Origin of the sequence: Nostoc paludosum FACHB-159, from assembly GCF_014698835.1 — a bacterium.
Classification (GTDB): domain Bacteria; phylum Cyanobacteriota; class Cyanobacteriia; order Cyanobacteriales; family Nostocaceae; genus Nostoc; species Nostoc paludosum.
This window is the reverse complement of record NZ_JACJTU010000016.1, coordinates 1-57671: the sequence shown is the minus strand read 5'-3', so window position 1 is coordinate 57671 and position 57671 is coordinate 1. Positions and strand designations below refer to the sequence as shown.

The following is a 57671-nucleotide window of genomic DNA, read 5'->3' as shown; positions in this document are numbered from 1 at the left end:
TTTGTCCTCCTTGTTCTGGACTCATTAACCTAATTTGTCTCAATAACATATACCCATCCATTCCCGGCATTCCAATATCGCTCACCAGTAAATCTGGTTTCCACTGTGGCAATATTTCCAATACTTCTGTTGCTGATGATACAGCAGTGACAGTGGCTCCAGACTGTTGGAGTACAAAGCTAACTAACTCTAACGAATCAGGTTCGTCATCCACAACTAAGATTTTCAAACCATTAAAAGCTGGAGTATTGGTGGCCATGACATCGCTTTCTTTGCTGCTGTCAACTGTATCAGTAAGTATCATCGGCAACTTGACAATAAAGGTTGCTCCGTGACCTTCGCCTAAACTTTCTGCCAAGACAGTTCCACCATGCATTTCTACTAAATAACGGACAATTGCCAATCCCAAACCCAAGCCGCCAAATTTCCTAGTAGTTGCACTATCGGCTTGACGGAAAGTTTCAAATACATAGGGCAGAAAATCTCGATTAATTCCTTTACCTGTGTCTTTAACTCTGATTTGCACCTGAGAATCAATTTGCTCTAAATAAATCTCAACTTGTCCGCCTTCAGGAGTAAATTTAATGGCGTTGGAAAGGAGATTCCAGACAATTTGTTGCAAGCGCCCTGCATCTCCAAATACTTGACCAACGGCAGGATCGAGAGCAGAGTGAATTTGAATCGATTTTGCTTCTGCTGATAGCCGTACTGTTTCCATTGCGGCTCGAATAATGGTTGCCAAATCCACTGGGCAAACATTGAGACTGAGTTTACCTCGCAAGATGCGGGAGATATCTAACAAGTCTTCAATGAGTTTAGTTTGTAACTTAGCGTTACGTTCAATGGTTTCTAGAGCTAAAGCTGTTTTTTCTCGATCTAGCTTGTTGGTACGCAGAAGTTTTGCCCAACCTAAAATCGGATTTAAGGGAGTTCTGATTTCATGAGATAGAACAGCTAAAAACTCATCTTTAATGCGATTTGCGTCTATTGCTTGCTGGTAAAGCCGAGCATTATCAATGGCTGTAGCTGCCCGCAAAGCCAGGGCTTGAGCCATATTTAAATTAGCTGTACTGTAGCGACGCTTCCTTTGGGTAGTAATCAAAGTAATTGTGCCTAGCTTGCGTAGGCGCATTCCACCGTAGGCATCGCGAGCCAGTAGGGGCACAATTATGTAAGATTGAATGTCCATCTGGCGCATCAACCGTTGGGTTTCTGCGTCCTGGTTCATAGTTAATAAAAAAGAATTCGCCGTTGCATCAGTAACTAATTCTGGTTCGCCTGTTTGCAAAACTTTTCTAACACCAAAATCAGCATCTGCGGAAGTAGAATAAAACCGTCTGAGTAAGAGGGCTAGCGCTTCTTTTTCTGGAGTGCTTGCTGCAACAACTGGTTCTTCAAATACTGTTAAATTAGTCTCAACAATATCAATTAAACAGCAATCAGCTAATGTAGGAACTACTAAGTTGGCTAATTTTGCCAGAGTCGTGCGGTAATCGAGGGAAGATACCAGCAATCGGCTAGCTTCAGACAATAAACTATAATTTTGCTTTTCAGCCTCAGCTTCCATGCGGGCAGCTTGTTCGCTGATGAGTAGTTGCTCTCGCTCTAATTCTACTTGTTTGCGATCGCTAATATCTTCTACTAAGCCATCAATGATACCTTTGCCATCAATTTTGCTGAAGGTTTTACTGACACGTACCCAAATCAAACTACCATCAGCTCGTCGCAATTGAATTTCGCGATCGCGCACTTCGCCATTTTCTCGCAGTTGATTAATTAGCTGAGTATAATCTTCTAGCTGAAAATAAAGCTCTATGAACCGACTTGCTTGCTCTTGGGGTAAGGTTCCCAACCCAATCAAACGCAGAAATGCTGGGTTGCATTCGAGTAAAGAACCATCGAAAGTTGCCCGATAAATGCCAACATTGAGGCGGTTGAGCAGAGTTTGAAAGCGAATTTCTAAATTTGCGGCTTTTTGGCGAGTTTCAGCTCGTTCTAGGGCCGATCTCACTGCTGCTGTTAAGCGTACCTGGTGCTGAGGAGATTTGATTACATAGTCATCTAATCCAGATTTCATTGCCTCTACAGCAATCTCCTGAGTACCGCTGTTGGTGAACATAATCACCGGGCAGTTAGGATAACTAGCTTTAATTGCGTGTAATACTTCTATACCATTACTCCAGCGCAATTGATAATCGGTGACAACCAAGTTAAATTGTCCTCTCTCTAGTGCTTGAGCTAAGTCTTGTGCTGTGACCACTTGTTCAACTTCGAGGTCAGAAAACTCACGTTCCAATTGCCGAATTGCTAGGAGGCGATCGTTCGGATTGTCATCAATCAACAGAATTCGTAACATTTGTGGCTACAAGTCCGATTGCCTTCAAATCATAAGCCTAAAAGTAGCTTAAACGTACTCCACATTTAGGAAGGATTTCAGAAAACAAAACAAAATATGTGATATAGCAATCCTAGCAATTTCTACATTGGTGAGCGATCCCTTTGTTAAAAGGTTTTTATGTTTTATAGCGTTTTCTAATCTAGTGAGGTACTAAATAATTCACACTCCAAATTAGGCAAACCTCTGCGTAACTCTGCGCTTGACTCTGCGCCACTTTGCGTTTAAAAACACAGGGAAACGCTATATTAACAGGGGATTGGTAACCCTTCCTGCATTGTTAATGTATCAACTCGCAATTGAGTTGCATCGCCTCGCAATTGAGTTGCATCGCCTCGCAATTGAGTTGCATCGCCTCGCAATTGAGTTGCATCGACCTGCAATTGAGTTGCATCGACCTGCAATTGAGTTGCATCGACCTGCAATTGAGTTGCATCGACCTGCAATTGAGTTGCATCGACTCGCAATTGAGTTGCATCGACCTGCAATTGAGTTGCATCGCCTCGCAATTGAGTTGCATCGACTCGCAATTGAGTTGCATCGACTCGCAATTGAGTTGTAAGGATTTCTAGCGAAGAAAATACCAACGCTGACGAGTTTCGACTCCGCTCAACTCTCGACTATGAAGTTGGTTGAGCAACTTGCCCTGAGCGGAGTCGAGGGGAGTCGAAGCCTTAAAAAGGTGGATTTAGGAGGATCTATGACGATTTTGGTTTTCCGGAGAGATGTGTATACACCCTAGCCATTCCCCTATCCACCATCTTCCCAGTCGCCACTGCCCTTTCAAACTTTTTTCCGACTACAATACATTACCAAAAGTACAAACAATCCCATTCCTGCGAGATATTTAATCGGATCGGGTACGTTAGGATTAGGCGAAAAAAAGCCTTCGATCGCACCTGCAAGCATCAACATTGGTACAATCCCAAATACTAACTGCGCTGCCTGATTTCCATAAAATTTCAGTGCGTCGCCTCGGCGATATTTGCCAGGAAATAAAATTGCTCTTGCTAATAAAAATCCTGCACCTCCAGCAAAAAATATCGCTGGTAGTTCTAAGGAACCATGCGGAAATACAAACGCCCAAAAAGGATAAGCTAGATTATTCTGACCAACTAAAGTACCAACGGCACCAATTAATAAACCATTAAATACCATCAAATAGGCTGTGTATATCCCAGCTGTAATCCCACCGGCAACAGCCCCAAAAGACACCGCCAAGTTATTAATCGTAATGCCGCTGGATGCTAGAGGTTCAATGCCAACAATTGACCCCATCCACAATTTATGCTCATCTCGTACCTTGGTTATCAAGTTTTCAGGTACGATTAAGGACATGAAGCTGGGATTTTGCCAGGAATACCACCAAGCAACTACTCCACCCAGTAGAAACAGCGCCGTTGCCGCAGCGATATATGCAAATGTTTTTTGGACTACAGATGGTAATCCCCAACGGTAAAATTCTAAAACTGCCTGCCACTCCTGTCGCCGCGAACCCTGATAAATTTGCGTATAAGCACGAGTTGTTAAAGATTGTAAACTTTGTATCAAAGTATTGCTGATTTGCTGGGTACGGGCGCGGGCTAAATCTGCGGCCACTGAACGATATAAAGAAGCTAATTCTCTAATTTCGGCTGCCCGCAGGGACTTTAGCCCTTTTTTTTCTACCTGCTTTAATAGGGCATCCAAACGCTGCCAATTCGGTTCTCGTCGTGCAATCCAACGTTGAATATTCATGAATTTTGGGAACACTGACTTTAACTTAGCTTAAGATAGCCTCAAATTCAGATCCGTAGTTTCAAGGGAAATTTGGTATTATGTCTGAAAATTTTGGATCTTCGGGACACATACAACCACTGAGTATCGGTAACGTTGTCAGTGCTGCGGTGCGGCTGTATCGTTCTCATCTCAAGAGTTATCTCAATTTAGCTGCGATCGCTCACTTGTGGGTTATAGTTCCAGTCTATGGCTGGGCGAAATATGCTGCCATTTCTGGCTTAATTTCGCGCTTGGCTTTTGGAGAATTGGTTTACCAGCCTGAAAGTATCCAAAGCGCCAACAATCACATTAACCCGCGTCTGTGGTCATTTTTCCGAGTTGCTTTCCAAGTAGGGATATCTTTACTGATTGTTTATTTTGGGTTAGCGATCGTTGGTGGTATCTTCGCTGCCTTGCTGGGGATAGTATTAGGAGGGGTATTAGGTAGTTCAGGCGTTATAGTCGTAACTACATTGGCAATCATTGTAACTGTGGGAATTGTGCTTTTAGGACTAACGTGGTTTTACTCACGTTGGATTGTTGCTGAAGTCCCCCTAGCAGTTGAGGAAAATATTAATGGAGGCGAAAGTGTTGCCAGAAGTTGGGAGTTAACTAAAGCTTCAGTATTTCGCATTCAAGGCGTAGTATTAGTTGCTTTTTTGGTGACACTACCAATAGTATTTGTATTCAACTATATACCCAGTTTATTCCTTTTAAGACTTGAGCAAGGTACTCCTATCTACTCACTTGTGTATTTTATTTCTTGGATTGGTAGCTTAGTAGGTGGAGTTTTTGTGATGCCATTCTGGCAAGCACTAAAAGCTGTTTTATACTTTGACTTGCGTAGTCGGCGTGAAGGTTTGGGTTTGCAATTACGACAACCTCCTTTGTAGGTTTTTTGTTAACTCCATACCTGAATTCAACTTTATTAATTTTTGATTAGTTCAAATATGCGCTTTTTTAATCGCATCTCATTCCAGACTCCAGAAAGTGTAGAACTGGAATTTACTTTAGCAGGAATCGGCAATCGAGCTTTAGCATTGCTGATTGACTATACAGTGTTGGGTATAAGTTTGTTGTTGTTTGTGTTGGCCTGGACTTTTTTCTCAACACAACTGTACAATTTACTGGAAGATTTAGTTACAAATCCTGGAAATATAGGACTTTGGTTATTAGCGATTTTCTTCTTTATCGCTTTTGCAATTTACATCGGCTATTTCGTATTTTTTGAAACCTTATGGTTTGGGCAAACCCCTGGAAAACGCATCGCTAAAATTCGTGTGGTTAGAGATGATGGTAGACTCATCGGGTTACAACAAGCAACATTACGTGCCTTATTGCGACCCTTTGATGAAACTTTGTTTCTTGGCGCTTTTTTAATTATGTTGGGCAACCGCGAAAAGCGTTTGGGTGATTTGGCTGCTGGTACAATTGTGATTCAAGCCCAACCAAATACTGCATCGACATTGACAATTACAGACGAGGCAAAAATACTCCACGAACAATTACTACAAACTGCCAATTTATCCCAATTATTACCTGATGATTTTGCAGTTATTCGTGAATATTTACAGCGACGTGGTGCAATGTCCTTAAAAGCAAGAGCATCACTATCTTTAAACTTAGCTGAGCAAGTTAAATCTATTATTAATTTAGAAAAATTGCCAGAAAATTTTACGGCTGATGTATTTTTAGAAGCTATTTATCTTGTCTATCAACAGCAGGAATTTTAAGGAAGTATTCAGAATACAGAACTCAGAATTCAGAATTATCTAAATCCAACAGACGCCATTTATCGCGTCTGTTGTTGTTTCTAAACCCCTATATCTAGGTCGGTTAAGGGGAAAAGGGGAAGGGGAAAGGGGAAAGAAAAAACCTTTACCCTTTACCCCAAACCAAATTCCTAGTTCAAAATGCAAAACCCAAGCAGTATTAGATACGGTTGAGTTAAAGGCTAATTCTACAAAATTGTGGGTTTACCAGACGCGATAAATCGCCGTCTCTACGAGTGTTTAGGTCTTATCTGAACTGTATTGATATAGAGATGGGTGTATTTTTTGAAGTTGATATTTTTATTTATTGTCAATACCTAATAAATAATCCTCCAACTCCTGTAAATAAATTCGCAGTTGTTGGAGGGGCATTCAAATGTTGCAGCAAAAAGTGAATTGATATCAGTTAACAACTAATAGATTAATTTCTGGTTAACAAAAAATTAAGGTAACATTATATTGGCGATCGCCCTCGCTACTTTAGCGGAATCACGATGGCAAACTCAGCACCTTCTCCTGGTGCTGAAATACACTCAAGTTTTCCAGAGTGTTTTTTAACAACAATTTGGTAACTAATTGATAATCCCATACCAGTGCCTTTACCCACAGGCTTGGTAGTGAAAAACGGGTCAAATAAGTGTTTTTGTACTTTCTCACTCATTCCTAACCCATTGTCAGCAATGCGAATAGTTACAGAGTTTTTATCAATGGAAGTACGGATGCGAATTTTGGGTATTGGGCATGGGGGAGTCACTGCGGTCATTTGGTCTCCAAATGTCGAGCAAGTGGCGTCATGGGGCATTGGTTTATTCCTCACGTCCCCCTTCGGGTTCGGAAGTTTGGACTCGACGGGAGCCGCCTTCTCTACGAGAGGCTTCGCCAACGCGCAGCGTCTCGTAGAGAAGACTCCAACTTCCTCACCGCGTCCCCATGTCGCCGCGTCTACCTCATCTTCCCATCCCTCTATACTTCGGCTTCGCTCAGTACAAGTCTCCCCATCTCCCCATACTTCTCTACGAGAGGCTGCGCCAACGGCTCCCCTCAGTACAAGTCTCCCCACTCCCTCTTCTAAGGCATCGATGGCATTTGTCAGCAGATTCATAAACACCTGATTCATTTGTCCCGCGTGACACACTACTCGCGGCAAGTTGCCGTACTCTTTAATTACTTGGATTTCGGGATGTCCTGGTTTGGCTTTCAAGCGATTTTGTAAAAGTAGCAAGGTATTATCCAAACCTTCATGGATATCCACTGGTTTCATGCCGTCTTCATCAAGGCGAGAGAAATTGCGTAAAGATAAGACAATCTGGCGAATGCGTTCAGAACCCATGTTGATAGAATTGAGGACTTTGGGCAAGTCTTGTTTGAGAAAGTCTAAATCAATGGCTTGGATTTGTTGGTGAATTTCTGGTGCGGGTGGGCAGTAGTGCTGTTGATAAAGTTCTATTAAGTGCAGCAAATCTTGGATATATCCACTAGCGTGGCTAATATTGCCATAGATAAAATTGACGGGGTTATTGATTTCGTGGGCAATTCCCGCTACTAACTGTCCCAAACTAGACATTTTTTCAGTTTGAATTAGTTGCGCTTGGGTTTGTTGAAGTTCTAGCAGTGCTGCTTCTAGTTGCTGGGCTTTGTCTTGGGCAGTTTGGGCGGCGATACGACTTTGGGTATAAAGTTTAGCTTGGTCAATGGCGATCGCTATTTGGTCTGTAACTGCTTGGAGTAATTCTATTTCGTTGTCTAGCCAAGGCCGAAACCCATTAGAATAACCACAGCTAAAGGCGGCAATTTCCCCAGATTGGGTATGTATCGGCAACGACATAAAAGCGGTGAAGCCAAAATCGTTCAAAAACTCCCGTGTCATGCCACTGACAGTTTTAACATCATTGATGCGGATGATTTCTCTGTTCAAAGTTTTGCTACCGATGAGTTCGATTTCTGCATTATTTCCTTGGTCATTCAGCAGACATGGTAAAAAGGAACTTTTAGCCTCATATACTCTCTCCCAGTAGGGTATCTGGGCGTTTTGTCGATACCAAAAGAAGGCGCAACGGTCTATTTGAAATAAGTTGCGAATCTCCCGGACTGCGGTTTCCACAATGTAGTTGAGATCCAAGGAAGCTCGAATTTGGCTAGAAAGACGATTGAGTAATCTTTCCCGTTGGACGCTTTCTCTAAGTGCAACTTCTGTTTGTTTGCGGTCAGTGGTGTCGTAACAAATACCAACGAAGTTCAAAACGTTACCATTGGCGTCTCTAGTCGCAGATGAGCTGCTTGTGTGCCATCGCCAACTGCCATTTTTGTGTTTTACGCGATATTCAATTGCATCTTGTTTTTCGCCTGTTGTCACAACTCGTTGTAAATAATCTGCACACATAGGCACATCCTCAGGATGTACAAACAGACTAAAAGATTTGCCTTCCACTTCCCTAACTTCATGCCCTAAAATATCAGTCCAGTTCGGGGAAACGTAGGAAAATATTCCCTCAGCCGTCAGCGCAAACAGAATGTTATTGGCATTCTCAATAATAGTGCGGAACTTGGTATTTCTTTCGAGTAATGCAGCTTGTACTTTGTCTTCGTTTTGGCGAATCAGAACTATAATTTGCTGCTCTGGTAGTGGTAATAATCTAGCTTCAAAGTTACCGTTTTCTAGTGGTAACGGTAAGCTATATTCAAAACTAACTTCACATTGCGTTACAAGTACTTGAGTCATTGCTTCGTGGAAGCGATCGCCTACAGCGATCGGTAGGCATTCTCGCAAACTCTTGCCCCGTTCAACTCCTTGTGTAATATACAAATTTGGCATTTTTCCTGGGCGATAATCCAAGATGGTTCCATCAGCATCAACACGAAAATAAAAATCAGGAATTACTTGCAAAATAGCTGCAAACTCTGATGTTTTTTGGTGCAACTTTGCTTCCAATGTTTGGCGTTTTGCAGTTTCTCTTGCCAGTTGCCTCAATGCTTTTGTTAATTCTCTTGCTTGCGTTTTTTCTTTGAATTTACCTTGTTTCTTAATTAGTTTCTCATCTTGTTGTATCTTTTGTTTTTCAACGTTGATTTGGTTAATGTAATTTTGCACCCTTCTAGGAAACACTTTTGCCTGCCTGCTCTGCCTAAATTATTGAAGTAAAATCTCTCAAACTAAATTTGTTAAAAAATGTGTATAATATTTCGATCTCAACCTGGTAATTATCTTAATACTTTATTTCTTTTTAGATATACATTAATTCCTCTTTTTGTGTAAATAAATTGGGGAAATGCTAAAGTTTTGATTAAGACGAACTTTACCATTTTTATTCAAACTGAAAATTTCCTAGCTTCAGTAAAATTACTTAAATATATTTTTTCCTTGAAATCATCGATAAATTTATACTGATTATCTAATTTAATCGCTGAAAATCTGAATTAGTTTGACTTGGCTGTGTTTAGATCCCCGACTTCTTTAAGAAGTCGGGGATCTGACTTTTCACGAATTATTTACAGATATGTCTTCATCAAAAATTCACAAACTCAAGATTTTCATATCAAAGCTAAGAGTAGGGAGTGGGGAGCAGAGAAGAAGTTGCAGCACGCAGTGGCTCCCCAATGCCCAGTCTGTTGTATAGCTCCTTGGCGATCGCATTTTATATGTTATAAAGCTCAGAGAAATTTATGTTAGGCGGAAACTACTCTATGGAACCAGACAAACTGGCTAGTTTTAAAGAGTACGGTGAATTCATCCTCCGGAAGATAGATTCTGTACCTGAATACCCTTCACAACAAGAAGATTGGGTTCCGGCTAGCCTTGATGATTGTCTCCGTCGTCTGCGGGAAGCTGCGGAAAAAACTGTAGATCTTGCCACTTCGCCTGTGAAAATTGGTGTGATGGGGGAATTCAGTAGCGGCAAAACTTTACTTTTAGGCAGCTTGATTGGATATGCAGATGCTTTACCAGTCAGTGAAAACCCGACTACAGGTAATGTCACTGCCCTACACATCATCCCCCAAGATGACTTTGCAACTACGCAACTCAGCAATTTTACTGTAGAATATCTTTCCCATGAAGGGGTACACGAGTGTCTGCGTTTCATGCTGGGGGAAGCCAATAAACGGACAACAGCGGCGGGGCTTCCTCCCATACCAGTATCAAAGCTGAATTCTGGCAAAGATATTATTGGTTGGTGTGAGGAAGCATGGAACAGTTCTAATAATTTAGAATTACGGTATTTATTGAGAGAGTTAGTATTATTTTTACGAGCTTATCAAGCGTATGGCGAAGTAATGTGTAGTGGGCGCTACCAAATTGATGCTACCACCGCCCGCGAAGGGCTACAGCTAGTGGAACAGCCGATGGCCATCCAAACTCTCAAATTTGAAGATTTACCGCCAGCCCATATTCGATTACCGAGTCCACCCCAGAGGCTACCAACGAAATTATTACAAAACAGCTTTCCACTGATTCGCCGCGTAGATATTGATGTCAAAATCTCACGGGAAATTTGGGATGTTACGGGTGCTGCTAAATTTATTCTGATCGATTTTCCCGGATTGGGAGCTGCTAATTCCGGTGCTAGAGATACGTTTTTGTCGCTGCGAGAATTGGCAGAAGTACAAACAATTTTAGTACTGCTAAATGGTAAATCACCAGGAAGCGATCGCGCTAATAAAATCTTTACGATGATGCAGCAGCAGCGACCTGGACAAGATCTCAAAGATTTGATTCTCGTTGGTGTGGGTCGCTTCGATCAACTACCTTTAGAAAGTGAGGGTGGTGAAAGAGAACTCGACCAACTAACCGAAGATAGGGATTTGCATGAGGAAATTGTTTTGCAAAAACTCAAAGTTCTGCAAACAACTATTGATGGTGCAAAGGCGTTTACAACTCAAAAAGACCGCATTGTTTTACTGTCACCACTGTTAGGACTGGCTGATTTAGCAAAACGTTCAACTAAAGTCAAAGCAGGTTCGCCAGAGTTTTTAGCTAACTTGGATTATCCTGATTACTTAGACAGATCTAAACGGCTACAAGATAAATGGGGACGCTTAAGCCAACAGCTTTTAGACTCTGATACTCGCAGCTATTTGGGCAGACAATTAGGGTACTTTGCTCAAGATGGTAGCCTTGCAAAGCTACGAGAATTGATTCAAAATCACGTTGCTACTCATGGTCTCAAGCAATTGTATGAAGATACTAAAAGGGCTGCTGATGTAGTTAGTCAACAACAAGATCATTTGAAAGATATCATAGATGAAATTCACGAGCAAGGCATCCCCACAGGAGACAGTCCCGCTTTTGTTGAGTTGCGGTTTGTGGTGGAAACTTTAGATAAAATCTACAGAAATTTTCAAAAAAATTTAGCTAAAGAACCACTTAAAGACCGACGCGGTGTAGTTGTTAGCGATATAGTTAAAGACGAACTTACCTTTAAAATACTTAATTGGAGCCAGTGGACTTTACTGTTTAATAAAGTAAACAATGGTAGCATCACTCTCGCTGAATCTAAAGGTGCAGCAGGAAAATTATTTGATAGAGGAAACCGTCTGAATAGTTCTCTACCTACAAAGAGTGATGATTTTTATCCAATATTTGAAAAAACCGTTAAAGAACTAGAAGAATTTGCCCGCGATCGCATTCGTCAGGCTGTGATAGATTTGTTGAACCAATTATCAAATCAGGTAGCCCCAGAACGCGACCAATTGAAAGCAATTCTTAACCCAGAAATGGAACAAGAAATCGAATCAAAATTTGGTGTGGAAGAAGCCGACCTCTTTTATAAATTATTACTAGGATGCGACCCCAACCAATGGAAAGAAGCAATCATTTCTGAAATTAGTAACCAAGACAAAACCGTTGCACCGGAAATCATTTTTCCTTTAGCGCGTCAAGACGATAAACACAACGTTGGTCAAATCTTTGACTGGGCACCAGAAAAAAGCCAAGGCTTAGGTAGATCCAGTAATCACCAACTTTTAGTACTGCGACTGCGAGATGAAATTACTGCTAGCGCCAGCCTTCATCTTGTGCAGTATGTTAGTGAAGTCAATCAACAAATTAATTCCGAATTAGAAGGCATTTTGGATCAAATTATTCCGAGTTTGCAAAACCTCTCCAAAAAAGAAGCATTACTGAGATATTTAACAGCTGGTGATATGCCATCTGAGGTAGCAGTTCCTACTTGGTTGCAGCTTCTTTCAGATATTGCCGCTGTTTCTTATTAAGATGTTTTTTGATGAACTAACTCACACGATTTTGGACTGAGAATTTGCAATGCTTTTTCAAAGCGATCGCGTAGGGTTACAAGGGTATATTTATGAGACGAGATGCGATTTTTTATACGCTTTTTAAGCGTGTTCCAGGGTTGCTTTTTGAGTTAGTAGAACAGCCACCAGCCGAAGCTGCTAACTATCGCTTTGAATCAGTTGAAGTTAAAGAACCAACATTTCGGATTGATGGAGTATTTTTACCTCCACCTGATGCAACATCTCAAATTGTCTTTTTTGCTGAGGTGCAATTCCAAAAAGATGAGTTACTGTACCATCGCTTTTTCTCGGAATCGATGCTGTATATGTATCGCAACCCAACACTTTATGATGACTGGTACGGAGTAGTTATTTTACAGTCTCGCAGCTTGGAACCGGAAAAAACCACTATTCACAGGTCATTAATAAACAGTTCCCAAGTACAACGCATTTATTTGGATGAGTTAGGTAATCCTGATGAGCAAAAAGTTGGTATCAGTTTGATGCAGTTAACTATCGCTTCAGAAACTCAAATGGTGGAACAAGCGAAACGTTTAATTGAACGAGTGCAACAAGAACAGATAACTGTTTTAGCGAAGGAGGAGATAATAGATGTAATCACAACAATCGCTGTTTATAAATTTGCCAACTTAAGTCGTGAAGAGGTAGAGGCCATGTTAGGAGTTAAGTTAGAAGAAACTAGGGTTTATCAAGAAGCCAAACAAGAGGGACTAGAACAAGGAGTAGAAATAGGACGAGAACAAGGAATAGAAATAGGACTACAGCAAGGAGTAGAGATAGGACGAGAACAAGCAAAACTTGAACTTGTACCTCAGTTCTTAGCTCTTGGTATGTCGATGGAAGAGGTTGCTAAATTACTTAATTTAACCATTGAACAAGTAAGACTTGCAGCTGAATAATCACATATTTTCCATAAATCTGCCAACTTAAGTCGTGAAGAGGTAGAGGCCATGTTCGGAATTAAGTTAGAAGAAACTAGGTTTTATCAAGAAGCTAAAGAAGAGGGGCGACAAGAAGGACTAAAACAAGCACGAGAACAAGGTATACAACAAGGGCGAGAAGAAGCAAAACGTGAACTTATTCCTCGCTTCTTAGCTTTTGGTATGTCGATGGAAGAAGTTGCTAAATTACTTAGTTTAACCGTCGAACAAGTAAGACTGATAAGCGAGCAAGAATCTTCAACATCAACTTAGTAATTATAGCGATCGCTGTTATATCAAAGAGCGATCGCCCTATAAAAAAGCCACCGTTAAACATAAATATTTGCTATAATGAATCCTTTTCAATTGAACAACTATACTGATAAACAACCAAACGAGAAACAACAAAAAAGATTTCCGGGATGGTTTGCGTTAGATTTTGGTACATCCAATTCTACAGTCACACTTTTCGATCCCATTGAAGTACCTATAGCTGAAATTTTACCGAAAGAACAAGAAATACGATTGCGCGATCGCTTATCGCAATGGTTGAGTTCTCCTGCTTCTATAGCTTTACCAGATGTCAGCGATGAGGATTGGGAAAAGTTTATTCTAGAAATTAGCAAAAACCTGGAAATAGAACCAAGAAAATTAAGTGAAGTTTTTGAAAGTGATAATAAAGAACGATTTTTAGAAGCGATTCGTCAAATTGAACTTTGTTTAGGAAATAGCGAAAGATTCCGTCGTGCTGTCAGCAAAAAACTCTATCAAATCTATCACGAAGTTTTCCGCGTTCCTACATTAGAATCGCAAAATCTCATCCCAGTTGTGTTGGATATAGATCGCCGTGAAACAGAAATTCCTAGCGAGTCGGAAATTTCCCATTTAGGCGAATTACAACTGCGGATGGGTAGGGAAGCTAGAGATAATAGAAAAAAAGCGATCGCCCAAGGTACAAGCAGTACTTTAAAAGAAATTATTAGCAGGTTTTATCATTCACCAAAACGCTATTTTGGTCAAGAGCGATCGTTTTCAGTTATTGTGGATGGTCAGGAAGAAACAATTACCGCCAAAGAATTAATTCAATCTGCTTGGGCGCATTTAATAAAGTTAACTGAAGATTACCGCCAACGGGCGCAACGCAGATTTTCTGAAGGGAATTTGTTAACAGCAGTTGTCACATATCCAACAGTTGCACCGCCGGTTGTTCGCAAGGAAGTTAAAGAATTAGTTGAACAATTGGCCATAGATGATGTCCAAACTGCTTATGATGAAGCTGTATCTGTGGCAATATTCTTTTTGTGGCGAGAATTTGGCGGTAATTTAAATATTGGTATTGAATCATTCAAAACTCGTTGTCGCCAAACTGGAAATAAATGGTCGCAAAATGTTCTTGTTTTGGATATCGGCGGCGGAACCACAGATTTAGCTTTGATTGAGTTAACTTTGGAAGATAAAACCCCAGCTTTTGCTGATTATGAAGACAGGGGTTTGGGAGGACGTTATTATAAACTGACTCCTAAACTATTAGGCTCATCTGGACATTTACAGTTAGGTGGTGAGCTAATTACACTGCGAATTTTTCGACTTTTGAAAGTGGCGATCGCTGATTTTTTATTAACAGCAGTTACCACAGGTGACATCGAAAGCGAAAAGCTAGAAGATTTAATTAATTCCGAGTTAAACGAGCGATTCTTAGAACAAGGTAAATTTAAAACTGGCAGTCTTTTGAAATGCCTGGATAAAGAAAATCCAGAAGGTGATGTTGCTTATAAAGATGCTCTTGATACTGCCGAAAAAGTATTACCTACCCGTTGGCAACAAGCGCCGCAACGCCTACAAACATTTTATCTTTTGTGGGATTATGCAGAAGCAGCTAAACTGAAACTTGGGCAAAAACCACCCACTGATGATTCATTATTAACCTTCACACTTTCAGAACAAGAAATTTCTGAACTCCTAAATCAAAGTGCCGTTAAATTGCAAATCAAAGACCCAAATAACATCTGCGTCACTCTAGACAATCATCAATTTGAACGAGCTGCGGTTTCAGGAATTAAAGAAGCGATCGGCATTGCTAAAGGATTGATGGAAAGCCGTTTGCGTCCCGATGATATCACTAAAGATTCTTGGAACTCTCAAAAAGTTGATTGGTTAATTCTGTCTGGAAAAACCTGTAATCTTGACTTAGTACAGCGGCAAATTTATCAAGAATTTAGTAAGTCACCCTATTTTGTTTGGAATCCAGAACGCATTACTTTTGTCTTAGAATTTACTAAATTAGCCACCTCTGCGGGTGCTTGCTATGCCGAAAAATTACGCAGATTGAGATTCGATCCAGAAGAATCAAAAACTTTGCTACGTAAGGGAGCTAATCAGTTAGAAATTGATGTTAAAAACCTATTTTATTATTTGCCTTGCAATTTCAAACGTAAAACCCAAAGCAACGATTTACTAACTATATTCAAAGCTGGTCAAGAACTTTATCAACTAGCATCTTGGGAAACTGTTGCCAAAGTTCGTACTCCTTGGCAAGGGATACAATTAACTAATATCATCTACCGCCAAGATTACGAAGAAGGAGATTTACGGCTTTGGGGTAGCTTCGACGGCAAAAACCTAATGAATAAATTAGGAATGGAAGAATCAGAGTTTTTGAAAAAAATCAAAATTCAGTTTGAAATCGACCAAACCCTCGAATTTAACGTGTTGCTTTGTCAGGGAAATCCTCATTATTTAATTGATGTTCCTGGCATTGATTTAGGAGAATTACTTTCAGAAAGTTCAGCGCTATTTGCTGACGGTAAATTGAAGTGGAATATTGCTGTAGAACGCCCCAATAAAGACTTAAATAATGGTGATATTGCCGTTAATGTCATTGAGTCCGCAACTGTAGATCGAGCAGATGCCTATCATTTAGTATTTGAAGTCGGAAATAGCGATCGCTCCTTCCACGAATTTCATTACTTGCGTGATGGCGTGACACAACCAGGAATCGGATTAATTAGTAATCCCTTACCTCCCTTCCCGAAAACTGGTCAGCACACTTTCTATGTTTATCAAACAGACGCCGAAACCCAAACAAAAAAATGGATCAGAATTGGCGCACTCAGTAAACCAGACATCACAACAGATTATCCTTGTCAATATCGCGTGAGTCTCGATAACCAAGGTATTTTACGGATGCACGCAGGTGAAGTACCTTATTGGACATCAACAAATCAAGAATGTCTTAAACAAGAAGGATGCGTTTATCTGGCTGAATTAGAATTACAGCCTAATGAAGTTGATAAGGAACGCGATCCATTTTGCGGTATACATTAGAATTTGTTCACGCAAAGACAAGGCAGCGCGTTGGGCGGGTTCCCCGACTTGAAGCGACTGCCGCGCAAAGACGCAAAGGTTTTATTGGCGTGTTGCGTCTGAGTGTGAGATAGAAAAAAGCTCTTTCTCTTTGCGCCTCTGCGCCTGTGCGTGAGATAAAGAAAGGTAATATAAATGCACCATTTCCGTCAATTATTAGAACTACAAAACTCACAATTAGCCCAATTATTACGGTTTAGTCTCTACGGTCTTGAAACTACTTTAAATCAGGCTCGTGCAGAATTTCCGCAAGATCCGGGAGTTGAGGTATGCGATGAGTTGCTGCAAGAACTTCATAACTTATTGCAACCTGCGCCTACACCTTTACACCCACATATTGGTTGGGAAGATGTAACTATGTCTTCCCAAAATACATTAAAACTCAATCATTTAAAAGAAGCTTTTAATTCTGATTCAGAACTTAATTATTATCTGGGTAATTCCCAACTGCAAAGCCAAACTGACCCAGATTTGTGGAATGAAATTCAACGCAAACTGTTGCGAATACCAGAAGATTTAGCTGCATCTTGGCGACAGCGTACTTTAGATATGGCTCAAGAAGTTGGCGCGATCGCCGACAATTATAATCTCTATGAACTTCCTTTTAGCCGTGATGAAATTATCTACCCTGGACTTAGCGGTACTGTTCAAACTCAGGGCTTAAGTTTATCTCAAAAAGCATTTTTAAATTATCAGAATTTCCAAAATAATGAATCCGATTTATCAACAGGATTCTTACTTTTATATACAAAATTTATTGAAATAGAACCAAACTTATATCATGCTTTAAAGAGTGTTTGTAGCTTTGATATTATCTCGCTAAATTCCAAACCAGAACAACAGAGTCAATATATTAATGCTTTGAGCGATCGCTGTCAACGCACCCAAAAAGCCGAAGAAAGTGCCGATCCCCTGTCCATTTTGCGTGCCTGGATTGACATGGATGAAGCAATACACTCTTTGGTGTTTGTACCACCAGCGGAACGTTATTCCTGGTGGGGTAAGCTACAAAATGAATCACGCCGCATTCTCAAGAAAATCGCTGATAAAGCTATTAATGCAGGTCATGAAGTGCGAATTCGCCAATTATCTGGACTTTACGCAGATATCTGTGCTTCATCCAAAGATGACTTACAACTAGATTTTGGCGGTACTCCTGGCGAAGTGTTAACTTGTCTGCGGGTATATGCGCGAATCAACCACGAAGAATCGCCAGGTCGTGTAATATTCCGTTCATCACGCTAGCTGCTGGCAATAGTCATTAGTCATCCGTATTTACAAAGGACAAATGACTAATGACTAATGCTAATGACTAATTATAAAATGCCCCAGAAGTGTAGAATCCCTTGACCGGAGAACGCTTCAATGAGAATGGCAGCTAAAAAACCAATCATTGCCAAACGACCATTCCAGTTTTCACTCTGAGGAGTAAAGCCCCAGCGTAAAGCATTAGGATCTTCTGAAACCGAAGGCACAGTCTTGTTAGCGTTTGACATAATTAACACTCCGAGCTTCTATGTTGTAACGGTTTTAACCGCATGTAAAGTAATGTATCAGATTTTTACGAAATTGCAACATAAACTAAAACTAAATCTGTGACACAGTATTTATTACGGACACGTAGCTTTTTGTGGCATGGTGGCGATGCCTACGGCGGCAAGCTACGCCTCAACAAAAAATGGCTTATGACTTTTCTTCTCTCTGTGTTCTCTGCGCCTCTGCGGTTCGTAAAGGCTTTAAGTGAACCATATTGGCTTATGACTCACCACCGGGGAAAAATAAAGGTAAAACGAACGCTGTTAAAATTCCGCCCAAAACAATCACCTCAATAATTCTGAGGTAAAAGTTATTTTGCATAAAATTACTTAATAGCGCACCAAAGTTAGCTGACCTACTCAACCAATCACGGAAACGGCTAGACCATCGGCCAGGACTATCTTCTGGTCGAAACTTCCAGGAAAACATCGAGAGTAACAACGGCGCACCACCCACCTTAGTAGACATCAAAACATGAATTGCCACACAGCAAACCATGACAACCCAAGCACTAAGGTGGAGAGAGTACCAAATATGATACACCTCTCCTCTGGGGAGCCACTCTTCCTTCATCATTCTGCCGGAGTTCACAGCCAAAATAGCAGCGATGAGCATGAAAGTGTTTGCCAAACGTTGCAAGCTAACCCACCAAATCGGCTTGCCAACTTGCCTCAATTGCTGTAAAGAATTAGATTGAACAAGCCGTTTTTGTCCAGCATGAAAACTATAGAGAGCAAAAGCAGGTAGAACAAGCAAGAAACATAATGCAATAGTGCCGTGAATGCCTTGAATATCTGGAAGTTGAGGAAATGGTATACTGCCAAAACGGCGATCGTAAGTGTTGTAAACTAGAAATCCAGTAATAATTGCTGCGATAACTAAAATTCCACTCGCGCCATGAAGAATTCGCAACAACAAAGGTTGATAGGGTACAGAACGAGTCATAAGAATGAGCAGAAGTTATAAGTTAATATTAAAAATTTTAGAGCTTATTAGGATTCCTATTTGATTGGCTGAAAAAAACCTCCTACAACTAAAAAAGCCTGATTTTCCACTCATTATTTATATATAGGACTCATATTTGATTTTTGAAATATATCTAGGGTGCGTTATGCCAAAGGCTAACGCACCAGCTAAATGTTTTGGTGCGTTAGCCTTTGGCATAACACTATACTTACTTATATTTTTTCACTAAATCAAATAGTAGTCCTATAGATAAGTTCAAAATACAAAGCAAATTACTATATAATTTTAGGCTATGATTAAAAGTCCTCTACGATATCCTGGTGGAAAATCAAAAGCAATCAATCAAATAGTCGAATACTTACCAGAAAATTTTGATGAATTCAGAGAGCCTTTCGTCGGTGGTGGTTCTGTATTTATTTATTTAAAACAAAAATTCCCCGATATCAAAATTTGGATTAACGATTTAAACCGGGAACTATTCTTATTTTGGAAGTTTGCCCAGATTGATATAGCTCAGTTAGTTAAAGAAATTCGGCATATTAAAATCAAACACACGGATGGTAAATTACTCTTTGCAGAACTGACTAGCGTAGATATCAATAATTTATCTGATTTGGAAAGAGCAGTTCGCTTTTTTGTACTTAACAGAATTACGTTTTCTGGTACTGTAGAATCAGGCGGTTTTTCCCAAGAAGCTTTTCATAAACGTTTTACTGATTCTTCAATAGAACGGCTAGAAAAATTAGAATCTATTTTGGCAAAAAATGTAGAAATTACTAATTTAGATTATAGTTATCTATTACAAGAAGAAGGTGAAAAAGTATTTTTGTTCTTAGATCCACCATATTTTAGTGCTACCAAATCAAAGCTATACGGCAAAGACGGTAACTTGCACACCTCATTTCAACATCAAAGATTTGCCGAACTGTTGCAACAATGTCATCATCAGTGGCTAATCACTTACGACGATTCTCCACAAATTCGAGAAAATTTTCAATGGGCTAATCTTTCAGAGTGGCAATTGCAATATGGCATGAATAACTACAAGCAAAGTGCTGCTGCCAAAGGAAAAGAGTTATTTATTACTAATTACAAACTTAAACTTGATTTAAATAAAAAATTACAAAATCAGAATCTTATGAATGCGGGTTTGCAGTTAAGCCTCGATCTTTAAATTGAACTTTGATGAAAACCAATTTTCCGGTAGGATAGCTCCCATACCCTGCAACGTAGCTACACCCTACAACACACACAAACCTTAGCTATGACTACTTCCCCAATACCTACACAAGAATCTTATTATGTTCTGCTGCAACAACTAATAGATGGTCAATCATTGTCGCGTACTCAAGCTGCTGAATTAATGCAAGGTTGGCTTAGTGAAGCTGTTCCTCCAGAGTTATCGGGAGCAATTTTAACAGCACTGAACTTTAAAGGCGTTTCTGCCGACGAGTTGACCGGTATGGCTGAAGTATTACAAGCCCAATCTATAGGAGTACACGGGGACGGGGGGACAGCGAGACACGGAGACACGGAGAATAATTTCCCCGCGTCAGAGCGTCTCCCACTCTCCGCGTCTTTTTCCGTAATTGATACTTGCGGCACTGGTGGAGATGGTTCGTCAACTTTTAATATTTCGACGGCGGTTGCCTTTGTTGTCGCCGCTTATGGCGTACCCGTCGCCAAACACGGCAATCGTTCAGCCTCAAGTCTCACTGGTAGTGCCGATGTGTTAGAAGCCTTGGGTGTAAATTTGAGTGCCTCTAGCGAACAAGTGCAAGCTGCTTTACAGGAAGTTGGGATCACTTTCTTGTTTGCCCCTGGTTGGCACCCAGCACTCAGAGCAGTCGCTTCATTACGCCGGACTCTCAGGGTGCGGACAGTGTTTAATTTACTCGGCCCCTTGGTAAATCCCTTGCGTCCAACTGGGCAAGTAGTGGGATTATTCACACCGAAACTTTTAGCGACGGTTGCCCAAGCTTTACAGAATTTGGGCAAGGAAAAGGCAATTGTGTTGCACGGACGAGAAAAACTCGATGAGGCTGGGTTAGGAGATTTAACTGACTTGGCGGTGTTATCTGAGGGAGAAGTGCAGTTAACTACCATTAATCCCTTAGATTTAGATGTCACACCTGCTCCCATAGGTATGCTCCGGGGCGGCGATGTGCAAGAGAATGCGGCGATTCTCAAGGCTGTACTCCAAGGTAAGGGAACTCAAGCACAACAGGATGCAGTAGCTTTAAATGCTTCGTTGGCGCTGCAAGTTGCGGGGGCAATACCTTTCCTCGATCATGGCCAAGGTATTAAAATCGCTAAGGATATCCTGCAAACTGGGACGGCTTGGACGAAGCTGGAGCAGTTGGTTCAATTTCTGGGGAATTGATTTGCGATCGCAATTGCGGGCGAAACTCTACCACATTACGCTTGATTGTGACATCGTAATTGCCAAAAAAGTCATGTCCTAAAAGTCCGGTTTCGAGTTCCGTACCAGCGATCGCCACCGGCACTCGATTCACTGTCACGCCGCCAAGTGCCATTGACTCAACATAACCCACAGGAAATTCTACGGCTCTAGAACTGGCGGTGTTTGCCTTAGCTCTCCCCACTGGCACTATTCCCAAAGAATCTGCCATGTCTTGGGTGATCACAGTGCCACTGGCTCCTGTATCTACAATCATTTCAAACTTTCGCTGCCCATTGAAAGTAACTTCCACAATTGGCGTACCACCAGCCCGCCTTTTAATTGGGGCTGTAAACACTGTTTGCTCTGGAATCACCACTGCTGATGAAGCTCTCTGTGTTTCTGGTGGTAATAATTGTTTTTGTACAGGAATCGATAGAGGCGAGGTGAACCTTGGTGTAGTTGCTGCTTGGGGAACCACAACTACTATTTTGTGAGGTTCCTGAACTGGCACAGGGCGAGGAGCTGCTTTTTGCTTGGCATATTTGATTTGCCGTTGATATTCTGTGATTTTGGATTGAGCGAAGGCAAACTCTGGGGTTTGTCGCTCTACTTTTTGCATCAGAGCGATCGCATCTTGATATTGACTCGCCACCAAATTCCAATCATCTGGAGATTGAGCAGATTGGCTGATACTCCAAGCACTGACAGCTTTATCTAACGCCAATTCAAAAATACTAGGTTCAGTTTCAGACGGCTGTGGCGGCTGTGCTTCAGGCGTAGCCGCTGGTGTTGCTGGTTCGGTGGCGGCAGGCTGTACTGATGCCAAATCGCCAATTGCCGCGGGTTGCTCATTGCCAGTAGTCGTAGTGTTTCGTTTGTCTTCACTACAGGCAACACTCAAAACCGCTAAAGCGCCGAATGCCAAAATTAGGGTTGCGCGGGAGAAAAAAGTGGGAAGCATAATTAATATTAACTGCCCAAGCTTCTGCAAATCCACTCTTTAAAAATTTTAAGTAAAAGGCAAGAGGCAATGGGTAAAAGGCAATAGGCAATAGGCAATAGGCAAGAGGCAACGGGTGATAAGGAATTTTAATTTTTAATTAACAACCTGAAAACTCTTAATTGCTCAACTTATGAGACAATCAAAGGTTGCAGTCTTCGAGAGTAGGAAAGGAAGTAAGAACTAAGGACTAGAGAAAAATTTTCTTTAGTACCCAGTACCCAATCCCTAATCCCCACTCCCCACTCCCCACTCCCCAATCTATGTCCTTGTCTGACGCAATACCAGCTTTACTTGTCTTGGCAGATGGAACCACTTATCGCGGTTGGTCTTTTGGTGCTACGGGAACAGCCATCGGAGAAGTGGTTTTCAACACTGGTATGACTGGCTATCAAGAAGTACTGACCGACCCTAGTTACTGCGGTCAGATTGTGATTTTCACTTATCCAGAATTGGGGAATACCGGTGTCAACCCTGAAGATGAGGAATCAGAACGCCCCCAAGTGCGGGGTGCGATCGCGCGTAACATTTGTAATCGGCCAAGTAACTGGCGATCGACCCAATCTTTACCTGACTACCTCAAACAGCACCAAATACCAGCTATCTATGGCATTGACACCCGCGCCCTCACCCGCAAAATCCGGATGTTCGGAGCCATGAACGGTGGCATTTCCACGACTATTTTGGATGAAGCGGAATTGCTAGAGCAGGTGCAGGCGGCTCCGAACATGACAGGATTGAATCTGGTTCGGGAAGTGACTACGCCAAAAACTTATGAATGGTCAGATCCCACAATTCCAGCCTGGGAATTCAACCCAGAAACTGCCAACAATATTGAGCAGCAACCCTTTACGGTTGTTGCCCTTGACTTTGGCATCAAACGCAATATTTTGCGCCGTTTAGCAAGTTATGGTTGTCGGGTGATTGTTGTACCTGCTGATACGCCACCAGAGGAAATTCTCAACTACAATCCTGATGGTGTCTTTCTTTCTAATGGCCCTGGCGATCCTGCCGCCGTCACCGAAGGAATTGCAACTGCCAAAGCGCTACTGGTGAGTCAAAAACCCATCTTTGGGATTTGTATGGGACATCAAATTTTGGGTCATGCCCTAGGAGCAGAAACCTATAAACTCAAATTTGGTCACCGTGGTTTGAATCAGCCTGCCGGTCTACAACAAAAGGTAGAGATTACTAGCCAAAACCATAGTTTTGCGATCGATCCAGATTCTCTACCCGCGACAGTTGTGGAAGTTAGCCACCTGAATTTAAACGATCGCACCGTTGCCGGGGTACGTCACAAATCCCTACCTATATTCTCTGTACAATATCACCCAGAGGCCAGTCCTGGCCCTCACGATGCTGATTACTTGTTTGAGCAATTTGTTCAAGCCATGCGAACAGCACGTCAAGGTGATGGTAACTAGGGAATGGAGAATGGGGCATAGGGCATGGGGCATGGGGAGATCAGGAGATGGGGAGATGGGGAAATAACCAATGCCCAATCCCCAGTCACCAGTCCCCAATACCCAATCCCCAGTCCCCAATCCCCAATGCTCCAACAGATTGTAGACAACACGCTCAAAAACCATCTATACTTGAGCGTTCACTTTAACTTATGAGGAGGGAATTATTGCTGAGCCACTGAATCTAACCGTGAGCCTGAGGGGCACTCGTGAAGTCCGGGATAACTGTCAGCTATTCCGCCTCACAGGTTTGTTAGATGCCTTTTCTGAGCCGACGTTTCGCAAGGTACTTGAGAGCAAGATTGAGGAAGGTCCTAAGCATATTATTTTGGATCTCTCACAAATCGACTTTATTGATAGCTCTGGATTGGGTGCTTTGGTGCAAGCAGCCAAGAAAGCTCAAAACGCTAATGGCACTTTGCAAATTGTCACGAATGCCCGCGTCACTCAAACGGTCAAGCTTGTTCGCTTAGAGAAGTTTCTCTCCCTGCAACAAACAGTTGAAGCGGCTCTAGAAAACGTCAAGCAGTCTTGATTGCTCGACCTCTTGAGATTAACTTGGCTATCTAGATTCAAGATCGGATAGCTAAATTTTTAAAACTTCTGGCAAAACCTCTCTCCTTGTGGGAGAGGCGCTAAGCCAGTTGAGTTATTATATTTAAAACTGACCAAGGTAAAGATATAAACAGCCAAACAATTTTAGATTTTGGATTTGTTGACCTTACTAAGGACAGTGCATATAGTTTGCTTATTTGCAAGAGTAGTGAAGTAGTTTTTAATCTAAAATCTCAAGTTGATTAGCACGTCAATTTTCAGAAGACGTTTATCAAGTATAAATGTTTAGCCCGATCCCCCTTAATACCCATTGAAAAGTGGGTAAATAAACTCCAACCCTACTGAAAAGAGGGAGATTTAGTCAGATTCTCTAGCTTATTTGTGTATCATCAAAAACTTGTCGAGTATTTTTTTAGAGAGATGACTGTTGGCTAGGATATTCGATAAAAACCAAAGCCAGAGAAAGTTTTAAGACATAAAATTAGACTGATTAATCTCGATCTAAACTTGACTCGATACTGTATAATTAAGGATAAATCCTTACTCAGTAAAGACAGCAATTTAGCCAATCTCAACGCAATCTACTGCATCAAAATTTGCTCTCATGTAAGTAAATCCTAGACCACAATAAGTACGCTAAATTACCTTGGCAGAGGTTGAAATCAGGGTAATGTAAAATGCCAAGTTTTAATCAAAAAGATAAAATTTAGTAAGTATTTCTGATAGTGTTGATTATGCTAGGTATACTATGATGGCATACTTCAGAAAAATCACTCTTTGCGAAGAATGCCTGCACAATTGAGCTAGTCAAGGAATGATTTATTTGTGAAGTCAAAGGAAGAAGGGTTATTAGATGGACAAGATGAAGCTGCCAAACAGAGTTTATCTTGGACTCAAGCACTGTTGTTAACCACAGCGCCATTATCCCAACAGATTTCTTTTTCACAAGTACAACAAATTTCTCCCTCTGCTTTAGCTTACTTGGGGGATGCAATCTATGAACTTTATGTTAGAATGTTCTATCTACTACCACTACAGCGAACAGAAACTTACCATCGTCTGGTAGTAGCACAGGTAAGAGCGGAAACACAAGCGCTACATTTGCGATCGCTGACTCCTCATCTGAGGGACACCGAATTAGAAATTGTCCGCCGGGGTCGAAACGCTGCTACAGGACGCCCTAAGCGGCTCGATCCCGAAATCTATCAACAGGCAACTAGTCTAGAAACCTTAATTGGCTATCTATATCTCACTGATTACCAGCGCCTAACCGAACTTTTGGAAATACTGCAACTAGAGAAATAGTGAAAACCCGATTTCACAATTATCAAAACAGCAGAGTAGCTCTGGTAATTTGAGTTGATTGGGATGCCCACCATACGCTAATATCCTAAAACTAAGATGTCAAATAAACCCAGAAAAATCAAGACTTCTAGCGAACCAAATCGGGGGCAACCCGTAAAACTTCAGGGAAAGCGTGTTGTTACTAATCCAATTCGCAATCCCAGAAAAAAAATAGATATCAACCCGATTTCTGGCAATTCGCGTCCACAAAATAGCAACTTCTCCCATCCGTCCCTACCTGCAAAACCAGCAGAAGATAACGATTTAATCTATGGTCGTCATCCAGTATTGAGTGCCCTGCAAAATCAGCGCGGTCTCAATCGCATCTGGATTACTAGCCGTCTGCGCTACGATCCCAACTTTCACCATTTGCTTTTGCAAGCCAAAGAAAATGGCACGGTAATTGACGAAGTTGAACCCAAACGTTTAGACCAAATTACCAATCATTCTAATCATCAAGGTGTGGCGGCTCAAATTGCTCCCTACACTTATATTGAATTGCCGGATCTCATTGAACAAGCAAAATCTGTAACCGATCCCGTAATTGTCGTTGCTGATGGAATTACCGATCCCCACAACTTGGGAGCAATTATTCGCACTGCTGAGGCAATCGGCGCCCAAGGATTAGTTATACCCCAAAGAAGGGCTTCTGGGATCACTTCTACTGTTGTCAAAGTTGCGGCAGGTGCTTTAGAAAACTTTTCTGTAGCCAGAGTTGTTAACCTCAGCCGCGCCTTAGAAGAATTAAAAACAGCTGGATTTTGGATTTATGGCACTGCTGCCAGCGGTAGCGAACCCTTACACACAGTCAATTTTAGCGGCCCCATCGTTTTGGTAATTGGCTCTGAAGGTGAAGGTCTGAGTATGCTAACTCAACGTTCCTGCGATGTCTTAGTTTCAATACCCTTGCAAGGTAAAACTCCTAGCCTCAATGCCTCGGTAGCAGCCGGGATGGCACTCTATGAGATTTATCGCCAGCGATCGCTAAATACATTGCATTTAGATAAATTACAAAAAATCTCTTTGAAAAAATAGCAGTAAAAGAGTATAAAGAAATGTAAAAGATAATAAAGTAACATATCCCTTAACACCCTGTAGCACGTTTACAAATCAGCGAAAACCATGAAAACCATTTGGCATAATCTCAAGGAAGGGTTGATTAATACGTTCAACTACCTCGGCTTGGCTTGGTGGGTAGAAATTGCAACGCAAAATCCCCGCTGCACATACTACTTCGGGCCATTTCTGAATTACTCTGAGGCAAAATCCGCCAGCGTTGGATACATAGAAGATTTGGAAATCGAAGGAGCGCAGGGAATTGTTGTAAATGTCAAACGCTGCAAACCCAATACTTTAACAATCGCTGAAGACTTGGGGGAAAGATTTGACCGCAAAGTACAGCCTGCCTTTGGCGGTCAAATTTAATTTAGGCAAGAGAAGAGGACGCGGGGACGCGGGGAGGCGGGGACGCGGGGACACAAATACACGGGGAATTTTTTATCGCCTCGTTCCTGGTTTTCCCTTCTTTGCATCTTCTTAATTTCACCGCGTCCTCTTTTTTCCCCGCGTCACCCCGTCCCTATGTCCCCGCGTCCTATGATTTGCGGATGTTCTTCCAGCCAACGGTCAATGTCACTCAGTACTAGTTGGGGAACTTCCCACGGGAAAAGGTGCGCGGTATTGGGGTAGGATTGCCACTGGCAATTGTTGAGGTGTCGAGCTGTTTCTAGGCTGGAATCAACTGTGATGTGACGGTCTTGAACGCCAGCAAGTACTAGACTAGGACATTGAATTTGTGGCAAGTCTATAAGTCTATCATAACCTGCTTGAATTGCGCTATAAAGAGCGCGAGTCGCAGCAGGAGAAGTTTGCAAATATGCGGGCACTGCTTCGGTGGCAATATAGCTGTAACTAGTAGATGTATGTTGTTGAATTAAATAACGAAAAAGCGATCGCTTGCCAAAAGTTTCAATATTCCACTGCCAACTCGGTTTTATATAATTCAGTAGGGCTGCAACGCCAGTATATAAATTATCTTGCCAAGTGATGGGAGGATGGCTACCACGGGGTTTTGCGGCTGTCGCTACCAAAATCAGACCCGTAATCCGCTTTGGCAAACGCAATGCCAGTTCCATTGCCAGAATACCGCCAAGTGACCATCCCAATACTAAACATTTTTCAATTTCAAACCGATCTAGCAACACTTCTAAGTCGCTCAAATGGTCATTCATATCAAATTTACCATTCCAGCGACTTTTGCCGTATCCACGTAAATCTGGAGCAAAAGTTTTGTAGCGTTTTGATAAATGATTGGTGAACACAGAAAGACTACGACCAGAACCAGGATGACCGTGTAAGGCTAAAATGGGAAATCCTTGACCTTGGATGTAGATATTGAGATTTGCAGCATTAGTAGTATAACTGTGGCGATCGCTCATTATTCGCCCTTCTCCTGTCTGCCGAATAAATTTTCTAAAATACGTTGATTTTCAGTTTTCAAACCTGTGATTTTTGAAAACCCTTCAATTCGCTCTAGCCTGTGTCTCATAGCAATTTGTTCTCCTGTTCTTCTAATTGTGTCATACCGCTTGAAGTCAAGGGTTCTAGTATTCAATTAGACTTAATAACAGAGACTTGCTAATTTTAATCTAAGTTAAAAAAATAACAATAAATATATTGCTTTTACGTAATTCAACTTATTGAACGACGCCGAAATTAATTATTTAAATAGGCTGAGTTTAAGAAATCGGTTCAAAAACCATCTGGGGGATCAACGCTTCGTTTTGTAATTCTCCAATACCTAAAAAGCGAGTCTCTTCATCATAAACTCGCACTATTCCCGAAACATCGACAGTTAGAGAAATTCGCTGACCTTGACACCATTTTTGAGCAGATGTTAGTGGTAAAGTAACAGATGACAAATGTTGTAATGGTGTGTCTGGAGAAATAGGTTGAAATGTTCCGGCTTGTAGTTGTGTTTCTAAATCTGTCAAGGTGAGACTATCTGTTAAATGGAAACCACTACTTTCGGTACGAATTAACGCCGCAAGGGTGCCACCAGTTTGTAAAATTTCACCCAAGTCACGAGCGATCGCTCTAATATATGTACCACTTCCGCAGGCGATCGTCACATCCAATTCTGGAAAATCTCCTTGCCGCCAATCCAAAATTTCGATATGAAAAATCTCCACTGTCCGCACTGGAACTTCCACCGTTTTACCTTGACGCGCTAAGTCATACAGGCGTTTTCCATCCACTTGAATTGCACTGTAACTTGGTGGAATTTGTTCAATTTTGCCTTGAAATTTTGATAGCGCAGTTTTTACTTGTGCTAAACTCAATTCCCCACAAGCTTGAGAATTAATAATTTCACCTTGTAAATCATCGGTTGTGGTACGCACACCCAGACGAATTGTCGCTTTGTAAGCTTTGTTTTCTGGTAAATATTGTAATAATCTGGTGGCTTTACCAAAGGCAATGGGTAACACTCCGGTAGCTGCTGGATCTAAAGTTCCTGCATGTCCCACGCGTTTGAGGCGCAACAATTTTCGCACCCGCGCCACACAATCGTGGGAAGTCCAGTCAAATGGTTTGTTTAAGTTGAGAAAACCTTGAAATAACACAAAATCAATACTTCCACTTTTTAAAGTTTATATAAATGCTGAAAACATCAATATAATTTAATTTTTGTATTATACAGCAGATTTGAAGTTAATGAAGTAGACTAGATTAGCTTGAAAGCTGGGTGTAAATTCTGTTTTAGTTCTGAATTATCCTGTATCAAAAGTCTTAAAAATTGCAATTTCATGGATATGAATAATATGAAAAAAACAATCTTGACTATTATATTGCTTCTTTGTTCTATCTTGGTTGGGAGTTGTGGTAATTCTAGTAACAGTACTTCTCAAGAAAATAAACTTAATCAAGAAAATACTGTAACAGCTAGCCAAAGTAATTCTAAATCGAATTCAGGGAATACACAAAAGCTAACTCAGCAGGATAATCCAAAACCAATTAATGATTCAATTAAAAATGATAATCCGACCTTTGGTACTATTAAAGAGATGCAAAATGGTCATTTAAAATGCTATGTTTCTGTTATCGATCGCAATGGTAAATTACATGAAAGCGTTGGTGCAACATTTGATGTTTGCGAACCAGATAAATACGTTAATAAAAATGTAAATCTATTTTATGGACTAGAAGATGTCAATGATTGCCAAAGTGCTGAACCTTGTGGAAAAACAATCAAAGAATGGCTGATTACTAAAATCGAAATTCGAGATTAGAAAAGAGGCAACAGGCAAGAGGCAATAGTGAAAATAAACAGATGGAATAATAGACCTCTTGCAAAAGTCCTTATTTTCGACTTCTTCTTTGCGTCTTTGCGCCTTTGCGTGAGACAAAAAATTATTTATGCAAGAAGTCTAATGGATACAAACCCCATGATTTTTTTTAATATGGAGAAAATTTAACCTTTGAAACGAGGTGGGTTGCCTATATATTTTAATGCGTCATTTTTAAAATCTCCTAATTGGAATCGGTTTTTACCTATTGGCTGTTGCCTGTTGCCTATTGCCTTTTAATTATGAATTCTGACTATGGCGAAAGTTGACCTATTGGTAATACCTTTGGTAAGGTGACTGTAACTGTAGTCCCTCGTCCTACTTCACTGGATAAAGTGATGTTACCGCCATGTAACTCTACACAAGCTTTGGCGATCGCTAGCCCTAAACCGGTACCAGGAATTGTATCAACGTTACTTCCCCGACTGAAAGATTGAAATAAATTTTCTTGCTCTGCCTCCGGGATACCAATTCCCCAATCTTGAATGGAAAAAATGACTTGTGATTCTTTGCTGATGAGGTGGAACTCTACAGTCCCTCCATCTGGAGAATATTTAATTGCGTTGGACATTAAGTTACTAAATATTTGCTGTAAAAGCCCGCGATCGCCCCAAAAACCCTGATTATTTCCACTCACCTTAAAAATCAATTCGTGGCGATCGCCTACTATTTCTTGCTCTTGTTCTATCAAATCGGAAAAAAATTGCAGTAAGTCAAGCGGCATTGGCTTGAGCTTAGGTTTTTCCAGTTCAAATTGATTAACCAAAAGCATATTGTCTATAAGTTTGGACATATACCTTGCTTTTTGTTCAATAATTCCCAGAAACTTCTGCTGCTTGGCTTCATTGAGTTGCTGACTGTGTTTTACCAAAGTCGATGCAGCAGCCAAAATTGAAGTCAAGGGCGTTCGATACTCATGGGAAACCGTTCCAATAATTTGAGATTTAAATGCATTGAGTTGTTTTTCTTTTGCCAGAGCTGCTTGAGTTTGGGATAACAATTCCGCTTGTTGGATAGCAATAGCTAATTGCACCGATACTTCATTCAACATCTGAGCATCATCAGCTTGCCACTGTCGTTCATATGAATTGTGGTGGGCAATTAACAAACCCCAAAGCTTGGGAGTTGGATTTCCATTGTTGCTGAGATTAATCGGAACCACGAGATTTGAGTCAGTGTTAAATTGCTCTCTCAGGCTCAAATGATTACATAATCCAAGCTCATAAATATGAGGGATTGGGGATTGGGGATAAGACGCGGTAAGAGAAGAAGACGTGGTGACGCGGTGACGCGGTGACGTGGTGAAACAAGAAGACACGGTGACCGGGAGACGCGGTGATGTAGGGAAAAAATTCTCCGTGTCCTCCGAAGTTTGGATCGGAGGAAGCCTCCGCTCCAACTTCTCTCCGTGTCCTCCGAAGTTTGGATCGGAGGAAGCCTCCGCTCCAACTTCTCTTTGCGTCCCCGTGTCCTCTTTATTCCCAGTCCCGGCACCATCGCACCGTAGCGCTGTGCGATATGGCTCAACTGAGGAGGCGACTATTTTACCCTCTCGATCTGTGGCGAACTGATATACCATTACGCGATCGCATTTCAGAAGTTGCTGCACCTCCGCTACAGCCGTATTCAAAATTTGCTCTAGGTTAAGAGACTGGCGAATTCTCAGAGCCGTTGTAGCAATTAAGCGCTGACGTTCGCGGGTTTTATGGAGTTGGGCTTGCAAGTACAATTGCTTGATAGCGTTGCGGACTGCTAGCTGCAATACATCTTGTGTCAGGTGTTGCTTGACCAAATAATCCAGCGCACCTCGTTTCATTGCTTGTACAGCAACCTCTTCATCACCACGTCCTGTCAACATAATCACAGGCACAGAAGTCTTAAATATCTCCTGCTGCATCTGATCGAAAAGTTCTAATCCACTTTTGTCAGGTAGACAATAATCCAGCAGAATCACATCGCAATGTATTTCTTGACACAATGCAAGTCCTTCTTCTGCACAGTCAGCCTCTAAAATCTGGTAGGACTGGTGCGGATCTTTCAAAAGATATCGACGATAGATTTTGCGATCTGCTGCACAATCATCGATGATAAGTAGCGTCCATGTGTCCAACATATTAAGTATGAGGATCGGGGAGCTATGTAGATCCCTTTTATCCAGATTGTGGTTTATTGCATAATTCTAAAAATAATATAAAATAAATATAAATAAAAACTAAATTCTTTACTAATCCTAAAGCGATCGCAAATACTACAAGGCAGCAAGAAAGACAGGAAAATGGGGAAAAGCAATTTCAGACAGACAAGCAAACACAGTGACTCAAAGACGAAAATGTCTGTGTGCCCTTTAAGCCGTCTTCTTTGTTATCCCTTTGTCCTTACTGCCTCATCAGTGGAAAATAAACAAATTAATCCAACACAGGCGGCGTATTCGCTTCAAGCCAGTAGTCTACGAAAGCCTGAATCGTCTTTTTTAGTTCTTGAGCATCCATCGGCTTTACTAGATATCCATTTGCGCCCTTTTGGTAGCACAATTCAATATCCTTGGGGTTCGATGACGTAGTAAAAACAACGATGGGGATTTCCCTGAAAATCTTGTCTTGCTTAAGCCGAGTCAGGATGTCACGGCCATCAATACCTGGCAAATTGAGATCGAGCAAGATTACAGAGGGTCGTAATGCTAGTTGAGAGTTGCATGGTTTTTCGCCCTTGTCGTAGGTATTGCTCCTTTGTTGGTAAAGGAACTCTATAACCTCATCCCCATTAGTACAACGATGTATGGGGTTCTGGACGGACATGCGCCGCATCAGACGTTGTAGCATCCGAAAATCTTCATTGCTGTCCTCAACAACGAGCAGAGGTTCATGAAGTTTTTTTGTCATTCGTGGTCTTAAAACAACTTAACAAAAATATATATTTGGAGACTATCTTAAACTATTCGAGCGTAAAATAGAATATCGAGCCAACGCCTAAGGTAGATTCAACCCAAATTTGACCGTTGTGTAGCTCAACAATTTTCTTAACAATAGCTAGTCCCGCACCTGCACCTCCGCCGAATTTTTCCTGAGAGTGCAGCCGCTTAAATAGTCGAAAGATAGTTTCTAGATGATGTTCTGGAATTCCAATACCGTTATCGCGGACATAGAAGATTGGGGACTGGGGATTGGGGATTGGGGATTGGGGATTGGGGATTGGGTTAACAAAACTCTTTCCTAGTCCCCAGTCCCTAGTCCCCAGTCCCTCTTCTAAGTAGCCAATCTCAACCCACTTTTCGGGTTTATCGTTGTATTTGAAGGCGTTACCAATTAGGTTACTGAAGACTTCGTTGACGAGAACGCGATCGCACTGGACTATGGGTAAAGGTCGAGGAATGCGAATATCGATAAGCCCAGAGTTTTGCTGACTAGCCCGAAAGATTTCAATTACTTGATCGACCAATTCATTGAGGTCGGTTACTTGCTCTCGCAGTTGTGCTTGTCCTAATTGGGAGAGTCGCAGTAGAGCATTAATCAGCGTTTCCATGCGTACAGACAAGGAGACTACTGTCTGCAAACACTCAACGCCGTCATCATCTAATATTTGGGCATAGTCTTCTAATAGTACCGTCGAAAAGTTATAAATGCCTCGCAAAGGTTCCTTGAGATCGTGGGAAGCAGCATAGGCAAAGGAGGCTAGTTCTTGATTGCTGCGTTCTAATTCCAAATTAATTTTGGCTAACTCATCGGCTTTGGAGAGTACAATACCAACGATCGCATTTCTCAAACTCATAGCACTCTCAAGTTCACACGCCCTCCAAGGTAGAGAAGTTAATCTGACTGTTTCTTGCCAAGCCGCAAAGGATTTTCGCACAGATAGCGTCACGCTACCATCTGCTTGGGCTTGAATGGATTCCTTGGGATTACCTGCCCAGTTTACTGTTTGGATAACTTCAGGACGAAACCAAAGAATGTAATACCGCCGCACTTGAGAAATCCGCAGTAGCAACAAGCCGCTAGCAGTATCTTTGAAGATCAGCGCCTCTGGGTAAAGCTTTGGCAAAGAATCAGTGGAAAACAAGTTGTCATGAACTTGAGTATCTGCCCATTCAATCAACGCCCTCACCTGGTCAATATTCGGTGTTGCTCCCACGAGAGTGACTTCATTATCCAGACAAATTGCTGCTCCTGAGGCGCTGACAAGATCTAACAAACGGATTTCAGGTTTGATGAGCGCATCAATAAAATTGTCTGCTTGGGAAATAGAGTTGAGAAACTCAGACTGTAGCGATTTGAGCTTTACTTCATAGTCCCATTCCGAGTGACTAATTTTGTGCGCTAATTCTGAAGAAACAATCTGTCCCAAAAATTCGCACATCTTCCGCACTTCGTAAGAAATATACTTTGGTGTTTGATGATGGCAAGATATTAATCCCCAAAGCTTTTGCTCTTGGATGAGCGAAATCACCAAAAGAGCCGTCACTCCCATGTTTTGATGATATTCAATACAACACGAATCAAAGCTCCTTAGCACGCAGTAGCTTAAGTCAAGATGCTGATGTGTTATTGTATTTTCTGTAGGAACGAGCTTGGCAGGTTCGACAGTTAAATCGGGAATAAATCGCAGCAAGCAACGGGTGTATAATTCTCTTGCTTGGGCTGGAATATCTGTAGCGGGATAGTGGAGTCCTAAATAAGGTGATAAATCTTCTCGTTTAACTTCTGCAACTACAGAACCAGCTCCGGACTCGTCAAATTGATAGAACATCACGCGATCAAAACCGATGATATCTTGAAGTTTCTCTGCTGCGATGTGCAAAAATTCTATCAGATTCGATGTGCTTTGCATTTTCGCGATCGCTTCACCCGCCAAATCGTGAAAGCCCAAGAAACTCAACTCCGATTCCGAGTCTCTCGGTTCTAGCTCGACAATTACAGCCTCTTCTGTGCGATGAACAATAGCGTCAAAATATCGTTCGCCATTAGAAGTATTGATTAATACTTTTAAAGCACTACAACTACCAATTTTTTTTACCAAGCACTGCTTAATAGCTTCCACTTTTCTGGCGTCCAGCAAACAGCCCAGCGGTTGAGTGAGCAAATCTTCTGGCTCTTTACCCAAGTATTCTTGGGTATTGTTGCTGACTTGCACTATCTCTAGCTGAGTATTGAGTGCTAATAGTACGCCATGAGGTTGAATAGAGCCAGGTATATGAATAGGTTTGCGATCGTGGTTAGTCAGAGCAGTAGCTTGGGCTGTAGTATCTTCAGACTGGCTCATAAATCAACTGATGTAAAGCTGATTTTTACAATAGCGCAATTAAATGTCACATTTCTTTAAAGTATATGTTGAGAAGTGTGGGGGCGATCGGATATTGACTGAGGAGTTAGCCAGTATAAGTACTTTGGCATCAAGGTACTCTGTACTTCTTCACCTCTATAGAAGATTTAACTCTTGGTTTCGATATCATACAACTCGCATAAGGTTAACAGTTTTTGTTTTAGGCGATCGCGTAAACTCTCAGGTGAGACAATTACGCAATCTTCCCAATACCGTGCAACTTCTCGAATTAACCAAAACTCGTTGACAACCCGCCGCACCACTTGACGCACATCTCCAATCATTTCGTCTTCTAAGTCATCTTCCCTACGTTGATAGGACTTTACCATCCAGCCTCGAAAGTGCAAGTACACTTTGACATAACCTAATCCCTCTTCTCGCCATTTGCCACTTGCGGCTACGATTGAACGGATTTTATCAAAGGTTAAATTGCGGTTGTGCCAAAGTTCCGGTAAATCAGGAATCAAATTTTCTACATCCTCTGTTTCTTCACACCAAATCATTAAATAAAAGCGTTTATCAAAGAAGCGTGGTTCTGCGTAACGTACTGTGTACAGTAGCTCTTGCCCTTGAGAATTTTCATAAAGCAGGTGAAAGGGCTGTTGATTTTGCCTATATTTATCTATTTGCTCTTGCCATGCTTGTAGGAGTCTACTGGCTTGCTTGAGCAGAGATTGACGAATTATTGCATCTAAATTTCCTCTTTCTATTAAAAGTGTAATTACAGTTTGAGCTTCACCAATCCGACCTGCATCACTAAGGGCTTTGATAGCTTGCTGTAAAGCGTTAACTTGATTAGAGTCAAGCGTGAAAGGCTTTCCGACTTCTACAGATTGTTGAGCGATCGCCACTATTAAGCCGGAAATACTAGGATCTTTACCCCAGTATATGTCGAGACTGCGGGCGATCGCTTCTAGTTTCTCCTTGGTTCCTGGCGGAATTGACAGTGTAATCGTTTCTTTTTTTCTCGGCATTCCTTAAATGTACTTGCACTTCAAAATTATTTATGCCATACTCTTATTTGTAATTGTAAATCCGCTTTTTACTTTCAAGTACATAGACACATACAAGAAATAATCTTCCTCAAATGAAATTGTAATGACATTTTTTTGATGCTTTAGCAATGGAGTTATTACAGAAGACATAAAAAAGCCAGAGAGTAAGTAACTCTGGCCGATGAACCCTCATAGGGATTTGTTTGCGAAAATAAACTGACCCCTATGTATATATGTCACTATTTTCAATCCCTGATAGGGATTCTGAAGATATTTGGGGTCACAAACAAATATAACGCGATGTGGCCTCAAATTAGAAGTTTGAGAGAGTAACTTCAATGTTTATATGACACTAGACAAAATTCATGCTTATACTTAGAGCAGGTAGATGTCGTTCAACCTGCAAGAGGTCATAGGTTATGAACTACTCAGTGGAGTATATCGCTCACAAGATTGCTGAATGTCTGGTTCTGATTGACAACTATCAACGCGAAATCCGTCGATTGAGGAGCGTAATCGCAGATTTGAAATGTCAACCAGTAACTAACGACGAAGGCGAAGTCATAAGTTATAACGACTTTGAGAGCTAAATCTAGATAGAAGTTAGCATTATTATGATCAAGCGCAATAGGCTTTTAAATCGCCCTCCCAAAAGCTTGGAGGAGCGTTATTTTAGCGAAATTCGCCCCCAACTTTACGAAAATCACGCACATCATCATCAGTATGGAGTCAGGAAAGGGACAACTCTTGCAGAACATCTAGACTCTGCGTGCCAATTTATTTTGACAGTCAGCCGAATAGCTGAAGTACCTGAAAATAAGCGACCTTTGTTACTGGCTGCGACGGCTGTTCACGATCTGAATAAATTAGATCCTCAAGAACGAAAAGTAAAAACCTTAGCTAGGAACAAAGATTTTTTAAGGGAACAGCTTGAAAAAGGTTGTGTATTACCTTTTGTGGCAACAGAAGATGACTTTGAATTAGTCAGAAAGCTGATTGAACGCCATTCAGGCCACAACGTAAGTGATGGAGCAAGATTTCTACCAGAAGACCCAAATATTGAACGTTGGGCGGCTATGCTGACGGCTGCTGACTTGTTTGATTTAGGTATTCCAGATGAAAAACGCTTTCGCAAACTGGAAACAGAATTAACCGTTGCTTTTGATAGGAGTTGTAAACTTTTTAGAGTACGCCTTTGTGAAGATAAAGGTTATATTACAGCCTTATTACTGGGTGCTTGCGAAGAAGTTTTACAAAAGTATGGCTTACATTCTTTAGCAATTTTTCCCGACGGCGAACTTTTTGAAGGGGAAGCTTTACCAAATGTAGATTTGACAAAAGAAATAGCTGCTGTTTGGCAAAGTAAAATTGACCAAGTTTTTGGGAATAATATCGAAAGGCTGGTCAGACCTACCAAAGACGGTATTAAAGTTACTCAACAAGCTATCCAGCAAAATATTGATGAAGTATTAGTAAATGTTGAGGCTCTTTTAGAAAAGAAAAAAGCTAGTTATAAATCAGAAAAGATTGCTAAAGATGTCACCAAGTGGGGTGATGCCGCTGGTACAGAAGCATTAAAAAAAGCAGCTGAACTTGGTTTAATACCTGTAAGTAATTCAGAAGAATTTGCTATATCTGAAGGCTTGAAAGCAGCTTATCTCAGTTATCGTGAAGCTGGGTTAAGCCCCAAAGAAGTATGGGATAAAATTGCTACTCATACTGGAATTTCTGAACAACAGCGCATTGCAATTGAGCCGTTTAACGGTCAATATGGGCGACCTTTATTTGCTGCTAAGGCTGCTGTTAAGGGAATTGATGGTATTAAAGAAGCTCTAAAAGAATCTTTTCAACTACGAACAGAAAGTACACAAACCTCAGAAGAAATAGAGGTATCTGAGGAAATAGTTGCAGCCGTTAACAGAATGGTAAATTTACCTTTTGCTATTCGATTAAATGGGGCCAATGATTTAAATGCTTATGTAGAAGCAAATCCTAGACAAAGATGCTCTTTAGGTTTTACATCTACTGATATAGATGAACTAATTTCAGATAATATGCCTCCTGGTACAAAAGTACAAGCTTTTTCTAACCGCTTGCCAGGTGGTATTAGTGCAGAACCTAAAAGACAAGCAGATTCAATTGCAGCTTTAGCTTATCAATTGATGGCAGTTGGGGCAAATTTTCCGGCGGTTAAAAAACAAGACCCACTTTATTTACATTTCTCTTTACCCAAAGGTGCTTGTCCAGAGTTTTTGAGAATATGGCGAGACTATATAGATGAACTTGTTGCTACTAATGCTGAGGGAGGGCCTGTAGCCGCTGATGAACTTCAACTATATCGAGATGGAATTTTGAAATTTACTGCTAACAAAGTTGTTGGCTTTGCACTACCTAAACGTCGAGAATTTGTTCACTCTAATATAGTTACCCCTATTGGTTGGGGAGATGCTAATGCTTCCTTAGCTTTACTGAAATCATTGAGGCTAGGTTTAGAAATATCGTTGTCTTTAGATATTGGCTTTCCTTTTACTCTTAGTAGCAACTTAGAAGTTGAGTTATTTAATGATATTTATGGACGAGTAGAAGGAATTCCTGCTGCACTACAACCTTTACTAGGAAGTGGACAATATCAGCAGCGACAAGATGCAGAAAAAATTCTTGAAAGACTACGCTGTATTGGCAAACTAGCAATATCTGTGGCAAGTATTCAAAAAGCCGATGATTGCTTATATGATTTGTCGCGTGCTTGTGTCAGACCGATTGAGCTTTATTACGTTTTGATACGTTGGGCTTTACGAGAGCAAGATGAACCAAATTTTCGACTAGTTTGGAGTCGCATTTCTATCCCGCTAAATACTTTATTAAACCTTATGCCAAGTAATGAAAACACGCTATTAACTCAATATCTCAAAGAATCAGCTGCAATTGCATCTGAAGCGAAACTATGGGGAAGTTCTCGTGATAAACGTACATCATTAGTAGAACCTTTTGCCAAGTTTACCGCAGCTGTTCGTTCACATAAATCCTATATGGATTTAGATTTAATGTTTGCTGCATTAGTACAGCAATACCATACTCGCTTAGACCGAATTCGTGAACATGGAGTTAAGAAAACTAAGTATGAACAAATCAAACGCTACTATGCAGTTTTACGAAAGCTCTATGAAGAGGTTTATCAATCACGACCAGAAAAACTTTTAGCCGATCAAAAAACTTTGGAAGCGGCTTACTTGTTCTTCTTTGAAGAAGCAGATGCTCTACTAAAGAGTAAGCCTAATAACGAATCTGTAGAAGCTACTACATCTTTATAATCAATCAGGAGTTTGTCATGTCAATTCAAAAGCTTTCGTCAGTTCTGGCAACTACTTATGAAAACTTCCCAAAAGGACGTTTCATCACTTTAGTAGTTTTACGAACAACTCATTCTGAAACCATCTTTCGTACAGAAGGTTCAGGCGAACCATTATGTAGCGAGTTTGTGCAAGCTGGTGTTAGCAATGACAATATTATTCAACGTTTAGTAATGACTAAACGTAAACAAGTAGCACCAGAAAGACGCTATGGACGAGAGCATTTAAGAGCGCATGAGCTTTTATATACTAACATTAAAGATGGTTCTCTGTGTTCGTTAAATACTAATTCACCTTGCGAAATGTGCGTAGATTGTTTCCTTTACGGTTTCGCTGCTGGTGGGGGTGGCGCACAGAAAAGCCGCATTTGGACTGAGGACGCTTTTAGTATTTTACCTGCTAGTGATGTCGTAGGCGATCGCACTATTAACGCCATCTACGAAAATGGCACAATGCGTGATGAAAAAGGTAACGCATCTACAGCTTTAAACACTAGCGAATATATCAAACCAGGTGTGCATTTTCTAGATGTAGTCACCTTAAAAGATGTCACTGCTGATGAACTGCGCTACATCATCGGTAATATTCTGTTCACCAGTCGTTATGGTGCAGTTTCCAGTCGTGTGGGACGTATGGAAAATCAAATATTAGGTGCGTTTGGCAGTATTACCGAACTTCCTAGTTCTTTGGAACTTGTACAAGCTACCTATGATGTTTTAGGTAAGCCTTTAGAACATCCTTTGAACATTAATCAATTAAGTACAGCTTGCAAGCAAGTAATTGCAAATTGGCAAAACAAGAGAGGGGTATCTTTGCAATTATCTGAATCAGAATTAACAGATTTAATAACTGATGTAGAAACTCACTGGTCAGAAGCAGAACGTGATAATTTCCTCAAACGTTTAAGCCAATCTTATGAACCTTTCCGTCAGGTAGCAGCTGAGAAGAAAAAGGCTAAAGGTAAAGGCAAAAATACACCAGTTGAAGTTGAGAGTTAGATTATGTCAACAATTCCTTTTCAGCAGGCAAAACTTGTTGAACTATACTGTCTTGAACCAGTCTTTTTTGCCTCTAGGGAGTTGTCTGATACCTATTACACTGAGGGGGTAATTGGGAATTATGCTCTTACCTATGCTTTAGGTTTGGTAAATTCCCCCTATCGCCTCCAAGGTCAGGCTACAGGACGACCAACCTACAAAGAAGATTTACAACCAATAGTACGGGATTTTTATATCTTACCAGCTTCACCTATAGGCAGAGTTACATTCAGATTTGAACGTTTTAATGCTCTTTCTGATGCTTATTGGTATGCAATGACTAATAACCGAGTTGCGATAGCGCGAGAAGATTTACCATTACAACGCCAAGGGAAAAAACCAAATTCATTTAGACCGAGTAATTTTCCCCAAACTGGAAGACTGCGAATGATTGAACGCGGTAATAAATTTCAAACTTTGGTATTTGGGAATCATCAATTACCTGCTTATATTCGCGTTGGTAAATTCATGAGTAAAGTTAAAGTGAAAGTAGTCAATGAATTTCCTGTGACTTTACTACCAGAAGGTGAATATCAAACTCAAAATTATCTCAATGTTGCTGATTTACCACAGCAAATAGAGACTTTAGCTTTCGATTTGATTTCTATTCCTCCTGCGCCCATCATTAAAAATCTGCGTTTTCGAGGTGCTGCTTGGCAGGTTGGAGAAATGATTGTACCAGCAGGATTACATTTTTGCGGTAGAGAAAGTAGCAATGAGTAATCAAAAATTTGTTATCAGATTAGAACCACGTAGTATTTCAGCTTGTGCATCGCCAGATAAAATATCTTTCATTAGGAATGCACTTCAACATCAACTAGATGTATTTGAACAATCTAAGGATGCAGATATTATCCTCGATTTAGCACCAACTGGCACAGGTAAAACTAAAGCAGGATTAACAGTATTAAAACATCAGCCTAATAAAAGTGCTGTTTACATTGCCCCAACTAATGCTTTAATTGAACAGCAAACAGAAGCCGCAAAACAATTTGTGCGCGATGCTAACTTACCTCATGTAGTTAAATCAGCTTCGGCTAAAGATGTTAAAAGCTGGCCGCAGGATAAAGTTGGTAGGCGTTCAGGAGAAAAGTTATATAATATTTTGCGGAATCCTGCTACTGTTTTTGATGATGTTGGAGCGAATACACCAATACTATTGGTAACAAATCCTGATACTTTCTACTATGCAACTTTTTTTGCATATAACCAGCTTGATAGAGGTAATATTGCTGCTGGTTTTTACACAAAATTTTCTACAGTCATTTTTGATGAATTTCATCTCTACGATGCAAAACAGCTAGTAGGAATGCTGTTTTATCTTGCCTATTCTCATGTTTTTCGTTTTTTTCAACATGGAAGAAAGGTTGTATTGCTAACAGCAACACCAGAACCAGCTTGTGAGTTAGCTTTAGAAAATTTAAAACAGGCTGGCGTAAGAATAGCGAGAATTGATGGAGAAGTGGGTAATACTAATCTTTTAGCATCACAGACAGCGGTTAATCTGGAATTAAGACCAAAACCAGAAAGTAAGGATGAGTGGTTAGCAGAATTAGCCGCAGAAGTTATTCATCGTTTTCGAGAAAGGCCGCATGAAAATGGTGCAATAATTCTTGATTCTTTAGATAATATTAATCGCTTATCAGATTTGTTACGGCAACAAGGACTTAGCGATTATATAGGACGGATAACTGGCCCTGCACCTAAACGAGATAGACAAAGGGCTATGCAGCGCCAAATAATTTTAGCTACTAGCACTGTAGATGTAGGATTTAACTTTGAAAGACATCCCGAACCAAGACGACAAAATTTAGACTGGTTGATTTTTTCAGCACGCGATCGCGCCGCATTTTGGCAGAGAATTGGTAGAGTTGGGCGCGTTTTAGGTAAATCTGTAACTAATATTGATTCAGAGGCTATTGCTTACTTACCTGCTGATGCTTGGAAAGAAGGCTTAACTGACCTTAATACTACTGGAGGACGTACAGCACTAAAAGAAATGCTGGATAATCTTCCATGTTTAGATAAACCTTTTTTAACAGCTTATTGGCGTTCAGAAGCCTCTCTAGAAATTGCACGTCCTTTGTTAGAACTAGAGGAAGTATTTGACAATTTACCAGATGCGGAATTAATTCCAAAACTGTTTAATACTCTAAAATCAGTTTTGGATAATAAACGTAGTTGGGAAGATTATCGCCACAGAATGAAAGTTTTACGAGGTGCGGAAAACATTGCTAAAGAATCTTTAGAGAAATTAAAAACAGGCTGGAAATTTCTTAAAGGTGGTCAAGCTTTTGTCAAAACCTTTATCAAGGTAACATCCCCTGAAGAGTGGGAAGATTTACAAGCCGGACGTACAAAATTAGACGCATACGAGAAGATTTTTAAAGAACATAATGATTTATTGTCTGACCTCAAAGAATTTGCTGAGGTTTTTAGTATAAGCTACGCCCCATTATTTAGTTTTCGTTACAGTTTGTTTGAAAGCCTTCCCATTCGTGACCCTTATAATTTAGTCACAGATGAATCTGAAGAAACTCAATTAGATCCTTTTCATCTATTACGTTATTATGAATTTGCTCAAAATGGTGATTTTATCGAAATAAAAAGTCGTGCTACCGAAACCTATAAACTGAGCTTTAGAATGCGTTATTGTGGTAGCCGACAGGAGTTTGCTAATACAGAGATAAATAAATTAACGGCTTTCAAAAATTGTCGAGTTGTCCGCAGTATTGGAGAATCAATACAACCAACAACTGCATTACAAGCATTGTCAAAACATCTATTACCAGGAGTAATTATTTGTCCTCGAACTAATGCTGCTGCTCTTTTTCAATTACATAAACAAGGAATTTTTTCCTACACCATAACTATTGCTTGTGATGATGGTGATAGACAATATGAATTTCTAGCAGGCTTATCGGGAATTTTAACAATGGCAATGAAGTACAATCAGCTACGTCTTCCAGATGATGAAGTTTTTATTGCAGGGTAACTAACTCTACTCGACTAAGAAAAGAAAATATGCCTCACAGCCTCGTCCTCAACCTGATTCCCCAATCTCCCATTTACCCGGAATTCCTGACTGGGAGACACTACCACGCGCTATTTCTCACCCTCATCAATTCTGTTGATTCCAGCTTGGCAGAGTATCTGCACTCCTCTAACGCAGATAAAGCCTTCACTCTCTCACCGTTGCAAATACAACGACAACACAAACAACATCACCACACGTTGCAATTTAGTCATCAAAAACCGATTCCGGCTGGTACTCCCTGCTGGTGGCGTGTTTCTCTACTCGATGACACTTTGTTTAGTAAACTAACCGGACTTTGGCTAAATCTTAACCCCGATCGCCCTTGGCATTTGGGTTCTGCAAACCTACATATTACCAGTATTCAAGGTACTCCGCAATCTACGCAACCTTGGGCTAATGCTTGCAGTTATACACAATTGTACGAGCAAGCATCCGAAAGCGATCGCACCCTCAATTTCACCTTCGCTACACCTGTATCCTTCCGCCAAGGTGGATATGATAATGTCCTCCCTATCAAGGAATCTGTGTTCAATAGTCTTTTGAGTCGTTGGAATAAATACAGTGGAATTGAAATCTCTAATATTGCCGTTGAATCAATTTTTCCCAGTGCTTTTAATATTAATACCGAAGTTATAAGCAACTATGAAAGTAAATTTATAGGTTGCGTTGGCAGTATTAGCTATCGGATTTTGGGAGATGTTCCAGCCCTGGCAATTAAGCAAATTAATGCTTTAGCTGACTTTGCGTTATATGCAGGGTTGGGACGTAAAACAACGATGGGAATGGGAATGGTACGGCGAACATAAATTTATATCACGCAGAGACGCAGAGGCGCAAAGAGTAAGAGTTTGAGATTTGAAATTGTGAAATAGTTAGTTGAAGATATGAATGAAAGTGATTACATTCCTATTGCTGCATTGAATCAATACAGCTATTGTTCGCATCGCTGTTGGCGAATGTTTTGTGCGGGAGAATTTATTGATAATCAATACACTATTGAAGGTACAAGTTTACACGAACGAGTCCATACAGTTGGTGAAGGTCAACGTGAAGATACTTGGCAAATCCGAGCAATTTGGCTGAAATCTGAAAGATACAAACTAATAGGTAAATCAGATTTAATTGAATCTGAAAATGGGGAATTTTATCCAATCGAATACAAGCGAGGACGTAAAGGCGAATGGGATAACGATGAATTGCAAGTTTGCGCTCAAGCTTTGTGTTTAGAAGAAATGACAGGTAAAGTTATCAATACTGGCTATATCTACTACGCACAAACCCACCAACGGCAAATAGTCGAGATTTCAAAAGAATTGCGTCAAAATGCGATCGCCACTATTAAAACAGTCCAAACACTACTATTTACAGGTGCAATGCCCAAAGCTATCAAATCAAAACGCTGTGAAGGATGCAGTCTATATTCACAGTGTTTACCTCAAGCTACAGAAAAAGTAGAACGCTATCAAGAAGGGAATTAATCAGAATTCTTGTAGAGACGCGATTCATCACGTCTAAAATACCAGTTTTTTTACCAACAATTAATTGAAAATGAAATTATGGGTACAGTATACGTCACTCAGGAAGATGCTTTCATTGGAAAAGTTGATGAAAGGCTACATATCAAATTTGAGAAAAAAACAATTTTAGATGTCCCATTAATCAAGATAGATGGTGTTGTAGTTTTAGGACGCGCAACTGTTTCACCAGCCGCTATCTCTGAACTATTAGAACGACATATACCTGTTACTTTTCTCACAGAAAATGGCCGTTATTTAGGAAGGATAGAACCAGAAGTGACCAAAAATATTTTTGTGCGTAAAGCCCAATGGCAAGCAGCAGGTGAATCAGCCCAAGCAATTCATGTAGTACAAGGTTTTGTGCGCGGGAAGTTAAAAAACTACCGTAATCTCTTGAACCGTCGTCAACGTGAAAATCTAGATTTAGATTTATCTGTAAATGTAACACGTTTAGAGCAAGCGATCGCACCCATCGAAACTACTAAAAATATTAATTCACTGCGCGGTTTAGAAGGTGCCGGAAGTGCTGCTTATTTTGGTTGCTTCGACCAATTAATTAGGACTACAGAATTTAGTTTTAATAACCGCGTTCGTCGTCCTCCAACCGATCCGGTTAATTCTTTACTCAGCTTTGGCTATTCATTATTGCGCCATGATATTCAAGGTGCAATCAACATTGCTGGATTCGATCCATATCTAGGATATTTACATTGCGATCGCTACGGTAGACCATCACTAGCATTAGACTTAATGGAAGAATTTCGTCCCTTAGTTGTAGATGCAATAGTATTGTCTGTATTAAATAAACAATTGTTAACAAAAGCAGATTTTATCACAGAACCTTTGAGTGAAGCAGTTTCTCTAACCCCAGAAGGACGAAAAAGATTTTTGCAGCAATATGCACAAAAGAAACAATCCGAATTTAAACATCCTGTTTTCGGACGCAAATGCACTTATCAAGAAGCATTTGAATTACAGGCTAGATTATTAGCGAAATACTTAATGGGTGAAACCGAAAAATATCCACCATTAGTTTTGAAGTAGAAAGTTAGCAATTAGTAGAGACGCGATTAATCGCGTCTCTAGAATATTCATTAGTGTAGAAAGTGGAGAAAAAACCTAGTAATGAATGTTGTTGTATCTTATGATATTTCAGAAGATAAACGTCGCACTAAAATTCATAAAGTTCTCAAGTCCTATGGACAATGGGTACAGTACAGTGTATTTGAATGCCATCTGACCGATACTCAGTATGCAAAATTGCGATCGCGCTTGAACAAGTTAATCAAGCCTGAAACAGATAGTATCCTATTTTACTTTTTATGTGCCTGCTGTCTAAGTAAAGTAGAACGTATTGGTGGGGAAAAAATTCGTGATGACTCTATTTTCTTTGCTGAATGCGCGGATGGGTAGGTGTTCAAAACCAAATTGCGGGAAGTAACCTTGAAACCCTCCTGCTGCAATAGTTTTGGAGAAAATAGCTAAGAAAGTACCCGCGCACCTTACACAGACTACGTTCTAGCTATTTTCCTAAAATTCAATGTCAATTCTACATGCTATGATTATCTCGTTCGCGCTACCGAACCTTGAAAACCCAATACAAACTGTATTTCAGGCTACCGCTGTTGAAATTTCATTTACTCCCTATTAGGGATTGAAACATATTCAAGCTCAATTCCGAATTCTGTGCCTGCTGGCAATGTTGAAATTTCATTTACTCCCTATTAGGGATTGAAACATATTAGCAAGTATTTGAATCAACGGCTCAGACGTTGAAATTTCATTTACTCCCTATTAGGGATTGAAACAATACTATTTGGGATGATGTAGCAGGCTACGCGGGGTTGAAATTTCATTTACTCCCTATTAGGGATTGAAACCAATCTTGCGAAAAACGTCTTTCACGGAAAAAATTAGGTTGAAATTTCATTTACTCCCTATTAGGGATTGAAACCTCTTTCAATTCCATCAGGCTCACTTTTACTGAGGTTGAAATTTCATTTACTCCCTATTAGGGATTGAAACTGCGATAATAATTTTAATGATGACTTTCCTCCACGTTGAAATTTCATTTACTCCCTATTAGGGATTGAAACGCATCTACTCTGGAGCATGAACAAGGATATCAGTCCGAGTTGAAATTTCATTTACTCCCTATTAGGGATTGAAACAAAAAGTTCATCCCCATCGGCAGGGTCAGTGTTGCCATGTTGAAATTTCATTTACTCCCTATTAGGGATTGAAACCGGATAAATCATCTTCTGAGATATCGCCATTGAGTTGAAATTTCATTTACTCCCTATTAGGGATTGAAACTTATTGGGCGATGGCTTCAGTAATTGCAGCGATCGGTTGAAATTTCATTTACTCCCTATTAGGGATTGAAACGAGCGAAGGTTTTTAAGCGATCGGCAAAAGTAGTCCGTTGAAATTTCATTTACTCCCTATTAGGGATTGAAACATAGATATCCCTGCTGGTACTGTGAAATCCTTAAAGGTTGAAATTTCATTTACTCCCTATTAGGGATTGAAACCTGAAGCGGAGCCTACCCCAAAAGAGCCTCCGCAGTTGAAATTTCATTTACTCCCTATTAGGGATTAAAAGTTATTCCACAATCAAATAAAAATCATCACATTCAGCAATGAAACACCAATATCCAGCATCCAAAATCCGAAGCTGACTATGGTGTTAGGAACTTTTTTTTTAAAGAGTTACCTCCTTTAACATCCAGCACTTGTGCTAATTCAGTTGGATTCAATGACTTAACGAGACTCAAACCAAGAGACTTACTAGAAATGCTTTGAGTGTAGCTAGCATTGAGATAACGAACGTATTGTGGCTTTCCTGCAACATAAGTTTGGAAGAAAGGCAAACTTAAAACATTCATGTAACGACGCGCTTGGGAAGCATCGCCAATCATTTCAGCAGGTAATGATAATTGTTGATTTGTCGGATTAGCGTTACCAATGGTGGAAAAGTGAGTGGCACCTGCAAGCATGACAAGATACTTTTGTGGATTTGCCAGCCACGAGAAAGGTAGAATTTGCTCGTATAAAGCCGGTGCAACAGTGTCATCGCTACTGCTGACAATCATCACTGGAGTTTTGATTTGATTTAAGCCAGCTTGGCCGAAAATAGAACTAGTAATTGGATTAACTGCGATCGCTGCTTTAACTCTCTCATCCCGCAGGTTATAATCTTTGGCAAAATTATTAATATTCAATTCCAAAGCACGACACTGGAGCAGTAAAGACATATTCCAGGTTTTTTTCAGTCCTGTTAGCTGACAGTCTTGTTTTAACTGCTCAAAGTTGATTTTAGCGCCTGCCAAGGCCAAAGCTGTGTAGCCTCCCAAAGATTGACCAAATACGCCAACGTTTTGCACATTTAACCGATTTTTAAAGCGTAAATCAGATTGGTTAGCTTTTTCCAATTGATTCAATATATATGTCACATCTAAAGGTCGGTCTTTAAATTCACTTGGTTGTGCTAAGTCGTTGGCGTGTTTATTCAACAGCGAACGCAATTTTTTAGTATCGCTAGCAGGATGATTGGGAACAACTACAGCAAATCCGTATGAAGCTAAATGAGAAGCTAAATATTGAAAATTGCTGCTGTCTAAACCCAAGCCGTGAGAAATCACAATTACAGGCGCGCGAGTTGAAATTTTAGGAATGTAAACATCAGTTAATAAAAGCCGATCGCGCTTTGAATCAAAAAACTTTAACGTATATTTTTGTGACTTAAACTTTCCCAGAATTTCTAAGTTAGGTAATTGTGATAAATTTGGCTTTTGGATACTATTAGCTTCGATATTTGACTTGTAGGAAACTGCGGCGATCGCTCGATGGGTTTGATTAACAAGTTTGTCCAATTCTGTAGCTATTTGAAAAGTCTGCGCTACATCAAGATGAATGCTCTTGCTAGGATATTTACGTAACACATTTAAAAGTGTTAAGCCTCCTGATTCGGCAGACGCTGAAATAAGTGCCGAACGCAAAGCACCAAATTCTGATTCTGGCTGAGAAGATTTGGTTTTAATCACTTGCGCCAACCGAGCCAGCAGAAATTCTCCTTGGGATGTGTACAGAAGTTGTGAAACTACTGCCGGACTAACTTTCACGCGATTGAGTAAAATTCGCCGCAATTCTTCAAGCTTTTCAACAGGTAAATATTGTTGATATGCTGCTAAATCATCGCTAATTACACCTGTTTTGGCGTACTTTTCTAAAGCTGTCACTGAAATCGAAAGCTCTAGAGCTGAATAAGATGCATAAATGCGTTCTGCTGCCAAGACAGAATTACTAATTCCAAACGTTGGCAGCACCATTGAAAGAACCAGCAATAGGGAATTTTTTCTCAGGGTGCTGGCCCAATTACCAAACAAACTATTCATCGCTCAACTGTTTCGGTGGTCTGATTTTGATGTGTTGGCTTTGGTAGTTTTTCGGGCGCCCTGCTTGGTTTACAAAAGAATTCAGAATGCAGAATTCAGGAGTCAGAATTCAGAATTCAGAATTCAGAATTTATTATGATTTGTGTATCAATTGCAGATAGCACAGCATTAGCAAGTCCGCGAGCATCTGAATAAATGGGTTTTAAGAGCCTATTTATAAAGTAAATATTAAGTAGTTAGGATTAGCCGTAACGCACCAGATACCTTGGTGCGTTAAGCTTCGCTATAACGCACCCTACATTTTAAGGTTTACTTTATAAATCACCTCTAAACCCCTACAAAATCATAGATTTGACAGTCAACATTCAACAGTTAACCATCAACATTAATTCCACCTTCTGAATTCTTCTTCAAACATTTTTTTGTTGGCTATCAATTGAACAAATTAGATTGCTACAAAGTCAAACTTGTGGGAAAAGTATCGATTTTACAGAAGGATGACTTCAGTAGTTCGCCTTCACGAGAAAATCATAACAAACGAAAAAATATGCTGCCTCAGTATCTATGTTGTAACTTTGAATGTGCGACAAATTTACTAGGTTAAAAAAACACTAAACATTTTGAAAATAATTTCTATTAATCCTAATAAATCTTCTAGCCAGAATTGATAATTAACCGGAATCAAGTATGATTAGTATGAAAAATAAACAAATTTGCTGTTTATTTTTTTTACATTCTGACTTCTGAGTAACCCCTTTTCTACGAGAGACTGCGCCAACGGCCACTTTACTTTTCCTTATTGCCCATTGCCTATTGCCTATTGCCTTTATCACTTTTCCCCAAAGCGATCGCCACTGAACCTGCCACTACTAAACCTGCTCCTAATATTCCTAGAAAAGTCAAGCGTTCTGGTGGAATTAAATCAGGTGCGATCGCTGATACAACGGCAACTGATATTAATGTCACAATGGGAGCTAAAGCTAATACTGCACTGACTCGTGATGCTTCCCAATGTTCTAATGACTCCGCAAAAGCGCCGTAAGCAATTAGAGTATTCAAAGCACAAAAAATCAACATTCCTGAGTGCAAAGCGTCAAGTGTAAAAATTGATTTTACCTTAGCTACAGGAGTGAATAATAAAGTACACCCTCCGTAAATAATTAGCATGATGCTAGCGGAAGATAAAGATTGTAATAATTGCTTTTGTGCCAAAGCATAAATAGCCCATGCTGCTGCTCCTAGCACAATTAAAATGCTACCTAGTATATAGGTATTATGCGCTGTAATTAAATTTGTTAGCTGTTCTTTGAAAAATAAAAAGTAACCGCAAGTCAGTACGCTGACACCAATCCATTGATACAGGCGATAACGTTCGTGAAAAATTACTAAACCGCCCAAACCTAATAAAAGAGTAGCTAATTGAATCAGAACTTCAGCGTTAGCGGGTGATGTTAACGCTAAACCTTGCATAAATAAGAAGTAATTCATCGCCAAAAAGAGTGTAGCGATCGCTAATAATTTCCTAGAACCAGAACGCAATTGTTCCAACTTTGGTAATTTACCAGTTATTCCTAAATAGACAAAAAGCAGTACAAATGACACTAGGAAACGAAACCAAATAACTGTATATACATCCAATACTTGCAGAGTTACCGAAAGAGCGATCGGCAAAATTCCCCACAATAATACTGTCAACAATGATAAGGCTAGCCCTAAGCGCCAGCGACCAGAACTTTGATGTAGTGACATTTAAATATGCTATACAAACTATGGCTAATAATAAACTTAAACATATATATTTTACATATCTAACTTTTATCAAACTCTTGCTAGCTAAGCACACTAACCACTATTTACTATAAAAAATGTAAATAAAGATTGCTAGCTTTGCTCAACTGAGCTATGCCTTCAGAAGTTTTTTGTTCATATAAAATTAGTAATGATTTTACCTAAACAATAAATTTTAAGGTTTTTAACGAATGTATAATTTTTTTCAGTCTTAATTTATAACCAACAACTATGGGGACTATACCCGTAATAGTCTTGGTGCTAGTTTTGACTAGCTTACCAATTTATTTTCTACTCAATTCAAGAGGTCGATTTTCGCTCAAATTTCTGGTCACCAGAATTAAGCAAGCAGTCCCAGGCTTAGCTAATGAGCAAAAATTGGTGCGTTATGACCTCGATCAATTGCCTAGAGCAACGCCATCATCCAAATTACCTGTTGACATCAAACGTCAAAGGCAAAGATATAGATCTGCCAAGTTTAATGTTCTGCGATCGAGATTTTCCAAAACTATAGTAATTGCTGCCATGATTATGGTGGCAGTAATAGCTGGAAATACCGTATCAGCGCAGATTACCGCATCGCCACCTTCGCTCAAAGGTGTGCCTGTTCCAGAACCAGATAATCTGGCAGAGTTCGTAAAAGACAAAGCAGCCGCCATCAAATTAGGCAAGGCTCTTTTTTGGGATATGCAGGTGGGTAGCGACGGCGTGACCTCCTGTGCGACTTGTCACTTCCATGCTGGAGCCGACAACAGATCCAAAAATCAGATAGCTCCTGGGCTGTTGCGGGTTAACGCTAATGGTACAGAAAATCCGGATACAGTTTTTGATATAGGAGGACTACCAAACTATCAACTCAAGCCAGAAGATTTTCCCTTTCACAAGCTAGCAGACCCCAACGATCCTAACAGCGTCATATCCGATCGCAACGATGTCAGTTCCTCCCAGGGGGTTACCAATACTAAGTTTGTTGATGTCATACCTGGTAATGCGGAAGACCAAGTAAAAACTGAGCCAGATCCCGTGTTTAACGTGGGAGGCATAAATGTGCGCCGCGTTCAGTCCCGTAACACCCCAAGCGTAATTAATGCAGTATTTAACTTTCGCAACTTCTGGGACGGAAGGGCACAGAACATCTTTAATGGGGTGAATCCTTTCGGTTCGAGAGATCCTAACGCTTCTGTTGTCAAAGCAGAAACTCCAAACCAGCTCAAGTTTGTCAAAATCAGCCTGAATAATGCGTCTTTGGCTTCCCAAGCCGTCGGCCCACCACTGAGTTCCTTTGAGGTGTCTGCTGATGGTCGGACTTTTCAAGAGATTGGTGACAAGTTTGGGCGAACCAACGCTCCTAAAGGTAAAAAACTGCCCCGAAAACTTGCGAAAAAGTTATTTCCTCTCAGACCGCTAGGTAAACAGGTCGTACATCCAGAAGATAGTGTTTTAGGTGCAGATAGCAGATGGCCTAAACCCGGACTCAAAGATAGAACATACGATCGCATGATTCAAGATGCCTTTAAGCCGGAGTGGTGGAAGTCTAATAAACTCATCCAAATTGATACCCAAGGCAGACGCACTTTTGTCAAAAAGCCCGATCGCTCCTTGGAGACTAATGAGTATACATTAATGGAGTACAACTTCTCGCTATTCTTCGGTCTGGCAGTTCAGTTGTACGAGGCCACGCTGGTTTCTGATGATACCCCATACGATCAGTTCTTACAAGGCAACGCCAATGCCCTCACCGAGCAGCAGCAACTAGGTAAAAAACTGTTTGAAGGCAAAGCTCTGTGCATTGGTTGTCACACTGCGCCAGAATTCACCGCTGCTTCAGTAAGCAATGTGACTAAAAACGGACGAATCAAACGTGTGCCGTTTCCGCCAAACAGCCCTGAAGATAATGGCTTCTTCAGAATTGGTGTTAGACCTAACACAGACGATCTCGGCTTGGGTGGTAACGATGGTTTATTTGGTAACGGCCAAGGTAATCCACTGTCAGAGGCGCGATTGGCGCAGTTAGGGAAATTCCAGGTTCTCCTTGGTGAAAACCCGCCTACTCTCAATCCAACCTTGAAGCCTACGGAAACTGTGGTTGCAGATGGAGCTTTCAAAGCACCTGGACTTCGCAATGTGGAACTTACTGCTCCCTACTTCCACAATGGAGGTCAGGCGACTTTAGAACAAGTGATTGATTTTTACAATCGCGGTGGTGACTTTGGAGCGCTTCCCCGCCTGAATCTTTCACCACAAGAAAAGCAGCAATTAGTCGCCTTTTTGAAGGGACTAACTGATGACCGAGTTCGGCATGAAAAAGCACCTTTTGACCACCCACAACTGTTTATCCCTAACGGACATCCGGGTGATTCTACAAAGGTTACCAATGACGGTACTGGCAAAGCCACAGATAGCCTACTGGAAATTCCTGCTGTTGGTAAGGATGGTGGTAGTGGTACACCAAATTTTCTAAGCTAATACCATTTCAGGAAATACCTGATATGTATACATGGTAGGGGCGTACAGCTGTACGCCCCTACTTTATTGCTAACGAGTGCGCTCGCCAAAAGTCGGTTCTATGTTACTAACTTTGGTATGGTCTAGGTAATTGTAGACTCTTCTCGAAACTTCACGGACAAAATCTCCAGCTTTGGGATCGTGGTTTGGTCTTTGTACCAAAACACCCGCTAAATAGCTTTTGCCGTTGGGCATTTGAATAATACCTGCGTCACCAATGATAAATCTCAATGTACCAGTTTTGTGAGCGATGGTAGCTCCTTTACCAATGCCAGCTGGTAGTAAACTATTGGTTTTGACACGGCGCATAATACCTAAAACTCGATCGCGGCTGTTTGGCGAGAGCAAGCGATTATTATAAACTAACGCCGCCAATCTCACCAAATCTTTGGAACTAGTTGTATTTTTGCCAGGAATGTCTGGAAGTAAATTTTGCATTGCTGTATTTTGCAATCCCCAGCTACGAAAACGTTGGCTAACTTTTGCTGCACCGCCCAAGCGATCGAGAACCATATTGGTTGCGGTATTATCGCTGATTGTCATCATCAAAGTAGCAGTTTCTAGGACGCTAAATTTAGTTCCGATGGGTTTGTATTGCATCGTTCCAGCTTCACCAACCCTTAAATCGCGGCGCATCACTAATTTATCTGTGAGTTTAATTCTGCCAGCGTCTATTTCTTGAAAAAGAGCTACTAATAAGGGAAATTTAATTGTACTTGCAGCAGCAAATCTTTTTTCACCATTAATATCTATATAATTTCCTGTATCCAAATCTAAGAAAAATATTCCCGGATTCAATGTTTTATAACTCGCTAACAGACTGCGAATTTGAGAACTGAGACCGACCATTTCTTGACCAAGATTGACAACTCCCGCAAATGTAGTTGCATCTGTGGATTTAATGGCGAGATCTTCTCGATTTTCCCCGACGATGGGATTAGCTTGGCGGTTAAATGAATTGAATTTAACAATCCAATGAGAGCGGGAATCTCCCTTGATTGAAACATTCTGAGAAGTAATATCATAACCAGGAGCTAATTCGACGACAAAACGAGTTGTTTGAGAGTCTGGTTTGCCAAGGCGAATTTCTCTAATTGCATTCCCAAAACTTTGTTTGACGCTATCAGAATTAAAAGTAGTTCCAGGTAAATCAATGACTAATCGGTTGGGATTATCTAATAAAAACGCCTTTGGTTCTATGCCAGAAGTTGTAGTTAGGTCTAATTGATTTTGGCTAGAATCAAAATACCAAGACTGTAATTGTGAAGCTTTAGCTTGTCCGGCAAGCAGAACTAAACTGCTTAAACCAATGGCCAGTAGATGTGATTTCATGTTGAGATTGTGTGTGTGCAAGTAAGTAGCAAGTAATCAGCTTTACTTAGATTGTTTTCTGATGACTGTGTTGAACTTCCGGATAAAAATTCTAAATCCCATTGAGTTATAGCAGGCAATAGGCAATAGGCAATAGGCAACAGGCTTAAAAGTCTTTTTATCGGGGTTTGAGCACCGATTTATGTCCTAACCTACTTGACAACTGCTATATTTTTTGAGATCTATTTGGAATTAAATAAGCACAACAAATCATCATTACTCATCAAAAGTAAATTCCTGAGAATTTTAGTTTGTGACGTGAGTTGACAACAACGGAAATTGTTAATCTAGCGCAAGGACGAGCCAAGGGTCAATTATGTTTCCAACTTTATTTTTGTTGATTCACAAGTAAGTAAATGGGCATAGATAAATATAATATGTTCTCTCATTGCTTCGCTTCCCTCGCAATGACATCTTAGTTACCCAGAACCCTTGTAGAGACGTAGCACTGCTACGTCTCTACATCGTTTTTCACCTTATGAAGTATGGAAAACAGGCACAGGAGCAGAGGAGAATAATTAATGATCTATGCCCCATGCCCAATGCCCAATGCCCCATGCCCCATTTCCCATTCCCATTAAAAGAAATCAGCCACCCAAGGAGAACTAGCTGCAAATATTTGCGTAGCTGCTGAAATAGCTGTTTCTGTGCCATGCAGTTTTCCGGCTATTTGCAGATGGTAGGGTGAGAACAAACTTGTATATAGTGGTGCTAGTTCTCGGACATCTAGCTGCAACTCTCCTTTGCCACCTTTTGTAACTTCACCGCGTCCATTGGCAACAGAAAGGATGAATTTACCATTGTTTGCATCTATGACATTATCTTGAATTTCTAAGTGCAGTTCAGTTTCGATTCCTGATGGATAACCGCGCATGGACAATGCTTTGACAACATCTACTATTCGTAGCATCCAGCGAAACTGAGTCGAGATCTTAGCAGTTTGCTCTGGTAACGCCAATGTCAGGGTATCAATTGCAGAACTCTTCCAACGCACCTGCTGAATTTGGGAGCGATGCGTGGCTAGAAGAGACCAGAAGGTTTGTGTCGCAGCAGCTGTTTTTAGTACCCAATCTTTGACAAAGATAATTTCACCATTGTGTGTTCGTTGTTGAGCGAAGATGATATAACCTTCGGGTTTGTCTTTTGTACCAATGAGATAGGCATAGACTTGTTCGTTTTCATCTGGTTCGATTAATCGCCGCCAAATTGCGGGATGTCGGTCTAAATATCCATGCGTGAGTTTCGCTTGCTGCTGATATAGTTCGTGAAAGACTTGATGATTTATCGGAACTACTGGTTGCAAAGGTAGGGGTTGCTCCCGTACCCCAATGGCGTTGGTTGCGACTTCCCAAATGTACCAACTACCCCCTTGTTCGTACCCGACTTTTCGATACAGGGTTTGCACAGCTGGATAAAGAGCAGACAGCGGTACACCTCTGGCATAAAGTTCCTTGAGGGTGTGCTGCATCAGAGCGATCGCTCCTCCCGAACCACGGTATTCTGGAGCAATAGCTACTACCGCAATTCCCGTCATTGGTAAACGCTCACCACCCCACCACTGACCCATATTTAGAGTTGCTAACCCACCAATTAATTGCTGTGACTCCCGAATAATGCGAAAGTTTTCTACACCAATTTGGTTCATGTAAGCTTCTTCACCGCCAAGTGCGTTGACGAAACACTGCTTAAAGATAACCGCAAGCTGCTGAATATCCGGGGGATGCGCTAGAGTGCTGTATTCAAATTCGAGTGTCATCTCTTATACGTTTAATAATACAAAAGCAAAATTATACTACAACTCAAGTTGCTTGAATTCTAGACTTTTGCTGTGCGAACATAACCGCCAGGGACTATAGCAATCCTAAATGAGTCGTGAAAAATATGGATAAGGAAACGAACCGCCAAGGGCGCAAAGGGCGCAAAGGTAAGAAAGAAGAAAGAGATATATAATTTTCACAAATGATTTAGGACTGCTATATAAGTCCCTGTCTCATAGCTGAAGTCCTCTAGAAGAGGACTAATAAATCACATTATTTTTTTGAGTCATGGTTTATGCGTAAAAGTGCAAGATGTGAATTATAGTTCACCTTTGACCTTCTGAGGCTCGACGTTGACCTTCTGAGGCTCGACGTTGACCTTCTGAGGCTCGACGTTGACCTTCTGAGGCTCGACGTTGACCTTCTGAGGCTCGACGTTGACCTTCTGAGGCTCGACGTTGACCTTCTGAGGCTCGACGTTGACCTTCTGAGGCTCGACGTTGACCTTCTGAGGCTCGACGTTGACCTTCTGA

Annotated in this window: 44 protein-coding genes and 1 CRISPR repeat array (1 of these 45 running past the window's edge); of the genes, 26 read left to right on the top strand and 18 right to left on the bottom strand. The window is 40.8% G+C overall.

What is annotated here, in order from left to right; genetic code table 11:
- The 3 genes from H6H03_RS17665 to H6H03_RS17655 all read right to left on the bottom strand — a co-directional run.
- Window positions 1–2356, bottom strand: the 5' portion of a protein-coding gene (locus tag H6H03_RS17665) for a response regulator (RefSeq protein ID WP_190956379.1). 140 nt of this gene lie to the left of the window's left edge; only the first 2356 of its 2496 coding nucleotides appear in the window; its start codon is at window positions 2354–2356; its stop codon lies beyond the left edge, outside the window.
- A 287-nt stretch (window positions 2357–2643) separates the two neighbouring features.
- Window positions 2644–2982, bottom strand: a complete 339-nt coding sequence (locus H6H03_RS17660) for a hypothetical protein (protein ID WP_190956378.1) — start codon at window positions 2980–2982, stop codon at window positions 2644–2646.
- A 196-nt stretch (window positions 2983–3178) separates the two neighbouring features.
- Complete coding sequence (locus H6H03_RS17655; protein ID WP_190956377.1) at window positions 3179–4132, bottom strand: stage II sporulation protein M; 954 nt, start codon at window positions 4130–4132, stop codon at window positions 3179–3181.
- Window positions 4133–4212: 80 nt separating this feature from the next.
- Here H6H03_RS17655 and H6H03_RS17650 point away from each other — a divergent pair, with 80 nt between their 5' ends.
- Entirely contained in the window at window positions 4213–5046 is an 834-nt protein-coding gene (locus H6H03_RS17650) for a hypothetical protein (RefSeq protein WP_190956376.1), read from the top strand.
- Between the two features lie 57 nt (window positions 5047–5103).
- Window positions 5104–5886, top strand: coding sequence for an RDD family protein (locus H6H03_RS17645; RefSeq protein ID WP_190956375.1), 783 nt, complete (start codon window positions 5104–5106; stop codon window positions 5884–5886).
- Between the two features lie 514 nt (window positions 5887–6400).
- Here H6H03_RS17645 and H6H03_RS17635 read toward each other — a convergent pair.
- Window positions 6401–9028 carry a PAS domain S-box protein gene (locus H6H03_RS17635; protein ID WP_313931867.1) on the bottom strand — a complete coding sequence of 876 codons (2628 nt, stop codon included), beginning with the start codon at window positions 9026–9028 and terminating at the stop codon, window positions 6401–6403.
- Between the two features lie 578 nt (window positions 9029–9606).
- Here H6H03_RS17635 and H6H03_RS17630 point away from each other — a divergent pair.
- From H6H03_RS17630 to H6H03_RS17610, 5 genes are all read left to right on the top strand, one after another.
- Window positions 9607–12132 (top strand): proteasome protein, encoded by a 2526-nt coding sequence (locus H6H03_RS17630; protein ID WP_190956374.1) that lies wholly within the window; start codon window positions 9607–9609, stop codon window positions 12130–12132.
- Window positions 12133–12224: 92 nt separating this feature from the next.
- Window positions 12225–13073 carry an Rpn family recombination-promoting nuclease/putative transposase gene (locus H6H03_RS17625; RefSeq protein WP_190956373.1) on the top strand — a complete coding sequence of 283 codons (849 nt, stop codon included), beginning with the start codon at window positions 12225–12227 and terminating at the stop codon, window positions 13071–13073.
- A gap of 51 nt (window positions 13074–13124) precedes the next feature.
- Window positions 13125–13367 (top strand): aspartate aminotransferase, encoded by a 243-nt coding sequence (locus H6H03_RS17620; RefSeq protein ID WP_190956372.1) that lies wholly within the window; start codon window positions 13125–13127, stop codon window positions 13365–13367.
- Between the two features lie 78 nt (window positions 13368–13445).
- Window positions 13446–16418, top strand: coding sequence for a molecular chaperone (locus tag H6H03_RS17615; protein WP_242057892.1), 2973 nt, complete (start codon window positions 13446–13448; stop codon window positions 16416–16418).
- Window positions 16419–16592: 174 nt separating this feature from the next.
- Window positions 16593–17702: a hypothetical protein gene (locus tag H6H03_RS17610; protein ID WP_190956371.1), complete on the top strand. Its 1110-nt coding sequence runs from the start codon at window positions 16593–16595 to the stop codon at window positions 17700–17702.
- A 71-nt stretch (window positions 17703–17773) separates the two neighbouring features.
- Here the strand turns inward: H6H03_RS17610 and H6H03_RS17605 are convergent, their stop codons facing one another.
- Both H6H03_RS17605 and H6H03_RS17600 read right to left on the bottom strand, forming a co-directional pair.
- Entirely contained in the window at window positions 17774–17953 is a 180-nt protein-coding gene (locus tag H6H03_RS17605; protein WP_096540705.1) for a high light inducible protein, read from the bottom strand.
- A 259-nt stretch (window positions 17954–18212) separates the two neighbouring features.
- Complete coding sequence (locus H6H03_RS17600) at window positions 18213–18938, bottom strand: cytochrome b/b6 domain-containing protein (RefSeq protein ID WP_190956370.1); 726 nt, start codon at window positions 18936–18938, stop codon at window positions 18213–18215.
- 313 nt (window positions 18939–19251) lie between these two features.
- Between H6H03_RS17600 and H6H03_RS17595 the strand changes: the two genes are divergently transcribed.
- Both H6H03_RS17595 and trpD read left to right on the top strand, forming a co-directional pair.
- The gene (locus H6H03_RS17595) at window positions 19252–20133 is read left to right on the top strand and encodes a DNA adenine methylase (RefSeq protein WP_190956369.1); all 882 of its coding nucleotides are present in this window, start codon (window positions 19252–19254) and stop codon (window positions 20131–20133) included.
- Between the two features lie 90 nt (window positions 20134–20223).
- Window positions 20224–21342 (top strand): anthranilate phosphoribosyltransferase, encoded by a 1119-nt coding sequence (gene trpD, locus H6H03_RS17590; protein WP_190956368.1) that lies wholly within the window; start codon window positions 20224–20226, stop codon window positions 21340–21342.
- Here trpD and H6H03_RS17585 read toward each other — a convergent pair.
- Window positions 21272–22324 (bottom strand): retropepsin-like aspartic protease family protein, encoded by a 1053-nt coding sequence (locus H6H03_RS17585; protein ID WP_190956367.1) that lies wholly within the window; start codon window positions 22322–22324, stop codon window positions 21272–21274. The two genes, trpD and H6H03_RS17585, sit on opposite strands and share 71 nt — an antisense overlap.
- Window positions 22325–22626: 302 nt before the next feature.
- Here H6H03_RS17585 and carA point away from each other — a divergent pair, with 302 nt between their 5' ends.
- The 6 genes from carA (at window position 22627) to H6H03_RS17555 (ending at window position 27150) form a co-directional block, all read left to right on the top strand.
- Window positions 22627–23787, top strand: coding sequence for a glutamine-hydrolyzing carbamoyl-phosphate synthase small subunit (gene carA, locus H6H03_RS17580; protein WP_190956366.1), 1161 nt, complete (start codon window positions 22627–22629; stop codon window positions 23785–23787).
- A 24-nt stretch (window positions 23788–23811) separates the two neighbouring features.
- Window positions 23812–23982: a hypothetical protein gene (locus H6H03_RS17575; protein ID WP_190956365.1), complete on the top strand. Its 171-nt coding sequence runs from the start codon at window positions 23812–23814 to the stop codon at window positions 23980–23982.
- 34 nt (window positions 23983–24016) lie between these two features.
- Entirely contained in the window at window positions 24017–24361 is a 345-nt protein-coding gene (locus tag H6H03_RS17570; RefSeq protein WP_244918039.1) for an STAS domain-containing protein, read from the top strand.
- An 845-nt stretch (window positions 24362–25206) separates the two neighbouring features.
- The gene (locus H6H03_RS17565; RefSeq protein WP_190956364.1) at window positions 25207–25686 is read left to right on the top strand and encodes a Mini-ribonuclease 3; all 480 of its coding nucleotides are present in this window, start codon (window positions 25207–25209) and stop codon (window positions 25684–25686) included.
- Between the two features lie 96 nt (window positions 25687–25782).
- Window positions 25783–26760 carry a 23S rRNA (guanosine(2251)-2'-O)-methyltransferase RlmB gene (rlmB, locus tag H6H03_RS17560; RefSeq protein ID WP_190956363.1) on the top strand — a complete coding sequence of 326 codons (978 nt, stop codon included), beginning with the start codon at window positions 25783–25785 and terminating at the stop codon, window positions 26758–26760.
- A gap of 87 nt (window positions 26761–26847) precedes the next feature.
- Window positions 26848–27150 (top strand): DUF1816 domain-containing protein, encoded by a 303-nt coding sequence (locus H6H03_RS17555; RefSeq protein WP_190956362.1) that lies wholly within the window; start codon window positions 26848–26850, stop codon window positions 27148–27150.
- Between the two features lie 143 nt (window positions 27151–27293).
- Here the strand turns inward: H6H03_RS17555 and H6H03_RS17550 are convergent, their stop codons facing one another.
- Window positions 27294–28163, bottom strand: coding sequence for an alpha/beta fold hydrolase (locus H6H03_RS17550; RefSeq protein ID WP_190956361.1), 870 nt, complete (start codon window positions 28161–28163; stop codon window positions 27294–27296).
- Window positions 28164–28463: 300 nt separating this feature from the next.
- On the bottom strand, window positions 28464–29348 hold the full coding sequence (gene truB, locus H6H03_RS17545) for a tRNA pseudouridine(55) synthase TruB (protein ID WP_190956360.1): 885 nt from the start codon (window positions 29346–29348) through the stop codon (window positions 28464–28466).
- A 198-nt stretch (window positions 29349–29546) separates the two neighbouring features.
- On the opposite strand from truB, the gene H6H03_RS17540 reads away from it, so the two are divergent.
- Entirely contained in the window at window positions 29547–30014 is a 468-nt protein-coding gene (locus tag H6H03_RS17540; RefSeq protein WP_190956359.1) for a hypothetical protein, read from the top strand.
- Between the two features lie 310 nt (window positions 30015–30324).
- Here the strand turns inward: H6H03_RS17540 and H6H03_RS17535 are convergent, their stop codons facing one another.
- The 4 genes from H6H03_RS17535 to H6H03_RS17520 form a co-directional block, all read right to left on the bottom strand.
- Window positions 30325–32184 carry an ATP-binding protein gene (locus H6H03_RS17535; protein ID WP_190956358.1) on the bottom strand — a complete coding sequence of 620 codons (1860 nt, stop codon included), beginning with the start codon at window positions 32182–32184 and terminating at the stop codon, window positions 30325–30327.
- A 292-nt stretch (window positions 32185–32476) separates the two neighbouring features.
- Window positions 32477–32950 carry a response regulator gene (locus H6H03_RS17530; RefSeq protein ID WP_190956357.1) on the bottom strand — a complete coding sequence of 158 codons (474 nt, stop codon included), beginning with the start codon at window positions 32948–32950 and terminating at the stop codon, window positions 32477–32479.
- Between the two features lie 52 nt (window positions 32951–33002).
- Window positions 33003–35324: an ATP-binding protein gene (locus H6H03_RS17525; RefSeq protein WP_190956356.1), complete on the bottom strand. Its 2322-nt coding sequence runs from the start codon at window positions 35322–35324 to the stop codon at window positions 33003–33005.
- A gap of 167 nt (window positions 35325–35491) precedes the next feature.
- Window positions 35492–36358: a WYL domain-containing protein gene (locus tag H6H03_RS17520; protein WP_190956355.1), complete on the bottom strand. Its 867-nt coding sequence runs from the start codon at window positions 36356–36358 to the stop codon at window positions 35492–35494.
- 440 nt (window positions 36359–36798) lie between these two features.
- Here H6H03_RS17520 and H6H03_RS17515 point away from each other — a divergent pair, with 440 nt between their 5' ends.
- From H6H03_RS17515 to cas2, 9 genes are all read left to right on the top strand, one after another.
- Window positions 36799–36969, top strand: coding sequence for a hypothetical protein (locus H6H03_RS17515; protein ID WP_190956354.1), 171 nt, complete (start codon window positions 36799–36801; stop codon window positions 36967–36969).
- A 24-nt stretch (window positions 36970–36993) separates the two neighbouring features.
- Window positions 36994–39690 (top strand): CRISPR-associated protein Csc3, encoded by a 2697-nt coding sequence (locus H6H03_RS17510; RefSeq protein ID WP_190956353.1) that lies wholly within the window; start codon window positions 36994–36996, stop codon window positions 39688–39690.
- A 17-nt stretch (window positions 39691–39707) separates the two neighbouring features.
- Complete coding sequence (gene cas7d / locus H6H03_RS17505; protein WP_190956352.1) at window positions 39708–40727, top strand: type I-D CRISPR-associated protein Cas7/Csc2; 1020 nt, start codon at window positions 39708–39710, stop codon at window positions 40725–40727.
- 3 nt (window positions 40728–40730) lie between these two features.
- On the top strand, window positions 40731–41489 hold the full coding sequence (gene cas5d / locus H6H03_RS17500; RefSeq protein WP_190956351.1) for a type I-D CRISPR-associated protein Cas5/Csc1: 759 nt from the start codon (window positions 40731–40733) through the stop codon (window positions 41487–41489).
- The gene (cas3, locus tag H6H03_RS17495; RefSeq protein WP_190956350.1) at window positions 41482–43761 is read left to right on the top strand and encodes a type I-D CRISPR-associated helicase Cas3'; all 2280 of its coding nucleotides are present in this window, start codon (window positions 41482–41484) and stop codon (window positions 43759–43761) included. The genes cas5d and cas3 overlap by 8 nt, the downstream gene beginning before the upstream one ends.
- A 29-nt stretch (window positions 43762–43790) precedes the next feature.
- Window positions 43791–44609, top strand: coding sequence for a CRISPR-associated endoribonuclease Cas6 (gene cas6 / locus H6H03_RS17490; RefSeq protein ID WP_190956349.1), 819 nt, complete (start codon window positions 43791–43793; stop codon window positions 44607–44609).
- Between the two features lie 78 nt (window positions 44610–44687).
- On the top strand, window positions 44688–45281 hold the full coding sequence (gene cas4, locus H6H03_RS17485) for a CRISPR-associated protein Cas4 (RefSeq protein ID WP_190956348.1): 594 nt from the start codon (window positions 44688–44690) through the stop codon (window positions 45279–45281).
- A 78-nt stretch (window positions 45282–45359) separates the two neighbouring features.
- Window positions 45360–46364 (top strand): type I-D CRISPR-associated endonuclease Cas1d, encoded by a 1005-nt coding sequence (gene cas1d, locus H6H03_RS17480; RefSeq protein ID WP_190956347.1) that lies wholly within the window; start codon window positions 45360–45362, stop codon window positions 46362–46364.
- An 81-nt stretch (window positions 46365–46445) separates the two neighbouring features.
- Window positions 46446–46733, top strand: coding sequence for a CRISPR-associated endonuclease Cas2 (gene cas2, locus H6H03_RS17475; protein ID WP_190956346.1), 288 nt, complete (start codon window positions 46446–46448; stop codon window positions 46731–46733).
- Window positions 46734–46944: 211 nt separating this feature from the next.
- Window positions 46945–47925: direct repeats of the CRISPR family, unit length 37 nt; unit sequence GTTGAAATTTCATTTACTCCCTATTAGGGATTGAAAC.
- A gap of 76 nt (window positions 47926–48001) precedes the next feature.
- On the opposite strand, the gene H6H03_RS17470 is transcribed toward cas2, so the two are convergent.
- Together H6H03_RS17470 and H6H03_RS17465 are read right to left on the bottom strand one after the other, a co-directional pair.
- Window positions 48002–49717, bottom strand: coding sequence for an alpha/beta hydrolase (locus H6H03_RS17470; RefSeq protein WP_190956345.1), 1716 nt, complete (start codon window positions 49715–49717; stop codon window positions 48002–48004).
- Window positions 49718–50527: 810 nt separating this feature from the next.
- Complete coding sequence (locus H6H03_RS17465; RefSeq protein WP_190956344.1) at window positions 50528–51466, bottom strand: DMT family transporter; 939 nt, start codon at window positions 51464–51466, stop codon at window positions 50528–50530.
- Between the two features lie 270 nt (window positions 51467–51736).
- Here H6H03_RS17465 and H6H03_RS17460 point away from each other — a divergent pair, with 270 nt between their 5' ends.
- Window positions 51737–53971, top strand: coding sequence for a cytochrome-c peroxidase (locus H6H03_RS17460; RefSeq protein ID WP_242057891.1), 2235 nt, complete (start codon window positions 51737–51739; stop codon window positions 53969–53971).
- Between the two features lie 69 nt (window positions 53972–54040).
- Here the strand turns inward: H6H03_RS17460 and H6H03_RS17455 are convergent, their stop codons facing one another.
- The 3 genes from H6H03_RS17455 to H6H03_RS17445 all read right to left on the bottom strand — a co-directional run.
- On the bottom strand, window positions 54041–55342 hold the full coding sequence (locus H6H03_RS17455; protein ID WP_190956343.1) for a serine hydrolase: 1302 nt from the start codon (window positions 55340–55342) through the stop codon (window positions 54041–54043).
- A 616-nt stretch (window positions 55343–55958) separates the two neighbouring features.
- Window positions 55959–57137, bottom strand: coding sequence for a GNAT family N-acetyltransferase (locus tag H6H03_RS17450; protein ID WP_190956342.1), 1179 nt, complete (start codon window positions 57135–57137; stop codon window positions 55959–55961).
- Window positions 57138–57464: 327 nt separating this feature from the next.
- A partial coding sequence (locus tag H6H03_RS17445; RefSeq protein WP_199338977.1) for a hypothetical protein occupies window positions 57465–57671 on the bottom strand: 207 nt, incomplete at its 5' end.

Excerpts from the sequence above, each read along its gene's own strand:
- H6H03_RS17655 (WP_190956377.1), bottom strand. The coding sequence starts at position 4,132 with ATGAATATTCAACGTTGGATTGCACGACGAGAACCGAATTGGCAGCGT.
- H6H03_RS17650 (WP_190956376.1), top strand. The coding sequence starts at position 4,213 with ATGTCTGAAAATTTTGGATCTTCGGGACACATACAACCACTGAGTATC.
- H6H03_RS17645 (WP_190956375.1), top strand. The coding sequence starts at position 5,104 with ATGCGCTTTTTTAATCGCATCTCATTCCAGACTCCAGAAAGTGTAGAA.
- H6H03_RS17630 (WP_190956374.1), top strand. The coding sequence starts at position 9,607 with ATGGAACCAGACAAACTGGCTAGTTTTAAAGAGTACGGTGAATTCATC.
- H6H03_RS17625 (WP_190956373.1), top strand. The coding sequence starts at position 12,225 with ATGAGACGAGATGCGATTTTTTATACGCTTTTTAAGCGTGTTCCAGGG.
- H6H03_RS17620 (WP_190956372.1), top strand. The coding sequence starts at position 13,125 with ATGTTCGGAATTAAGTTAGAAGAAACTAGGTTTTATCAAGAAGCTAAA.
- H6H03_RS17615 (WP_242057892.1), top strand. The coding sequence starts at position 13,446 with ATGAATCCTTTTCAATTGAACAACTATACTGATAAACAACCAAACGAG.
- H6H03_RS17610 (WP_190956371.1), top strand. The coding sequence starts at position 16,593 with ATGCACCATTTCCGTCAATTATTAGAACTACAAAACTCACAATTAGCC.
- H6H03_RS17605 (WP_096540705.1), bottom strand. The coding sequence starts at position 17,953 with ATGTCAAACGCTAACAAGACTGTGCCTTCGGTTTCAGAAGATCCTAAT.
- H6H03_RS17600 (WP_190956370.1), bottom strand. The coding sequence starts at position 18,938 with ATGACTCGTTCTGTACCCTATCAACCTTTGTTGTTGCGAATTCTTCAT.
- H6H03_RS17595 (WP_190956369.1), top strand. The coding sequence starts at position 19,252 with ATGATTAAAAGTCCTCTACGATATCCTGGTGGAAAATCAAAAGCAATC.
- trpD (WP_190956368.1), top strand. The coding sequence starts at position 20,224 with ATGACTACTTCCCCAATACCTACACAAGAATCTTATTATGTTCTGCTG.
- H6H03_RS17585 (WP_190956367.1), bottom strand. The coding sequence starts at position 22,324 with ATGCTTCCCACTTTTTTCTCCCGCGCAACCCTAATTTTGGCATTCGGC.
- carA (WP_190956366.1), top strand. The coding sequence starts at position 22,627 with ATGTCCTTGTCTGACGCAATACCAGCTTTACTTGTCTTGGCAGATGGA.
- H6H03_RS17575 (WP_190956365.1), top strand. The coding sequence starts at position 23,812 with ATGGGGCATGGGGAGATCAGGAGATGGGGAGATGGGGAAATAACCAAT.
- rlmB (WP_190956363.1), top strand. The coding sequence starts at position 25,783 with ATGTCAAATAAACCCAGAAAAATCAAGACTTCTAGCGAACCAAATCGG.
- H6H03_RS17555 (WP_190956362.1), top strand. The coding sequence starts at position 26,848 with ATGAAAACCATTTGGCATAATCTCAAGGAAGGGTTGATTAATACGTTC.
- H6H03_RS17550 (WP_190956361.1), bottom strand. The coding sequence starts at position 28,163 with ATGAGCGATCGCCACAGTTATACTACTAATGCTGCAAATCTCAATATC.
- H6H03_RS17540 (WP_190956359.1), top strand. The coding sequence starts at position 29,547 with ATGAAAAAAACAATCTTGACTATTATATTGCTTCTTTGTTCTATCTTG.
- H6H03_RS17535 (WP_190956358.1), bottom strand. The coding sequence starts at position 32,184 with ATGTTGGACACATGGACGCTACTTATCATCGATGATTGTGCAGCAGAT.
- H6H03_RS17530 (WP_190956357.1), bottom strand. The coding sequence starts at position 32,950 with ATGACAAAAAAACTTCATGAACCTCTGCTCGTTGTTGAGGACAGCAAT.
- H6H03_RS17525 (WP_190956356.1), bottom strand. The coding sequence starts at position 35,324 with ATGAGCCAGTCTGAAGATACTACAGCCCAAGCTACTGCTCTGACTAAC.
- H6H03_RS17520 (WP_190956355.1), bottom strand. The coding sequence starts at position 36,358 with ATGCCGAGAAAAAAAGAAACGATTACACTGTCAATTCCGCCAGGAACC.
- H6H03_RS17515 (WP_190956354.1), top strand. The coding sequence starts at position 36,799 with ATGAACTACTCAGTGGAGTATATCGCTCACAAGATTGCTGAATGTCTG.
- H6H03_RS17510 (WP_190956353.1), top strand. The coding sequence starts at position 36,994 with ATGATCAAGCGCAATAGGCTTTTAAATCGCCCTCCCAAAAGCTTGGAG.
- cas7d (WP_190956352.1), top strand. The coding sequence starts at position 39,708 with ATGTCAATTCAAAAGCTTTCGTCAGTTCTGGCAACTACTTATGAAAAC.
- cas5d (WP_190956351.1), top strand. The coding sequence starts at position 40,731 with ATGTCAACAATTCCTTTTCAGCAGGCAAAACTTGTTGAACTATACTGT.
- cas3 (WP_190956350.1), top strand. The coding sequence starts at position 41,482 with ATGAGTAATCAAAAATTTGTTATCAGATTAGAACCACGTAGTATTTCA.
- cas6 (WP_190956349.1), top strand. The coding sequence starts at position 43,791 with ATGCCTCACAGCCTCGTCCTCAACCTGATTCCCCAATCTCCCATTTAC.
- cas4 (WP_190956348.1), top strand. The coding sequence starts at position 44,688 with ATGAATGAAAGTGATTACATTCCTATTGCTGCATTGAATCAATACAGC.
- cas1d (WP_190956347.1), top strand. The coding sequence starts at position 45,360 with ATGGGTACAGTATACGTCACTCAGGAAGATGCTTTCATTGGAAAAGTT.
- cas2 (WP_190956346.1), top strand. The coding sequence starts at position 46,446 with ATGAATGTTGTTGTATCTTATGATATTTCAGAAGATAAACGTCGCACT.
- H6H03_RS17470 (WP_190956345.1), bottom strand. The coding sequence starts at position 49,717 with ATGAATAGTTTGTTTGGTAATTGGGCCAGCACCCTGAGAAAAAATTCC.
- H6H03_RS17465 (WP_190956344.1), bottom strand. The coding sequence starts at position 51,466 with ATGTCACTACATCAAAGTTCTGGTCGCTGGCGCTTAGGGCTAGCCTTA.
- H6H03_RS17460 (WP_242057891.1), top strand. The coding sequence starts at position 51,737 with ATGGGGACTATACCCGTAATAGTCTTGGTGCTAGTTTTGACTAGCTTA.
- H6H03_RS17455 (WP_190956343.1), bottom strand. The coding sequence starts at position 55,342 with ATGAAATCACATCTACTGGCCATTGGTTTAAGCAGTTTAGTTCTGCTT.
- H6H03_RS17450 (WP_190956342.1), bottom strand. The coding sequence starts at position 57,137 with ATGACACTCGAATTTGAATACAGCACTCTAGCGCATCCCCCGGATATT.